The 57,468-nt window shown below is 72.4% G+C and carries 47 protein-coding genes (2 of these 47 only partly in view); 22 read left to right on the top strand and 25 right to left on the bottom strand.

Annotated features, from left to right (window positions below; genetic code table 11):
- Together WMF17_RS14760 and WMF17_RS14765 are read left to right on the top strand one after the other, a co-directional pair.
- A protein-coding gene (locus tag WMF17_RS14760; RefSeq protein ID WP_437650059.1) for a DUF2169 domain-containing protein crosses the window boundary here: on the top strand, positions 1 to 365 show its end. It extends 1,666 nt beyond the left edge of the window; the window shows 365 of its 2,031 coding nt (coding positions 1,667-2,031); the start codon falls outside the window, past its left edge; the stop codon is at positions 363 to 365.
- A 151-nt stretch (positions 366 to 516) separates the two neighbouring features.
- Positions 517 to 1,977, top strand: a complete 1,461-nt coding sequence (locus WMF17_RS14765) for a serine/threonine-protein kinase (protein WP_437650060.1) — start codon at positions 517 to 519, stop codon at positions 1,975 to 1,977.
- Between the two features lie 448 nt (positions 1,978 to 2,425).
- Here the strand turns inward: WMF17_RS14765 and WMF17_RS14770 are convergent, their stop codons facing one another.
- Positions 2,426 to 3,235, bottom strand: coding sequence for a fumarylacetoacetate hydrolase family protein (locus tag WMF17_RS14770; RefSeq protein ID WP_437650062.1), 810 nt, complete (start codon positions 3,233 to 3,235; stop codon positions 2,426 to 2,428).
- A gap of 107 nt (positions 3,236 to 3,342) precedes the next feature.
- A complete protein-coding gene (locus WMF17_RS14775) occupies positions 3,343 to 3,927 on the bottom strand; it encodes a class I SAM-dependent methyltransferase (RefSeq protein WP_437602697.1) in 585 nt (194 codons plus the stop codon).
- Positions 3,928 to 4,083: 156 nt separating this feature from the next.
- Here WMF17_RS14775 and WMF17_RS14780 point away from each other — a divergent pair, with 156 nt between their 5' ends.
- Positions 4,084 to 4,776: a DUF2293 domain-containing protein gene (locus WMF17_RS14780; RefSeq protein WP_437650064.1), complete on the top strand. Its 693-nt coding sequence runs from the start codon at positions 4,084 to 4,086 to the stop codon at positions 4,774 to 4,776.
- Here WMF17_RS14780 and WMF17_RS14785 read toward each other — a convergent pair.
- Positions 4,773 to 5,378, bottom strand: a complete 606-nt coding sequence (locus WMF17_RS14785; protein WP_437650066.1) for an HAD-IA family hydrolase — start codon at positions 5,376 to 5,378, stop codon at positions 4,773 to 4,775. The two genes, WMF17_RS14780 and WMF17_RS14785, sit on opposite strands and share 4 nt — an antisense overlap.
- 316 nt (positions 5,379 to 5,694) lie before the next feature.
- On the opposite strand from WMF17_RS14785, the gene WMF17_RS14790 reads away from it, so the two are divergent.
- Positions 5,695 to 6,903, top strand: coding sequence for a vWA domain-containing protein (locus WMF17_RS14790; protein WP_437650067.1), 1,209 nt, complete (start codon positions 5,695 to 5,697; stop codon positions 6,901 to 6,903).
- A gap of 90 nt (positions 6,904 to 6,993) precedes the next feature.
- Here WMF17_RS14790 and WMF17_RS14795 read toward each other — a convergent pair whose 3' ends face one another.
- The 6 genes from WMF17_RS14795 to WMF17_RS14820 form a co-directional block, all read right to left on the bottom strand.
- On the bottom strand, positions 6,994 to 8,049 hold the full coding sequence (locus tag WMF17_RS14795) for an LNS2 domain-containing protein (RefSeq protein WP_437602701.1): 1,056 nt from the start codon (positions 8,047 to 8,049) through the stop codon (positions 6,994 to 6,996).
- 118 nt (positions 8,050 to 8,167) lie between these two features.
- Positions 8,168 to 9,340, bottom strand: coding sequence for an acyl-CoA dehydrogenase family protein (locus tag WMF17_RS14800; protein ID WP_437602702.1), 1,173 nt, complete (start codon positions 9,338 to 9,340; stop codon positions 8,168 to 8,170).
- 224 nt (positions 9,341 to 9,564) lie between these two features.
- The gene (locus WMF17_RS14805; RefSeq protein ID WP_437650069.1) at positions 9,565 to 11,070 is read right to left on the bottom strand and encodes a serpin family protein; all 1,506 of its coding nucleotides are present in this window, start codon (positions 11,068 to 11,070) and stop codon (positions 9,565 to 9,567) included.
- A gap of 102 nt (positions 11,071 to 11,172) precedes the next feature.
- Positions 11,173 to 12,084 (bottom strand): hypothetical protein, encoded by a 912-nt coding sequence (locus WMF17_RS14810; protein WP_437650071.1) that lies wholly within the window; start codon positions 12,082 to 12,084, stop codon positions 11,173 to 11,175.
- Between the two features lie 279 nt (positions 12,085 to 12,363).
- Positions 12,364 to 13,071 carry a hypothetical protein gene (locus tag WMF17_RS14815; protein WP_437650073.1) on the bottom strand — a complete coding sequence of 236 codons (708 nt, stop codon included), beginning with the start codon at positions 13,069 to 13,071 and terminating at the stop codon, positions 12,364 to 12,366.
- Between the two features lie 141 nt (positions 13,072 to 13,212).
- A complete protein-coding gene (locus WMF17_RS14820) occupies positions 13,213 to 14,871 on the bottom strand; it encodes an aminotransferase class I/II-fold pyridoxal phosphate-dependent enzyme (RefSeq protein ID WP_437650074.1) in 1,659 nt (552 codons plus the stop codon).
- 378 nt (positions 14,872 to 15,249) lie between these two features.
- On the opposite strand from WMF17_RS14820, the gene WMF17_RS14825 reads away from it, so the two are divergent.
- The 4 genes from WMF17_RS14825 to WMF17_RS14840 all read left to right on the top strand — a co-directional run bounded on the left by WMF17_RS14825 (position 15,250) and on the right by WMF17_RS14840 (position 19,937).
- The gene (locus tag WMF17_RS14825) at positions 15,250 to 16,611 is read left to right on the top strand and encodes a sigma-54-dependent transcriptional regulator (protein WP_437650075.1); all 1,362 of its coding nucleotides are present in this window, start codon (positions 15,250 to 15,252) and stop codon (positions 16,609 to 16,611) included.
- A 189-nt stretch (positions 16,612 to 16,800) separates the two neighbouring features.
- Entirely contained in the window at positions 16,801 to 18,120 is a 1,320-nt protein-coding gene (locus tag WMF17_RS14830; protein ID WP_437491012.1) for a PhoH family protein, read from the top strand.
- A gap of 120 nt (positions 18,121 to 18,240) precedes the next feature.
- On the top strand, positions 18,241 to 19,341 hold the full coding sequence (locus WMF17_RS14835) for a tyrosine/phenylalanine carboxypeptidase domain-containing protein (RefSeq protein ID WP_437650077.1): 1,101 nt from the start codon (positions 18,241 to 18,243) through the stop codon (positions 19,339 to 19,341).
- Positions 19,342 to 19,724: 383 nt separating this feature from the next.
- A complete protein-coding gene (locus WMF17_RS14840; protein ID WP_437650079.1) occupies positions 19,725 to 19,937 on the top strand; it encodes a hypothetical protein in 213 nt (70 codons plus the stop codon).
- A 136-nt stretch (positions 19,938 to 20,073) separates the two neighbouring features.
- Here WMF17_RS14840 and WMF17_RS14845 read toward each other — a convergent pair whose 3' ends face one another.
- The 4 genes from WMF17_RS14845 to WMF17_RS14860 all read right to left on the bottom strand — a co-directional run bounded on the left by WMF17_RS14845 (position 20,074) and on the right by WMF17_RS14860 (position 24,930).
- Positions 20,074 to 22,134, bottom strand: coding sequence for a RecQ family ATP-dependent DNA helicase (locus tag WMF17_RS14845; protein ID WP_437650081.1), 2,061 nt, complete (start codon positions 22,132 to 22,134; stop codon positions 20,074 to 20,076).
- Positions 22,135 to 22,252: 118 nt separating this feature from the next.
- Positions 22,253 to 22,945, bottom strand: a complete 693-nt coding sequence (locus tag WMF17_RS14850; protein WP_437602714.1) for an oxidoreductase — start codon at positions 22,943 to 22,945, stop codon at positions 22,253 to 22,255.
- A gap of 347 nt (positions 22,946 to 23,292) precedes the next feature.
- A complete protein-coding gene (locus WMF17_RS14855) occupies positions 23,293 to 23,811 on the bottom strand; it encodes an NUDIX hydrolase (RefSeq protein WP_437602715.1) in 519 nt (172 codons plus the stop codon).
- A gap of 504 nt (positions 23,812 to 24,315) precedes the next feature.
- Positions 24,316 to 24,930 carry an FxsA family protein gene (locus WMF17_RS14860; RefSeq protein WP_437602717.1) on the bottom strand — a complete coding sequence of 205 codons (615 nt, stop codon included), beginning with the start codon at positions 24,928 to 24,930 and terminating at the stop codon, positions 24,316 to 24,318.
- Between WMF17_RS14860 and WMF17_RS14865 the strand changes: the two genes are divergently transcribed.
- The 4 genes from WMF17_RS14865 (at position 24,929) to WMF17_RS14880 (ending at position 28,840) form a co-directional block, all read left to right on the top strand.
- A complete protein-coding gene (locus WMF17_RS14865; RefSeq protein ID WP_437602718.1) occupies positions 24,929 to 25,075 on the top strand; it encodes a hypothetical protein in 147 nt (48 codons plus the stop codon). The genes WMF17_RS14860 and WMF17_RS14865 overlap by 2 nt on opposite strands.
- Positions 25,076 to 25,109: 34 nt before the next feature.
- Positions 25,110 to 26,660 (top strand): lysine 5,6-aminomutase subunit alpha, encoded by a 1,551-nt coding sequence (locus tag WMF17_RS14870; RefSeq protein ID WP_437650082.1) that lies wholly within the window; start codon positions 25,110 to 25,112, stop codon positions 26,658 to 26,660.
- Positions 26,661 to 27,636: 976 nt separating this feature from the next.
- Entirely contained in the window at positions 27,637 to 27,933 is a 297-nt protein-coding gene (locus tag WMF17_RS14875; RefSeq protein ID WP_437650084.1) for a hypothetical protein, read from the top strand.
- Positions 27,934 to 28,105: 172 nt separating this feature from the next.
- The gene (locus tag WMF17_RS14880; protein ID WP_437602721.1) at positions 28,106 to 28,840 is read left to right on the top strand and encodes an OAM dimerization domain-containing protein; all 735 of its coding nucleotides are present in this window, start codon (positions 28,106 to 28,108) and stop codon (positions 28,838 to 28,840) included.
- Between the two features lie 3 nt (positions 28,841 to 28,843).
- Here WMF17_RS14880 and WMF17_RS14885 read toward each other — a convergent pair whose 3' ends face one another.
- Positions 28,844 to 29,635, bottom strand: a complete 792-nt coding sequence (locus WMF17_RS14885; protein ID WP_437650086.1) for a J domain-containing protein — start codon at positions 29,633 to 29,635, stop codon at positions 28,844 to 28,846.
- 247 nt (positions 29,636 to 29,882) lie between these two features.
- On the opposite strand from WMF17_RS14885, the gene WMF17_RS14890 reads away from it, so the two are divergent.
- The 7 genes from WMF17_RS14890 to WMF17_RS14920 all read left to right on the top strand — a co-directional run bounded on the left by WMF17_RS14890 (position 29,883) and on the right by WMF17_RS14920 (position 37,830).
- Complete coding sequence (locus tag WMF17_RS14890) at positions 29,883 to 30,728, top strand: SDR family NAD(P)-dependent oxidoreductase (protein ID WP_437491041.1); 846 nt, start codon at positions 29,883 to 29,885, stop codon at positions 30,726 to 30,728.
- Positions 30,729 to 31,067: 339 nt separating this feature from the next.
- Complete coding sequence (locus tag WMF17_RS14895) at positions 31,068 to 32,819, top strand: hypothetical protein (protein ID WP_437650088.1); 1,752 nt, start codon at positions 31,068 to 31,070, stop codon at positions 32,817 to 32,819.
- Between the two features lie 44 nt (positions 32,820 to 32,863).
- The gene (locus WMF17_RS14900; protein ID WP_129575366.1) at positions 32,864 to 33,367 is read left to right on the top strand and encodes a T3SS (YopN, CesT) and YbjN peptide-binding chaperone 1; all 504 of its coding nucleotides are present in this window, start codon (positions 32,864 to 32,866) and stop codon (positions 33,365 to 33,367) included.
- Between the two features lie 19 nt (positions 33,368 to 33,386).
- On the top strand, positions 33,387 to 34,625 hold the full coding sequence (locus tag WMF17_RS14905; protein ID WP_437650090.1) for a hypothetical protein: 1,239 nt from the start codon (positions 33,387 to 33,389) through the stop codon (positions 34,623 to 34,625).
- A gap of 164 nt (positions 34,626 to 34,789) precedes the next feature.
- On the top strand, positions 34,790 to 35,671 hold the full coding sequence (locus WMF17_RS14910; RefSeq protein WP_437650092.1) for a carboxypeptidase regulatory-like domain-containing protein: 882 nt from the start codon (positions 34,790 to 34,792) through the stop codon (positions 35,669 to 35,671).
- Positions 35,672 to 36,056: 385 nt separating this feature from the next.
- Positions 36,057 to 37,052, top strand: coding sequence for a heme o synthase (gene cyoE, locus WMF17_RS14915; RefSeq protein WP_437651345.1), 996 nt, complete (start codon positions 36,057 to 36,059; stop codon positions 37,050 to 37,052).
- A gap of 61 nt (positions 37,053 to 37,113) precedes the next feature.
- Positions 37,114 to 37,830, top strand: coding sequence for an SCO family protein (locus WMF17_RS14920; RefSeq protein ID WP_437650093.1), 717 nt, complete (start codon positions 37,114 to 37,116; stop codon positions 37,828 to 37,830).
- A 16-nt stretch (positions 37,831 to 37,846) separates the two neighbouring features.
- Here the strand turns inward: WMF17_RS14920 and WMF17_RS14925 are convergent, their stop codons facing one another.
- A complete protein-coding gene (locus tag WMF17_RS14925; RefSeq protein WP_437650095.1) occupies positions 37,847 to 42,301 on the bottom strand; it encodes a sigma 54-interacting transcriptional regulator in 4,455 nt (1,484 codons plus the stop codon).
- 41 nt (positions 42,302 to 42,342) lie between these two features.
- Positions 42,343 to 43,107, bottom strand: a complete 765-nt coding sequence (locus WMF17_RS14930; RefSeq protein WP_437650097.1) for a DUF3105 domain-containing protein — start codon at positions 43,105 to 43,107, stop codon at positions 42,343 to 42,345.
- 77 nt (positions 43,108 to 43,184) lie between these two features.
- On the opposite strand from WMF17_RS14930, the gene WMF17_RS14935 reads away from it, so the two are divergent.
- Entirely contained in the window at positions 43,185 to 44,081 is an 897-nt protein-coding gene (locus tag WMF17_RS14935; RefSeq protein ID WP_437602732.1) for a diguanylate cyclase, read from the top strand.
- Positions 44,082 to 44,097: 16 nt separating this feature from the next.
- Here the strand turns inward: WMF17_RS14935 and WMF17_RS14940 are convergent, their stop codons facing one another.
- The 9 genes from WMF17_RS14940 to WMF17_RS14980 all read right to left on the bottom strand — a co-directional run bounded on the left by WMF17_RS14940 (position 44,098) and on the right by WMF17_RS14980 (position 55,610).
- A complete protein-coding gene (locus tag WMF17_RS14940) occupies positions 44,098 to 45,309 on the bottom strand; it encodes an Ig-like domain-containing protein (RefSeq protein WP_437602734.1) in 1,212 nt (403 codons plus the stop codon).
- Between the two features lie 50 nt (positions 45,310 to 45,359).
- Entirely contained in the window at positions 45,360 to 45,614 is a 255-nt protein-coding gene (locus tag WMF17_RS14945; protein WP_020735484.1) for a hypothetical protein, read from the bottom strand.
- 108 nt (positions 45,615 to 45,722) lie between these two features.
- Positions 45,723 to 47,165, bottom strand: a complete 1,443-nt coding sequence (locus WMF17_RS14950) for a cytochrome c3 family protein (protein WP_437602736.1) — start codon at positions 47,163 to 47,165, stop codon at positions 45,723 to 45,725.
- Positions 47,166 to 47,176: 11 nt separating this feature from the next.
- Positions 47,177 to 48,919, bottom strand: coding sequence for a hypothetical protein (locus WMF17_RS14955; protein WP_437602737.1), 1,743 nt, complete (start codon positions 48,917 to 48,919; stop codon positions 47,177 to 47,179).
- Between the two features lie 162 nt (positions 48,920 to 49,081).
- A complete protein-coding gene (locus tag WMF17_RS14960) occupies positions 49,082 to 49,846 on the bottom strand; it encodes a HEAT repeat domain-containing protein (RefSeq protein WP_437602739.1) in 765 nt (254 codons plus the stop codon).
- A 162-nt stretch (positions 49,847 to 50,008) separates the two neighbouring features.
- Positions 50,009 to 50,809 carry a hypothetical protein gene (locus tag WMF17_RS14965; RefSeq protein WP_437650099.1) on the bottom strand — a complete coding sequence of 267 codons (801 nt, stop codon included), beginning with the start codon at positions 50,807 to 50,809 and terminating at the stop codon, positions 50,009 to 50,011.
- 139 nt (positions 50,810 to 50,948) lie between these two features.
- Positions 50,949 to 51,644, bottom strand: a complete 696-nt coding sequence (locus WMF17_RS14970) for an outer membrane beta-barrel domain-containing protein (RefSeq protein WP_437602742.1) — start codon at positions 51,642 to 51,644, stop codon at positions 50,949 to 50,951.
- Between the two features lie 703 nt (positions 51,645 to 52,347).
- Entirely contained in the window at positions 52,348 to 53,691 is a 1,344-nt protein-coding gene (gene ftsY, locus WMF17_RS14975; protein ID WP_437602743.1) for a signal recognition particle-docking protein FtsY, read from the bottom strand.
- Positions 53,692 to 53,834: 143 nt separating this feature from the next.
- Entirely contained in the window at positions 53,835 to 55,610 is a 1,776-nt protein-coding gene (locus WMF17_RS14980) for a carboxypeptidase-like regulatory domain-containing protein (RefSeq protein WP_437602745.1), read from the bottom strand.
- A 508-nt stretch (positions 55,611 to 56,118) separates the two neighbouring features.
- Here WMF17_RS14980 and WMF17_RS14985 point away from each other — a divergent pair.
- Positions 56,119 to 56,886, top strand: a complete 768-nt coding sequence (locus tag WMF17_RS14985; RefSeq protein ID WP_437602747.1) for a HEAT repeat domain-containing protein — start codon at positions 56,119 to 56,121, stop codon at positions 56,884 to 56,886.
- Positions 56,887 to 56,962: 76 nt separating this feature from the next.
- Positions 56,963 to 57,468, top strand: partial view of a HAMP domain-containing protein gene (locus WMF17_RS14990; RefSeq protein WP_437602749.1) — the 5' portion only. The gene runs 361 nt beyond the window's last position; 506 of the gene's 867 nt are visible here — the first part of the coding sequence; the start codon lies at positions 56,963 to 56,965; the stop codon falls past the right edge of the window.

The following is a 57,468-nucleotide window of genomic DNA, read 5'->3' on the forward strand; positions in this document are numbered from 1 at the left end:
CGCGCTGGGACGAGGCCGAGCGACGATGGCGCGAGTCGATGGCGGAAGAGGTCAAGCGCCGCGGGCGAGCGCTCCGCGACCGGTTCGACAGGGCCTATGTCGCCGCGTGGGAGGCCATCCGCGGCGCCCTGAGCGCGGCCGACTACGCCCGGCTGCTCGTCGCGGCCGAGCGCAACGGGGCCACCGCCGCGCTCGATGAGCGCGCGATCCGGCGCACCGTGTGGGCGCGGATGAGGCGGCTCTGGGCCAGGCGGCTCGCCGACGATCCGCGCCTCCGATCCCGCGTCGAGGCCGAGCTCGCGAGGCTGCGCGAGGCGCCGCGGCAGCGCGCGCAGGGCGGCGCCCCGTCGGCCCACGCCGTCTGAACGCACGCCGTCTTCACCACATCGTCCCGCCCGGCGGCGATCGCTTCCCGGGCCTTCACGCCGCGCTCGGGAGGTGCGCGGCGCACCGTGCCCCTTGACCGCGGCGCGCGGGGTTCCGAACATCCTCGGTGGTGCAAGCGATGGTTCGGCCATGATCGACGCGTCGACGCTGGGTAAGGAGCTCGCGGGTCGGTACAGCGTGGAGGGGCTGCTCGGCGTGGGCTCGATGGGCGCCGTGTTCCGCGCGCGCCACCTCGCGCTCGCGCGGGTCGTGGCGATCAAGGTGCTCACGGGGCACGCGGACCCGAACGCAGGGGAGCGGATGCTGCGCGAGGCGCGCATCTCGGCGCTCATCAAGTCGCCGCACGTTGTGAGCTGTCACGACTTCGGCTTCCTCTCGAACCGCTCGCCGTTCATGGTGATGGAGTACGTGGGCGGCCCATCGCTGGCCGCGCGGCTGCAGAGCGGGCCGCTGCCGCTCGACGATCTGCGGCGCTACATGCTCCACGCGGCGCGGGGGATGGCCGCCGCGACGGAGCTCGGGGTGATGCACCGCGACCTGAAGCCGTCGAACATGCTGATCGCGCCGTCCGGAGAGCTGAAGGTCGCCGACTTCGGCCTCGCGCGCCTGACCGCCACGACGGGGCCCACGGCCCTGCGCGAGCAGCCCCTCACGGCGATGGGGACCGTGCTCGGGACGCCGTTCTACATGGCGCCCGAGCAGGCGTGGAGCCCGCAGGAGAGCGACACGCGGGCGGATATCTACAGCTACGGCGCGTCATTTTACCACGCGGCCACGGGGCAGCGGCCGTTCGAGGAGCAGGAGCTCTTGGCGCTGCTGCTCGCGCACCGGCAGGACATCCCGACCCGGCCGCGGGCGCTCCGGCCCGAGCTCGACGAGGACGTGCAGGCCATCCTGGAGCGCTGCCTGGCCAAGGACCCGAAGGACCGCTTCCAGTCCTTCGAGGAGATCGAGGCCGCGCTCATGGGCCCGCAGAGCACGCGCTGGGGCGACCCGCACGATCTGACGCTCCGCATGTACCTGGAGCAGTACCAGCGCGTCCGCCCCGTGCTCCTGGCGGGCGGCCCGGTCGGGCCCGTGACCGCCTTCCAGTTCCACGGGGACAGGACGCTGGCGATCGTGCGCGCGAACATCGCGGGCGTGTCGGCCGACGCGCTCGTGAGCGCGGACGACGGGCAGCTCACGATGTCCGCCGGCGTGGCGATGGCGCTGAACCACGCGAGCGGCGGCGTGTGCCACCTGGAGACGCGCAAGTACCTGCCCGTGCGTCACGGCGGGGTGGTCGTCAGCTCCGCCGGCAGGCTGAGCGCGCGGTTCGTCTTCCACGCGATCACGCTCGACTGGGATCACGTGGCGACCTACCGGCCGACCCGCGATCTCATCGTGCGGCTCCTCGAAGGGTGCTTCTACCACGCCAACACGATGAAGCTCCGGAGCATGGCGCTGCCCCTGCTCGGGGCCGGGCGGGCGGGCTTCTCACCCGCCGAGTGCCTGGACACGATGGTCGAGTTCCTCGTGAAGGCGATGCTCCTCGGCGGCACCGGGCTCTCGCACGTGACCATCGTGCTCCGGGACGGGCAACCGTTCTGAGGCCTCTTTCGGCGCGGCGGGGCCTCGGGCGGCCGCGCCGGGGGCCGCGCCGACGCCGAAGGCCAGGAGCGCGATGGGGTGCCATGGCCAGGAGTTCGCAGTCGCAGGGGATGTCATCGGGTGACCTCGGGGATCTGCTGCGGCGCGCGCGGCCCCCTGGCAGGGGGCGCTCCGGCGACCGCAACGACGGTGGGTTATGAAGGCGTTCGCCTGCGGGCTCTGCACAGGGCCTGCCACGCCGGGCAGCGGGAGCGCTGGCCCGTCCAGCCGCTGATCACCGCCGTGAACGCGGGGAAGCGGGCGCTCGCTCGATGGCGGAACGCCGCAGGGGCGGCGGGCGGCTGAGTCGATCAGGCATCACGCACCGTCGCCGAGCTCCGGGCAGCGGCCGGCCGAGCGTCGGGGCCTCGCGGGCCTGGAGAGCGACGCCGAGGGGCTGCTCGGTCGCTCAGCGGTCGCCGGCGCCGTTGCCCTGCGCCGACACGGACAGGCGCAGCGCCCCGAGCCCGCGCGCCCCGGCCGTGGCGCCGACGATGTCGATGACGAGCTCGTCGCCGGCCACGAGCGGCCCCACGCCCTGGGGCGTCCCGGTCGCGATGACGTCGCCGGGCTCCAGCGTCATCACCTGGCTGATGTACGCGACAAGCGTGGGCACGCTCCAGACCATCTGCGCCGTCATCTCGTCCTGCCGCACCTGGGTGTTCACGAGGGCCCGCACGCGGAGCGCCGCCGGGTCGAGCTCCGTCTCGATCCACGGCCCGACCGGGCAGAACGTGTCGAACCCCTTGCCCCGCGTGAACTGCACGTCCTTCCGCTGCAGATCCCTCGCGGTGATGTCGCCCAGGCACGTGTAACCGAACACGTGATCCCCCGCCTGCTCCGGCCGGACCGCCTTGCAGCGGCGGCCGATGATCACGCCGAGCTCCGCCTCGTGCTCGACCCGCTGGCTCTCCGGCGGGAGCACGATGGACTGGCCCGGACCGATGAGCGCCGAGGGCGGCTTGAGGAAGAGGAGCGGCTCGACCGGGACGTCGTTGCCGAGCTCCTGCGCGTGCGCGGCGTAATTGCGCCCCACACACACGATCTTCGTGGGGGCCACGGGGCAGGCGAGGTCCACCTCGGTCCACGCCACGGCCTCGCCGGTGGCCTTGCCGCCGAGCCAGGGTGGTGCGTCGAGGACGAGCGCGGCTGCGCCATCGAGGCGGGCGAAGAAGGCCGGGCGATCCTGATCCGGAGGCGCGAGTCGGGCGAAGCGCATGGCGGGAGCAAAGCGCGTTCATCGCGTCGCAGCAAGCCCGCGCGCCGCGCCATCGCGCCCCGCCGTCACGGACAGGCGCCGCGCCATCGCGCCCGGGCGCCGCGCCGTCACGGACGAGGCGCCGCGGCGCCCCGCCGCCGTGCGACGAGGCGGGCCTCGTGACGCCCTTCCTCCAGCCACCCTTCGTCGTAGCGGACCACCTCGAGCGCCTCGCCGAGGAGCCCGGGGAGCTCGCCGTCCTCGAGCAGCCAGCGCGCGCTCGGGCGCGCGTGCCGCAGCAGGTTCGACCGCGTCGGATGCACCACGACGAGGTGGCCGCCCGGGGCGAGCTCCGCCGCGCAGGCCGCGAGCCTGCGCTCGAGGAAATAGAAGATCAGGATCAGGTCCCAGGGACCGCCGGGGAGCGGATCGCGCTCCACGTCGAGCGCGACCGTGCGCAGCGCGAGCCCCTCCCTCGCCGCGGCGCCTCGCGCGACGCCGAGCCCGACCTCGGAGATGTCGGCCAGGGTCACGTCGAGCCCGCGCCGCGCGAGCCACAGGGCGTGCCGCCCGGCGCCGCCCGCCAGATCGAGCGCGCGCCCGCGCCTGGGCAGCAGCGGCTCGAGCGCGGTGAGCACCGCCGAGGGCTCGCCTGGATCGTCGCCGCCCTCGCGGTAGCGGGCGTCCCACCTGGTGCGATCGTCGTCCGACACGCTGGCCTCCTGTCCCGTTGACCGCGCCGGGGCGGAAGGGCGGGCCCCTCGCAGGCGACGAGCCTACCATCGCCCTGTTCGGCGGTTCCAGCGCGGCGCGGGCGACGGCGGCTGGACACGCGGGATGACCTGGCCTACCACGCCGGCCGCGCCGCCATGCCCGAGTGCCTGACCCTGGCCCCGACCGAGGATCCCCGCCGCTTCCGCGCGCCCGACGGCGCGCTGCTCTCGCCCCCCGAGGGGTGGGCGTGCCTGCCCCCGGGCGACGCCGGGCTCACCCGCCGGGTGAAGCTCACGGGCCCGTCCTGGATGGTGGTCGAGAAGCGCGGGCGCAAGACGTTCTCCCGGGGCCTCTGGGCGCCGGCCGCCGCCATCGAGGCCGCCCGCGCCGCGCTCGAGGCGGAGCGCAGCACGCCCGCCTACGCGAAGAAGCGGGAGGCGGACGCCCGGCGACGGGAGCGCGACCAGGAAGAGTACGTGCGCGAGTTCGAGGCCGAGGTCGCGGCGTTCCTCCGGTTCTCGCCGCGCTACGCGGCGCTCGCGCGGACGCTCGCGACCCGCGTGACGGCGCACGCGACCCCCGTGGGCAGCGGCACCGTCGCGCGCACGGAGCGGATCCCGGTCGCGCGGCGCGCCGAGTCGGCGGTGATCGCCTGGATGCGGCACCAGACCACGGCCTACGACTCGATGTCCATCGCGCGCGTGAAGGGGATGCGCCGCGAGGTGCGGCGCGACCTCGCGCAGATCTCGCGCGCGATCCTCGACCTGCATCGCGGCGACGCGCCGCACGTCAGCGCGTCGTGCCCGCTCTGCGGCGCCCTGGCCGGCGCGGCGGAAGAGCGGGCCTAGCGCCCTTCCTCGTCGAGCAAGCCCTCGCCGACGAGCCGGGCGCGCAGCCCCGCGGCCCCGTCGAAGAGGTGCGCGCGCATCCCGACCGCGGCCGCCGCGTCGCAGTTCTCCGCGCGATCGTCGACGAACAGGCACTCGCCCGCGTCGACCCCGATGCGGCTTACCAGGAGATCGAAGAACTCGCGCGCCGGCTTGCGCACGCGCAGGTGATGGCTCGAATAGACACCCTCGAACAGGGCGTCGAGCGCGAACGTCTCGCGCAGCTCCTCCACCCACACGGGGTAGTTGCTCGCCACGAACCGGAGCGCGCGGCCCCGGAGCGCCTCGACGACCTCCCGGACGCCGGGCAAGAAGCGATATCCCGCGCGGCGCACGCGGTTGAACGCGTCGATATCGAACGAGACGCCCTCGGCGCCCTCGCGGAAGAACCGGCGGGCGAACTCGGCCTCATCGATCTCGCCCGTCTCGAACGCGGGCCAGCACGCGCGGTCGCGGTGCCTGGCGACCTCGGCGGGCGCGGCGGGCGCGGCGGTCCAGATCGCCGCGGCGAGCGCCTCGCGGTACGGGTCGTAGAGGACGGTATCCATCAGATCGAAACACACCGCGCGGACCATACGGTGTGGAGCGTAGCACCGGCGAGCGCGCGTGTGAGCGGGCAGATCACACCGGCGCACAGGCTTTGCGGTCACACGGGTGAGTTGTGCTCGCAGCGCGTTGAGAGCGACGCGAGCGACGCGACTGACACGGTATTTGAGAAACCATGTCTCGCAATGAGCATAGTTCTGGCTTATACTATTCATGGGTGGCGAGGTCTCTGGAGCGCGGTTCGGCGGTGCGTCGGCTCCTGAGGTCTCAGTTGCTAGTTTGCTTCTCTCTACCGGCGCACGGCGCCGGCACTTGCTTATAAGGAGTCAGGCCATGAGATTGCCTGCGATGGCCATTGCCTTGTCCATGGTGACTGCGTTCGGTGCGGCGTGCGGCGGCGGCTCGAGCGCCGACGGCGAGGGCACCTCCCAGAGCGGCTCGGGGGCCGCGAACAGCTCGGGGGATGGGAGCGGAGGCGCCGGCAACGGGTTCGGCGCGGGGAGCGGTCTGAACGCGGGCGGCAGCATCGACTCGGGCGGCCCCAGCGGCGCCGGCGGCTCGACCGGCGCCGGCGACGCCTGCGCCACGCACACGGCCAAGGCCGAGCTCCAGCCCGTGTACCTGGCGGTCGCGTTCGATGTGTCTGGCAGCATGGGCGCGAACGATCGGCCCTCGCACAGCAAGGAGCTCAAGTGGGATCCCGTCGTCAGCGCGACAAAGCAGTTCTTCGCGGATCCTGCGTCGGCAGGGCTCACCGCCTCGCTCACGTTCTTCCCCGGCCGCGAGCGGCGGCGCATGTGCTCGGCCCGCACCTATCAGACGCCGGACGTCGAGATGACGTCGCTGCCCTCCGAGGCGTTCGCCGAAGCGATCGACGAGGTCACTCCGGCGAACGACGACGACTGGCGCATGGGCACGCCGACGGCGTTCGTGGTCGAAGGGACGATCTCGTTCATCCAGGCGCAGCGCCGGGGGGACCCCGGGAAGTACGCGCTCGTGCTCGTGACCGACGGCTACCCGCAGCTGTGCGATGAGGCCGACTCGATCGAGGCCGTCGTCGAGCGCGTCGAGGGGGCGCGCGGGGACAACATCCCGACCTACGTGATCGGGGTGGCGAACCCGCCGGACGACGGGCCGGGGAACGTCGACAACCTGCGCGACATCGCCGTGGCCGGCGGCACGGGGGAGGCGTTCATCATCGAGACCGGCAGCCCCGACGCGACGGCGACCGCGTTCAGGGCGGCCATCGATCAGATCCGCGGCGCCGCTGTGTCGTGCACGGTCGCGATCCCGCCGGCCCCCGAGGGCAGGGCGTTCGACAAGCAGCGGGTGCGCGTGACGTACACGAGCGGAGCGGGCCAGCCGAAGGCCCTCGCGTACGATCAGGCGTGCGCGAGCGACGAGGCCTGGCGCTACGACGACCCCGCGAACCCTGCGCAGATCGAGCTCTGCGAGAGCGTGTGCAACGCGATGCAGTCCGATCCCCAGGCGGCCCTGGCGGTCGACTTCACCTGTGACGACGTGATCGATGTCCCGCTGTGATCGGCGGCGGGGGCGCCGCCTGGAGAGGGCGCGCCCCCGCGGTCGAGGCGCCGCCGCGCAGGGCGCGCCCCCGCGGCGCGAGCGCCTCCCTCAGGGCGCGCAGGCGGCAGGTGGGCTGAAGAGCGCCGGGACGAGCGCCCGGTAGTCGTCGTGGGGCACGCCGCCGCCGAGGTCGCCGCCGAGCTTGTGATAATAGCTTCGTGAAGGGGCGATCCCCGCGGCCGTGTAGGTCGTGACGTCGCTCGGCATGTTGCCGAAGCCGAAGGACGGCACGATGCCCGTCCGCGCCTTGAGCCATCCGAGCTCGATCGTCTTGTAATCGGCCGCCGCCCGGCCCATGGCGCCGGTGACGCCGATGGTTGTGTGGAGGATGCCCGGCGGGAAGCCCTGCTGTCTCAGCCAGGCTCGCGTGCTGCCCACGAGCCACTCGGGGCGCGCGGTCACGTAGAAGAGGTAAATCCCGCTGTCGGCGAGGGCGCGCATCGCCTCGGCCGCGCCGGGGTGGGCGGCCGGCGGGGCGCCGCCGAAGAGCTCGCCGACCACCGCCGCCTCGCTCGACGTGAGCGTCCCGTCGACGTCGGTGACGGCCACCCGCGCGCCGGGCGGGAGGACCTCGATGAACAGATCCGCGCTCGTGCCGTCGCCGACCACGGCGAGGTGGACACGATGCCGGCCGACCTCGAGGCGCCGCCCCGCGGTGAGATCGAGATAGACGCGCCCGCCGGTGTCCGGGATGCCCTCGGCGGTCGGGTGCGGGTGGTCATCGTCGCTCGTCCGGAAGGTGCCGAGCCTCTCCCATGGGCCGCTGCAGCCGCGGAGGAGATAGGCCTCGACGTCCTCGTCCTCGAGATCGTCGTCCTGAGGGCCGTAAGCGAGCTTCGCGATGGCCCACTGGGGCCCTTCGGGGCGCGCGAAGAGGTCGCGCCCGCGGTGGCGCGGCCACCCGCTCGCGACGAGGCGCGAGCGCGTGTGCCTGAACCCGCGCGGCAGGGCGGCCGGCGGCGGCGCGTCGCAGGCCGGGCGAGGCGGGCAGGCGCCCTCCCTGAGCTGCGGCGGCGCGGGCGCCGAGGCCGGCCGCGGGGCGCCGGCGCAGGCGAGGAACGACAGGGCGGCGAGGACCAGCGGGGCGAGCGGAGCGGAGCGCAAGGCGCGACCACCTATACCGCGGCGGCGGCGCGGCGTGACCCGGTCGCGACGCGGCGGCGGGCGCGGCGTGACCCGGTCGCGACGCGGCGGCGGGCGCGGCGCCCCGGGTCGGGGCGTCTCAGGTCCAGAAGCCGGTCGGCTGGCCGAGGAGCGCGGCGCCGGCCTGGCCGAGCCACCCCTCCGCGGCCGCGGCGTGCTGAGAGAGGGTGTGGATGTCCCGGAACCGCCGTTGCACGGACGAGGCGTTCCGGGCGACGCCGCCCCCGCCGGCTTGATAGCAGGCGTCCACGGCCCGGGCCGCCACCTCCGTCACCCAGGCCAGGGCGCCGGAGATCCGCGGCGTCATCGCCAGGACGGCGCCGGGGTTGTTCACGCACGCGGCCCAGAGCTCGTCCCCCGTGTCGCGCAGCAGGGCGCGGGCGGCGCGCACGCTCGTCTCGGCGCGGCCGAGGTGCACCTGGAACACCGGGGAGTCCGCGAGCTGCGCGCGCGCATACAGCCGCTTCTTGCCCGAGCTCGCGAGCGTCACGACATCGTCGAGCGCCCCCTGGGCGATGCCCACCGCCACGGCCCCCATGTGGAGCACGAAGTGCAGGACCGGCGCGACGAACCCAGGGGCGGCCACCGACGACTGGCCCTGGAAGATATCGAAGCTGTGCTCCGCGGGACAGAACAGCCCTTCCGTCATGATGTCGTGGCTGCCCGTGCCGCGCAGGCCGAGCACGGACCAGGTGTCGAGGATGCGCACCTCGCTCGCGGGGAACAGCATCCCGCGCATCTCTGGCACCTCGCGCGTCTCGCTCGCCGGGCCCATCCGCGGGCGGCCGCCGTCCAGGATCACGCAGTTCCCGAACAGCCAGCTGGCGTGCTCGCAGCCGCTCGCGAAGCTCCAGCGCCCGGTGACGCGGTAGCCGCCCTCGGTCGCGTGGGCCTCGCCCTGCGCGTTGAAGCCGCCGCCGATGATCACGTCCGGCCCGGCGGAGTAGACCGCGTCGAAGCGCTCGCGCGGCAGGAGCGCGAAGAGGTGCGGGCTCTCCGAGCCGATCATCACCGTCCAGCCGGTGGCCCCGTCCGCCCGGGCGAGCGTCTCCAGGACGTCCATCCCCGTGCGCAGATCGACCTCGTGGCCGCCATGGCTCCTCGGCAGGAACATCCGGAAGCATCCCGCCGCCTTGAGCTGCCCGAGCAGGTCCGCCGGGAGGCGCCGCGCCTCCTCGATCTCCGCGCTCCGCGCGGCGATCGAGGGGGCCAGGTCACGGACGGCATGCAGCACCGCGTCTTCGTTCTTCATCGCTCGCTCCTTGACATCGAGGGTTGGCGGAGCCGGTGAAGGCCCCGGCAAAACGGCTCATCGTACCGCGGTTCTCCAGCGCAGCGCGGACATTCGCGCCCCGTCCGCGGGCCTGCGCGCGAGCTTGCATCGCGCGGTGGAGCGAGGGGATCGGGGGGATGGATGCCCACATCGATGCCTGTGGAATCGAGCTCACCCCCCGGCGCTCGGGGAGGACGGCCGGGTCATCGCGGATCGGTCACGCGGCCCATGAACAGCACCGCGCCCGTCGCCACGTCGCGGATCAGGAACGCGAACGGGTGATCCGCGCGGAACACCGGAGACGGCGCCGGGGCCGACCGCGTGGCCATGGCGACGCCTGTCGCCGCGGCGGCCTCGGTCCCTTCCTCGTTGACCTCCACGAACGCCTTGTGGCGGACCTGGGAGATGAAGAGCGGCTCCGCCCTCGTGATCCCCGAGAAATCGGCCTTCGCATCGTCGAACGCGAGCGGCATTCCCAGCTCCGCCAGGGTCTTCGAGAGCTCGAACTCCGCGGTCATCTTGAAGCGCGGGAGCGCCACGTCGACCCGCGTCGGCCGGAGCGCCTCCACGTACCCCTTGAGCTGCCCGGCCGACAGGCGCTGCTCCACCCTGGGCAGCCCGTCCGCCTGCGCGGGCAGGATGACGACCATGGCCAGCGGTCGATCGGGGTCCTGCGCCTCGTAGGCGAGCTCCAGCACCGACGCATCGGCGGCCTGCCCGAAGCGCGCCTGGAGGGTCTTGCGCATCATCGGCACCGCCGGCGCGGTGCCGGGCTTCACCGTGAACGGCTCGTTCTTCGTCGCCTGCTTGTCGAAGGGCGTCGCCCATCTCCCCTTGAAGTAGATGGCGTTCGTGAGGACGAGCCGCGTGAGCGGCGTGATGCTGCCCGCCGGCATCAGGTCCTTGATCTTCGCGTTCGTCTGCTGCTCGACCCATCGATTGATGCGCCCGCGCGCCGGCTCGCTCCCGCCCTTGAAGTCGACGAGCTCGATCCCCGCGCCGTAGTGCTGCTGGGTGGTGCTCTGGAACGCCGGATCGAGCGGCAGCCCGGCCTGGCCCCACAGCCGGTTGGCGATCCGGAGCTCGGGCCCCTTGGGGCCGGCCGTCTGCGTGAGCTCCTTGACGAGCCCGCCGAACGCGGGGTGCAGCGCCCCGGGCGGGAGGGTGAACTCGAGCGCCTTCGCCATCTGGGCCGCCGTCTCGCCCCGGGCGCCGGCGTAGGTCATGGCCAGCGCGGTCGAGATGCTCGCCGGCGAGAAGAAGAGCTTGCCTGTCGTGGCGGCGAGCTTGCCGTAGAGCCGCTGCGCGAACGCGGCGTTGGCGTCGGCGAAGCCCGCGCCCGACGGCTGCGCGCCCGGCTGCTGCGCGGCCGGCTGGTCCGGGCGCGGGGGCGCCGCGGGCGGCTCTTGCCCGGGCGGCTGGGTCGGCTGGGGGATAGGCCGGGTCGGCGCCGGGCCGGCGGGCGACCTCTCGCCGGGACAGACGTGCTCCCAGCGGCACGCTCCGCCCCCGGCGCGCATGCACTGCGTTGCGCCCGTGGAGCCGTCGTCGCAGACGCGGGCGATCATCGCGAGCGGGCCGCAGTCGGCGGGCTGGCATGCGGAGGCGCCCGGGTCCGGCGAAGCCGGCGGGACGCGGTCCTGGGCCTGGCACCCGAGTCCGAGCAGCGTGCACAGCGCGGTCGTGATGAACGAGATCCGTTGGGCCATGGCGCTCCGGTACCAGCGCGCCAGGCCGATGGGAAGACCGACCGAGAGGGCGACAGGGCGTGTGCGCGCCTCGCTCCGGCCGGCGGCTCCGCGCGGCGCGCCTCAGAAGCTGTGGATGAACGTGAACCGGCCAGCGATCTTGTCGTTGAGCTGGCTCTCCGCCTGCGTCTCGTAGCCGAGGTAGAGGAGCAGCTTGTTCCCCGTGCCGTAGTTCAGCCCGATCACGCCGCCGAGCTGCAGGCTGGCGAGGCCGGTGTTGTCGACGGCCCCCTCGTCCACACCGACCGTCGTCGGATCGTCCACGGCGGTCACGACCTCGTTGAGGTCGATCGAGAGCTCGAGGTGCGGGCCGATGCCGAAGTCGTCGGTCGGATAGAAGAGGAGGAAGTCCCGCGAGTAGAGGTAGTTCTGGACGCTCTCGTTGAACATGCTGGAGAACGACCCCAGGATCCACGACTCGAAGTAAATGGGCTTCGCGTCGATGTAGGTAAACAGCTGCGGAGCGACAAGCGCCGCCGGCTGTTGCGTCACGAAGTTGAACGCGAAGCCCACCATCGGGTTGATGGTGACCGGACCCATCGTGAAGGCGGGACCGATGTCGAACTCCGCGGTTCCCAGCGTGGTGACATAGATGTCGCTCGAGAGGCTGATGGGGCCGAGCTGGTGCGAGGCGCCGGCCCAGACCTGGAGACCGACGTTGTCTGCATCGAACCGGAACCAGCTCGGGATCTGGCTCGGCTCCGCCGCCGGCTCTCCGACCGGCTCGGCGGCGCCCGGCGCCGGCGTGACGGGCGCCGGCGTGATGGGCGCTGCTTGGCCTGCTGTCGCCGCGTCGCCTGCCGTCGCAGTCGGCTCTACCGGGGGCGCCGGCGCGGTGGTCTCCGGCGGGGCCGCCGCTGCGCCCGGATCAGCCGGGGGGGGCGCGGGATCCTGAGCCCAGGCGGCCGGCGACGCGAGCAACCCCACGACGCAAGCGAGCGCCGAGCAACATTTTCCCATACCGTTCTCCATCATCGAACTGCCTCCTCTGCGCAACATGACCTCTGCGCAACATGACGTGAAATCCACATGAAACGTGAGAGCAACACGGAAAGTAACGGCAGCGGGATGACAGTAACGTAGTGGTGAGCGCTTAGGCAAAGCCGATGTGCATGGCCGTGAGAGATCGACGCCGCGCCTGCGATCCGCGGCGGCGCGCTCGCCGCGACCCGCGGCCGAGGCAGTGCGCGTGCCGACAACACCGCAGCGCCGGCGGCGCTGTGCGCTCGCCCCCCGGAGGGGGGATGTCCCGGCTCAGAGGGGGATGTACTGGATGCCAGCGGCCGCCCCGAGCGACGCGATCGCGGCGGCGCCGACGAGGAGCAGCGTCGTGACGAGCAGCGTCCCTTCGATCTCATCCGTGACGAGGTCGTCCACCCCCTGAGCGAGCTCGTCGCGCGTCTTGAGCAGGTCGATACCCCCCTTCTGGTTGGCCTCGTTCCGGAAGCGCGCCAGCGTCAGCGTCTCGATGGTTCCGAGCAGCCGCGCCTCGATCTGGCGCCGCAGGAACCCCCGCGCGCCGCCCCCTTGCGGCGCGGCCTGCACCCGGTGAATCACCGCGAGCCGCAGCCGCTTCGCCGCTTCGTTGATCGGCACGCCCTCCACCGCCTGCGCCACGCGCCCGCCGCGCGCGCCCGCCTCGGCCTGCTCGGAGAGGCCGAGCAGCCGGTCGAACACCGCGGTCACGAGCATCCCTCCGAGCCGCTTCGACCGCACGACCTGCAGGATGCCGGCGCCGAGCGCCCGCTTCCACGACAGCGTGAAGCCGAGCACGGCGCACAGCGCGAGCGCCGCGACGGCCGCGAGCGCCCCGCGCAGCGCCGAGCCGTCGGCCGCGATGGCGTACGAGGACGCGGCGAGGACGACGGCCAGGAGCGACATCGCCAAGGCGGTCAGGAAGAAAGAGCGGACCGCAGGCCCCAGCGCCGCCGCGACCCCTTGCATGAACGGTCGAGGATCCATGATCGCTCATGTCACCACGGCCGTGGTCCGGCGAAAATGCCGAAGCGGGCGGCGCCGCTCACCGGAGGTGGTCGCGGCAGAGCCGGTCCCGGAAGCCGCCGCCGGCCGGCGGCCGGCGAGCCCGAGGGCGCGGCCTCCGGCTCAGATCACGCCGAACTTCTTCCCGACCTTCTCGAACGCCTCGAGCGCGCGATCGAGGTGCTTGCGCTCGTGGGTCGCCATGTAGCTCGTGCGGAGCACCTGCTGCTTGGGCGGGACGCCCGGCGTGATGAACGGGTTCACGTAGAGCGCGTAGTCGTCGAGGAGCGACTTCCACATCATGACGGTCTTGAGGTCGTCGCGGATGTAGATGGGGATGACGGCTGTCTCGGTCTTGCCGAGCTCGAAGCCGAGCTTCTGCAGCTCCGTGCGCATGTAGGTGAAGTTCTCGCGGAGCTTCTCCTGGCGCCACGGCTCCTCCTGCATGACGTCGAGCGCGGCCATGGCGGCGGCGACGCAGGGCGGCGCCGCGCTCGCCGCGAAGAGGAAGCTGTAGGCGAAATGCTGAATATAATCGAGTACTTTGCGCTCGCCGACGAGCCAGCCGCCGATCGAGGCGAGCGACTTCGAGAACGTGCCGCCGATGAGGTCGACCTCCTTGCCGAGGCCGAAGTGCGCGGCGGTGCCGCGGCCGCCCGGGCCGATGACGCCGAGGGCGTGCGCGTCGTCGACGAGGAGCCGCGCCTTGTGCTTCTTCACCACCTCGACGATCCCGGGCAGGCTCGCGATCTCGCCCTGCGCGCTGAAGACGCCGTCGGTGATCACGAGCGCGCCCTCGGTGTCGGCGATCTCGGAGAGCGCGCTGTCGAGCGACGCGGGGTCGCTGTGCTTGTAGCGCACCATCCGGGCGCCGGACGCCTGCGCGAGCCGCACGCCGTCGTAGATCGACGCGTGATCGTCCTTGTCGATCATCGCGACGCTCCGCTTGTTGCTGAGGAGCGCCGAGATCGTCGCGATGTTCACCTGATAGCCCGTCGTGAACACGAGCCCGGCCTCCTTGCCGTGGTAGGCGGCGAGCTTCTCCTCGAGCTCGTTGTGGAGGCGCATCGACCCGTTCACGAGCCGCGAGCCGGTCATGCTCGTGCCGTACTTGTCGATGGCGTTCCGCGCGGCCTCTCGCACCTTCGGGTGGGTCGTCAGCCCGAGGTAGTTGTTCGAGCCGAGCATCGTCACGGTCCGCCCCTCGAGCTGCGCCTCGGGGCCGTTGTTGAAGTCGAGCGGGCGGAAGAAGGGGTAGACGCCCATGGCGCGGGCGTTGTCCGCGGTCATGAACTTGTACGCCTTCTCGAACACGTCGCGCCCGCCGATCCGCGACAGCGACGTCCGCGCCGCCATCTGGGTCGCGAGCTGCTGCTCGGCCGCCGCCGCCACGTAGGTGCCCGCGCCGTTCGCGGAGGCGCCGTTCACGTGCGGGCGGGCGGCGGCCCGCTCGGGCGCGGCGCTCGCCGTCGTCTCCACGGCCGACAGCCCCGCGCCGCCCGAGGCGGGCGCGGCGGGCCGCGGCGACGCCGCGCGGGCCGGCGTCGCCGCGTGGACGCCGGCCTCGTCGTCGAGCGCCGGATCGAGGTTCGGGAGCGCGTGCCCGTTCAGCAGGATGTCCCACGCCTCCGCGGCCAGCTCCCGGGCGGCGCGCAGGCGGTTCTTCGCATCCATGACCCCGGTGGCGAGCCGCATCACGCGATCGTTGCTGACGACACGGACGACCCTGCCCGACGAGGCGAGCTTCTTTGCTTGGTCGACCAGACGATCCTTCATGCTCATGCCCTGGCTCCTCACGCGATCGTATTAAGGGACGCGGTCCTGCCCGCGAAGGCCGCTCCGGCGTGTCGTGTCGGGCCGCGCGCGGCCCTGCTCGCTCCCGGTGCGCGTCGCGCCGCTAAAGCAGCCTGCGCGACCTGCGTCAACGGATACCACCGCGGGCGCGCGCCGCGCAGCACGGCCGCCGCGCAGGCGCGATCCGCGTCGCGCACCGGCCTTCGCGCGGTGCGCGGCAGCCTTCGCAGAGCCCGCCCGCCGCGCGGCGCGACGCGCCCTGCAACCGAGGCCGCCTTCCCGGCGGATGGCCGCGCCGCGGCATGCGGCGAGACGCAACTCGTTGCGGAGTGGTGCGCGCCGGTGTAGGAAAAGTTTTCAGGGTCTATGCGCCGTGTCCTAGTCGTCGACGACGAAGAAAACCTGCGACTCGTGGTGCGCACGTTCCTCAAGCGGGACGGCTATGAGGTCGAGGCGGTCTCGAGCGGCGAGGAAGCGCTCGCGATGGTCGAGACGTTCGGGCCCGACGTGATCCTCACCGACGTCCGGATGCCCAGGATGGGCGGCCTCGATCTCCTGGCGACGCTCAAGGCGAAGGGGAACGATGCCACGGTCATCGTGATGAGCGCCTACGGCAACATCGACATGGCCATCGAGGCGATTAAGGCGGGCGCCTACGACTACATCCAGAAGCCGTTCAAGGCGGAGGAGGTGCTGCTCACGCTCCGCAAGGCCGAGGAGCGGGAGTCGCTCCGCCGCGAGAACCGCGCCCTGCGCCAGGAGATCCGGCGGGAGAACCTCTTCGAGGAGATCCTCGCGAAGAGCCCGCCGATGCAGGTGATCTTCAAGACGATCGCGAAGGTCGCCGACTACAAGACCACGGCGCTCATCACGGGCGAGAGCGGCGTCGGCAAGGAGCTCGTGGCCCGGGCGATCCACAGGAGGTCCGGCCGCCGGGGCGGGCCGTTCGTCGCGGTCAACTGCGGCGCCATCCCGGAGAACCTCCTGGAGAGCGAGCTCTTCGGGTACAAGCGGGGCGCGTTCACCGACGCGGTGAACGACAGGGCGGGGCTGTTCGAGCAGGCGAACCACGGCACGCTGCTGCTCGACGAGATCGGCGAGCTGCCGCTGCCGCTGCAGGTGAAGCTGCTCCGGGTGCTCCAGGAGGAGACGATCCGCCGCCTGGGCGACAGCAAGGACCTCAAGGTCGACGTCCGCATCCTCGCCGCGACGCACCGCGATCTGCTGGCCGAGACGCAGGCCGGCCGGTTCCGCGAGGACCTCTTCTACCGGATCAACGTGCTCCCGATCGCGATCCCGCCGCTCCGGGAGCGGCGGGAGGACATCCCGATCCTCATGGATCACTTCCTCGCGAGGAACAACGCGCGGTTCGGCATCAACATCCGCGGCTTCGAGCCCGAGGCGCGCCGGCTGCTCCTGGAGTACCGGTGGCCGGGCAACGTCCGGGAGCTGGAGAACACCGTCGAGCGCGCCATGGTGCTCTGCGAGGGCGAGCGCATCGGCGAGGCCGACCTGCCCGAGCGGATCCGCGAGGCGCGCGACCCGATCCAGATGCAGCTGACGAGCGGCGAGCTGTCGATCAAGAAGACGTCGCGCGTCATCGAGGAGATCCTCATCCGGCGCGCGCTCCAGAAGACGAAGGGCAACCGGACCAAGGCGGCCGAGGTGCTGGAGATCAGCCACCGGGCGCTGCTTTACAAGATCAAGGACTACCGGATCGATCTGTGATCGCGGCGGACCGCCTGGAACAAGGCGTGGACGGCGTGGGCGATGTTCCAGATCCGGCCGAGTCGAAGCGCGGTGTCTCTCCCGATGTCCGGGCTCCTGCCGATCAGCGGGTGACGGCATCCTCGGGCGGGCGACTCAACACTCCCTTGCGCCCGTCGCCGCAGGCGGCTACGCCGTCGCGCTCCCCCCATGAAGAAGAACTACGTTCTCGACGCGAACATCGTGCTCCACGATCCCCACGCGATCTTCAAGTTCGAAGACAACGACGTCATCATCCCGATCTACGCGATCGAGGAGATCGACCAGTTCAAGCGGGAGGGCTCCGAGCGCGGGCGCAACGCGAGGACCATCGCCCGGCTGCTCGATGAGGTCCGCGGCGCCGGCACGCTCGCGACCGGCGTGCTCCTGGAGAACGGCGGCACGCTGCGCATCGCGATCCCGGAGCGGCGGCCGGAGCTGCTCGTGGGGCTGGAGTCGGGCTCGCAGGACAGCGCCATCCTGCAGACGGCGATCGACATCCGCGACCGGCACAAGGATCGGCCGACCATCTTCGTGACGATGGACACGAACCTCCGGATCCGCGCCGACGCGCTCGGGATCCCGGCGGAGACGTACGAGAACGAGCGGGTGCACGACCCCGCCGTCGGGCAGGCGGTCGTCGAGCTCGAGGTGCCCGGCGCCGAGGTCGACGCCTTCTTCCAGAGCGGCGTCCTCACCGGTGCCAACTTGGCGGATCTATTGCCAAATTCGGCGGTGCTCCTCCGCGACGCCGGCGCGCCGAGCCACACGGCGCTCGGCCGCTTCGACGCGGCGCGCGGGCAGATCGTCGCGCTCCGCGTCGGGCGGGAGGGGGTGATGGGGGTCCGGCCGCGCAACAAGGAGCAGGCCTTCGCGCTCGACCTCCTGCTCGACGATTCGGTGCGGCTGATCACGCTCATCGGCAAGGCGGGGACGGGCAAGACGCTCCTGGCGCTCGCGGCGGCGCTCAAGCGGACGACGGAGGACAACGCCTACACCCGGCTTCTCGTGAGCCGGCCGATCATGCCGCTCGGGCGCGATCTGGGCTTCCTTCCGGGCGACGTGGACGAGAAGCTGAACCCGTGGATGCAGCCGATCTTCGACAACCTCGAGTTCCTGTTCTCGAACGGCGGCGCGAAGCCTGGGCGCGACGCGCGCGGCTTCGTGGAGCTCCTGGAGAGCGGGCGGATCCAGGTCGAGCCGCTGACCTACATCCGCGGGCGCAGCCTGCCGCACCAGTACCTCATCGTGGACGAGGCCCAGAACCTCACCCCGCACGAGGTGAAGACGATCATCACGCGGTGCGGCGAGGGGACAAAGATCGTGCTGACGGGCGATCCCCAGCAGATCGACAACCCCTACGTGGACCACGCGTCGAACGGCCTCCTCGTTGTGGCGGAGCGGTTCCGGCGCGAGCGCATCGCGGGGCACGTGGTGCTCGCCAAGGGCGAGCGCAGCGAGCTCGCGGAGCTCGCGGCGAACCTGCTCTGAGGCGCGCGGCGCGGGGCGCGCGGCGCGTTCGCGAGGCGAGCGGGACGGGGGTGAGCCGGGTGGGGGCGAGCGTGACGGGGGCGAGCGAGGTGGCGACGAGCGCGAGAGGAGCGGAGCGTCGTGGCGCGGCGTCCTCGGGCTAGATCGGCGGGGCCGCCGGCCTGGGTGCCGGACGCGGATCGGCTCCTCGGCGCCGCGGCGCGGCGGATCCGCGTCGTCGGATCGAGCACGCCGGTGAACCTCGTCGAGGAGCTCGCGCGGCTCGCCGCCGCGTGGGGGAGGGGCGACGGGGAGCTCCCGCGGTTCACCTACGCGCCCGCGCAGGACCACGGCGATCTCCGGAAGGCGATGGACACGGCGGCCGAGCGGCTCGCGGGGCAGGGGGAGCTCGGCGTGGTCTACGCCGGCCGCGCCGTCGAGCTCGCCGCCGAGGCCGCGATCTGCGAGGCCGCGGGCGGGGCGGGGTGCTGGGCCGCCGCGCGCCGCCGTTACGCGGCGCGCGACGCGTACGACGAGCAGGCGGACGCGCTCGCCGCGACCTGGGTCGAGCAGGCGGCGGGCGCGGCGGCGGGCGACGAGGATCGGGTGCGGAGCGACGATGCGCGCTCGCCCCGGTCGCTCGTGTCGCGGATGCGGCGCGAGATCGGGGCGCGGCGCCTGCCTCTCCGGGTCGTGATCGCCGACATCGCGCCGCTCGCCGCGACGGGCGACGGCGTGATCCAGATCGCGCGGGGGCGCATGCTCACGCGCGACGACGTGGAGCGCACCGTGCTCCACGAGATCGAGGGGCACGCGGCGCCCGGCGTGCGCGCCGCGGCGCTCCCGCTCGGGATCTTCGCGATCGGGACGGCCAACGGCGGCGACGATCAGGAGGGCTGGGCGCTCGCGCGCGAGCGCGCCGAGGGATACCTGGTCGGCGCCCGCCGGATCGAGCTCGGGCTGCGCCACCTCGCCGCCCGGAGCGTCGAGCGCGGCGCCGGCTTCGTCGAGACGGCGCGGCTGCTCGAGGCGCGCGGCGCGTGCTCCACCGCCGACGCCCTGCGCATCGCGGCGCGCGTCCACCGGGGGGGCGGCCTGGCGCGGGAGGTCGTCTACCTGCCGGCGCTGCTGCGGGTCGAGGCGATGCTCCTCGAGCAGCCGGCGCTCGGCCCGGTGCTCGCCTCGGGCAGGGTCTCCGTGGGGGCGGCGGTGTCGCTTGCGTCCTGGGCGCGGGTAAGCTGATCCACCGGGCGCGGGTGCGCTGATCCACCGTGGTTGCCCGGTTCGACCGTGGCTGCCCGGTTCGAGCGCGAGGACGGGAAGCCGGGAAGAAAAGTCGGATCGTCCCCTGAACTTCTTAGCTTCCCGCCAGACCGATCCGATGAAATGGAGACACCGCCGGTCGGGCGAGGAGCGGAGAGGGAGCGGAGAGGGAGCGGAGAGAAAGGGGGCTGCGTGAAGGGAAGGATCACTTCGGCCGTGCGAGCACGGCATGGAACGCGCTTGTCGTGTCCGCCGGCGAGCACGGCGTCTCGCGCGTGGGGTCGCGCCCGGGTCGACCGCGCGGCGCGCCGAGGCGGCTCCGGGGGCGCGCGGCGCGGACGGGCCAGCGGGCGGAGGGGGGCATGAACTCGAAGAAGATCATGGAGAGGGATTCCAGGCGCCCGCCGAGGGGAGCCGAGGCCCCGGCGGTGATCCTCAAGGACGACCTCCACGTCGTGGATCTCGGCGCCGGTGTGATGCTCGACGTGTTCATCAACGTCGAGGGCCGGCTCACGACCTTCGTCAGCCTGGATGGCCAGCTCATCGCGGAGCTCCGCGTCGCAGGTCACGCGTGAAGAGCGCGCACGATCGCGCCGGGAGGCGTGGAGACGGGGTGAGTCGACTCGAGCGCTCTCCCCGCCTCCACGTCTCCCGGGCGCCCGTCTGCCGGCCGCTCCAGCGATCTGCCGCGCCCGAGCTCGCCTCGGGCGATCAGGGGCCCGAGAACTCCCGCACCACGCGGAGGATGCCCTCTCCGTAGCTCGAGATCTTCGCCTGCCCCATGCCGCGCGCGAGCGCGAGGTCGTCGAGCGACAGGGGCCGGATCCGGGCGATCTCCCGGAGCGTCCGGTCGTGCGCGATGACGTAGGCGGGCAGCGACTTCTCCTTCGCGAGCGCGGCCCGGTGGGAGCGGAGCGCCTCGAACAGCGGAACATCCCGCTCCTCCAGCTCGGCCCCGGGCGCCTCCTGCGCGGGCGAGAAGGCTCCGGGAGCGGTCGGATCGAGGGGCGCCGCGCGGCGCAGCGGTCTGCGGCGCGCGGCGGGGAGCGGGAGCCGCACCCGGGTGGGCACCTCTCCGCGCATCACGCGCCAGCCCGCCGGCGTGATCAGGGGGACGGGGAACTCGCCGGTCGTGAGGTCGATCCAGGCGCTGGCGAGCAGGACGCGCAGGATCGACATGGCCTCGTCGTGGCTCTTCCCCTCGAGGACGCCGAAGGTGGAGAGCCGATCGAGCCCCATGCGGCGGACGCGCTCGTTCGACTCGCCGATGAGCATCGACGCGATCGCCTGCATCCCGGCGCCGCCCTTCACCCGCGCGACGCCGGCGAGCGCGCGGCGCACGAGATCGTTGTCGCGGGCGAGCGCCGCCGGGTCGCTCGCCTCGAGGGCGTCGACCTCGAGGCAGACGTCGCAGTGGCCGCAGCCGCCGAGCGACTCGGCCTCGTCGCCGAAGTAGCGGAGGATGAAGTCGTGCCGGCACGTCGCGGCGTCGAGGTAGCGGAGCAGCTCGCGGAAGAGCCCCCACGCGCGCGCGGCGTCGTCGGCGTTCGCCTCGGCGCCGCCGTCGCCGAGCTGGCAGAGCCGGCGGCGCAGCGCGATGTCCGCGGGCGCGAACAAGAGGAGGCCGCGGGCCGGGTCGCCGTCGCGGCCGGCGCGGCCGACCTCCTGGTAATAGGCCTCGATCGACGACGGCGGCTGGGCGTGCACGACGAGGCGCACGTCGGGGCGGTCGATGCCCATGCCGAAGGCGTTCGTGGCCACGACCACCGAGAGGCTGCGATCGGCGAACCCGGCCGACAGGCGCGCGCGCGACTCGGGGGCGAGGCCGGCGTGGTAGGCCTCGGCGTTCCAGCCGGCGTCGCGGAGCGCCTCGGCGAGGCGCTCCGCCCCCTTGCGGGTGGCGGCGTAGACGATGCCCGCGCCGCGGGGCCGCCCGGGGTCGCCGAGGGCGTCCAGGAGCGCGCGCGCCGTGCGGCGACCGGCCTCGCGCGGGCCGTCCACCGCGGCGACCTGCAGGTGGAGGTTGGGCCGGGCGAAGCCGCGCAGGATGACCTTGGGCGGCGGCCCTTCGGGCCCGTGCCCGCCCGCGGCGCCGCCGTCGTCGCCGTCGGACGGGCGCAGCGGCCAGCCGAGCCGCCGGATGATCTCGTCGCGCGCGTCGGGGGTCGCGGTCGCGGTGCAGGCGAGGACCCGGGGCGGGTGGAGCCGCGCGATCGCGGCGCCGATGCGCAGGTAGTCGGGCCGGAAGTCGTGCCCCCACTGGACGATGCAGTGCGCCTCGTCGACGGCGACCAGCGAGAGCCGGCTCGCGGCGAGCGCCTCGAGGAAGCCGTCGAGGGCGAGGCGCTCGGGCGCGGCGTAGACGAGCTTGTACTCGCCGCGGCGGAGGGCGCCGAGGCGCCGGCCGTTCTCCTCGCGCGAGAGGCTGGAGGCGATGAACGTCGCGGGGATGCCCCGCGCCTCGAGCGCGCGCACCTGATCTTCCATCAGGGAGATGAGCGGGCTCAGGACGAGCGTCGTGCCGGGCAGGGCGACGGCCGGGAGCTGGTAGCAGAGCGACTTGCCGCCGCCGGTCGGCGCGACGACGAGGACGCGGCCCGCGCCCCCGAGCAGGGCGTCGATCGCCTCGCGCTGCCACGGCCGGAACGCGGCGATGCCGAACCGGTCCGCGAGCACGGCGTCGATCGACGGGGGCGGGTTTTCCGGGGGGCGCAGCAGGGAGGAGGCGAGGCGCTCGGTCACGGTCGGCAAGGGGGGCTCGGCGAGGACCATGGCGGCGGCGTCGAGCGAGCGCCGTGCCCGCCGCGAGCCGTAGCACTTCCGCGCGCTTGCGTCGCGCCGGGGGTGGCGGCGCCATGGCGGCGCGGGGGTCGCCCAGCGGGCCGGCCGATCAGGCCTGGACGACGCCGATGCCCTTGGCGAGCGTTTCCATGTCGTCGAAGTGATAGACGTGGCGGCCGGGGCTCCCCTTGAGCGCGGCCGCGACCATCGCGCCGGCGACGGTCCTCGCGTCGATCGGGCGGTACCTGCGGAGGCCGCCCTTCATCGTGAAGCGGAGCGTCTGCGCCGCCGCGACGCCGATGGCCTCGCCCTTCCTGACCTCGCCCCGCTCTCCGAGGAGCAGGCTCGGGCGCAGGACGTGGACCGACGCGAAGCTCGCGCCCGAGAGCTCCTGCTCGAGCTCGCCCTTCACGCGCAGGTAGAAGCTTGTCGAGCGCGGATCGGCGCCCACGGAGGAGACAAGGATGAGCTGCTTCACCCCCGCCTTCTCGGCGAGCCTGGCGACGGTGATCGGGTAACGATAGTCGATCTGGTGGAAGGCCTCTTCGGAGCCGGCCTTGGCGATGGTCGTCCCGAGCGCACAGAACACGTCGGTCACGCCGGCGAAGTCCGCGCCGTCCAGCTGCTCGAAGTCGACGATGCGCTGAGAGAGCCGCGGATCCTCGATCGGGGCCGGGCGGCGTAGCAGGGCGACGACCCGCGCGTACGCGGGCTGCTGCACGAGGAGGCGCAGGCAGTGGCCGCCGACCAGGCCCGTTCCTCCCACGATGAGAGCTGTCTTGTCGACCGTCATGGATTCCATGTTCCTGCGGAATCACCCGCGGAGAGCGCCGCCGCCGGGATCCGCAGCCGTACCCCGCAGAATAGCCCAAGCGGCGCGCGAACCCTAGTGGCCGGCTGCGCGCGCCCGGAGCGGGCGGCCGGTGCGGACCGCCCACGGTTCCTTCACCGGTGTGTGCGGGCTCTACATCGCCGTGGCCGGTCGCCCTCTGCCGGGGTGGACTGCCCACCAGGACGGAACACGCCGAGGAGATGCGCTGGCGTACGCTGGGTGGCGTCGGCGCGGCGACGCGCAGAGGGCCCGAGGGGCGCGGTGACGCGCAGAGGGCCCGAGGGGCGCGGGGCCGGCGAGGCCCCGCGGCGCGCTGCTCACGTCAGCGGGGCGGGGGCGGCCTTCTGCGCGAGCCTCGCGCGCTGGGCGTGGAAGGCCTCGATCGCCATCGGGATGACCTGCTCCCGATGCTTGGGCACCATGTCGTTCGGCAGCTGCTCGACGGGCCACCAGGCGCCGGTGGCCGGGACCTCGGCGAGCTTCGCCTGGTGGACCCGGGAGAGCATCCAGCCGCGCGCGGCGGCCGAGAAGTAGTCGCCGACGAACGTGAAGTCGGAGATCGTCATCCCGACCCGATGGAGGACGTGCTCGGGCTGCTCGCCCGGCGACAGGACGCTCCCGGGGCAGCACCACTGTCCGGGGCCCGACTCCGACGCTCCTCGCCGGGTCAAGAGCACCTCGAGCGCGCCAGAGTCCGCGTTCCTTCGGAGGCACACGGCGTCCGCGGCGAGGTGGATGGGGAGCCGGGAGATGGCGTTGATGAGCGAGCTGCCGAGCGGCTCCCTTGGATCGATGTGCCCGAGCAGCCAGCCGGCCATGGTCCGGATGAGCCTCATCGCGGCACCCTCCGCGAGGGCGCGCCGTGCGACCGCTGGCTCATCGCCGCGCGAGGCGCGCGCAGGCGAGCGCGGCGGTGCTGTTCAGGGCTGGACGTCGTACCAGAGCCGTTCTTCGTGCCGCTATCCGAGCGGCGCGGTTCGTTCGATGGGATCGCGTGTCGAGTTGGATCTAGCATAGGGGGTTGCTGCGTTGGTTGCTTGTGCGTTGTCGCGTCACGTTGTACGGGTTCAGATCTTCATCTCGTCTCTCCTGAGATGTCGGACCACGCCGACGACGTTCAGAAGTCTATAATATCCTTTGTTTCTTTATCGTTTCATTCACGCAGCCCGCGCGTGAATCGTCCTCTCGCGTTGTTGTTTGCGTTGTTGTTTGCGTTGTTGCTTGCGTGTTTCGCCGGCCCCTCACGCGGGTGTTCTGGCGTCGAGCGCGAGAGTCGTCGGTGCCCGGAGGGCGCGGGCGAGCGCGCATGGGCTCGCCGAAACACAGATGTCACCGGGATGTCAGGGGGGCAGTCGCCGCGTCTGCTGCGCTGGCCCGCCGCGCTCGTCGTCCTCGGTCACCTCCGCCTCGACGTCGATGACCGGGCCTGACGCCGGCCACGCCGGTCGCTCGCGGGGCGCGCCGGGGCGCTGCGCGGTGCGCCCGCCGAACGGCCCGCCGCCGAAGTCGATGACCCTCATGGTGAAGAACGCCCCGTTGCCCGGGCCGCCCCCGCCGAGGCCGGCGGCGCTCGCCGCGGCCGCGGCGCTCGCCGCGGCCACCCGCCGCTCGAACCGCTCGCGCACGGCCGCGGCGAGCCGGCGGCGCACGGGCGGGACCAGGAGCAGGAGCCCGGCCACATCGGTCAGCACCCCCGGCGTGACGAGCAGCGCCGCGCCGAGGAGCACGAGCAGGCCTCCGGCGAGCCCCTCGTCCGGGACGCGGCCCTCGGCCATCGCGCCCCGCCAGGAAGCGAGCACCTTGAGCCCCTCGTGCTTCGCGAGCGCGACCCCGAGGATCGCCGTTCCGAGCGCGAGCGCCACGGTCGGCCAGAAGCCGATGACGTCGCCGATCGACAGGAGCAGCCAGAACTCCAGGATCGGGACCGCCGTGAAGAGCAGGATGAGCTTGCCCATGACCCCTCGTCTAGCGCCGCCCGTCGCGCCGCGCACGTGCAGGACCGCGCGCCGCGCGCTGCCGCGTGCCGCCGTGCGCCGCCGCCGGCCGGCCGCGGCCGGCTGCTCCGCCGCGGATCCCGCGCCGGAGTACCGGCCGCGGTGAGAGTGCGCTAAGACCGCCTGCCCCGGAGAAATCCATGACGACTGTCCCCGTGGAGCAGGAAAAAGTGGAGGCGTGCCGCGCGTTTGCCGCCGACATCGCCGACGAGGTGCAGCGCTTCATCGACCGCCACACAACGGTCGGCGTCGAGCGCACCGTGGCCCGCGCCTACGGCGTGGTCGGCGCCGACGCGGAGGGGACGCCGCTCGCCAACGCGCTCGTCGATCGCATCCACAAGGCGGGGCAGGTCGGCCGCGGGGTCGCGTACCACCTCGGCCGGGCGCTCTGCGAGGGCGCCGCCTCGGTGCAGGAGGCCGCCGAGATGCTGGCGTTCAGCGAGGCGGCCGACTTCGGCCCGGGCCCGTCCGCGGCCGAGGCGCGCGGCGCGATCGAGGCGGCGACGCGGGAGGCGATCGCCCGGATCGACAGCGCCCGCGACGAGCGCGAGGCCAACAAGGCGGCGCACCGGGTCGGCACGGCGCCGCTCAAGTACGTCATCGTCGCGACCGGCAACATCTACGACGACGCCGTCCAGGCCAAGGCCGCCGGCTTCGCCGGCGCCGACATCGTCGCCGTGATCCGCGCGACCGCCCAGTCGCTCCTCGACTACGTCCCGGAGGGGCCGACCACCGAGGGGTACGGCGGCACGTACGCGACCCAGGAGAACTTCAGGATCATCCGCCGCGCCGCCGACGAGGCGACCCGCGACACCGGCACCTACCTCGCGCAGACGAACTACTCGTCCGGCCTGTGCATGAGCGAGATCGCCTGGATGGCGGCGGTCGAGCGGCTCGACATGCTGCTCAACGACGCGATGTACGGGATCCTGTTCCGCGACATCAACATGCAGCGGACGTTCATCGATCAGTACTTCTCCCGCAGGATCATCGCGCGGAGCGGCATCGTCATCAACACGGGAGAGGACAACTACCTCACGACCGCCGACGCCGTCGAGAAGGCCCATACGGTGCTCGCGTCGCAGTTCATCAACGAGGCGTTCGCCCGGCGCGCGGGCCTCCGTGAGGAGCTGATGGGCCTCGGCCACGCCTTCGAGATCAACCCCTGGCTCGAGGACAGCCTCCTCTTCGAGCTCGCCCAGGCCCAGCTCGTCCGGCAGATCTTCGATCGGCACCCGATCAAGTGGATGCCGCCCACGAAGTTCAAGACAGGCGACATCTTCCACAGCCACGTCCATGACGCCATGTTCAACCTGGTCGGGATCACGACCGGCCAGTCGATCGCGCTGCTCGGGATGTTCAGCGAGGCCGTCCACACGCCGCTCCTCATGGACCGGTATCTCTCGCTGAAGAGCGCCCGTTACATCTTCACGGCGGCGCGGCACCTCGGCGACGAGATCCAGTGGAAGCCGGGCGGCATCGTCGAGTCGCGCGCCCGCGAGGTCCTCGACAAGGCGCACGCGCTCCTGCGCGAGGTCGAGCGGGAGACCCTCTGGGACGCGATCGGGCGCGGCGCGTTCGGCGACGTCAAGCGCACGCGCACCGGAGGGAAGGGGTACTCGGGGGTCGTGGCCCGGCACCCGGACTACCTGAATCCGATCCTCGAGGTGCTGGAGCGATCGTCGCCGTAGTCCATGGCCCGGAGGGACGGCGGGCGACCCCGCGCGATCGGGCACGATGCCCGGCCGGACGGGGGCCGACCCCCGGAAAATCGGGCAGGAGGCCAGGCAGGAGGGGGCAACCCCCGGAGGATCAGGCAGCCCGACTTGCCGCAGCCGTGCTCGCCCGGCGGCCGCGGCGGCAGCCTGCCAGCGCGGCGGTGAGCCCTCGTTCGCCTTGAAATCGCCCTCTCTGGCGCCCTGGCGCCCGCTTCAAGGCTTGAAATGGCCAACTCGGCCGCCCAGTCGGCGCTTTCAAGGCTTGAAATGGCCAACTCGGCCGCCCAGCCGGCGCTTTCAAGGCTTGATCTGCCCCGCTGGCCCACCGAGTCGGCCGTCTCAAGCCTTGAAATAGCCGACTCGGCCCCCGAGTCGCCCGCTGCAACGCCTGCATCAAGCGTTGCAGCGGGCCGCAGGCGATGTGCCCGACCGCGGCGGTGAGCTTCGTGATCCGCCGGCGCGCGAGGGCGCTCGGCACCATGCCGTGATGCCGTGCAAGAGGAGGCGGAGCATTCCGGACGAACCACCAGAATTGCCTGACAGTTGAGCTGTTTTCCTCGTTGACGGGCGTCGCGCTCGGCACGGGCTTCTCGCTCGCGGCGGCGCAGGGCGGGGGCGTCGTCGTTGCTGGCACCTGGTAGAAGGCCGGACGATCGGAAGGAGCGATGCGCATGCGGAGCGCGTGGAGACGGTCCGCGGGGGGCTCGCTCGTCAGCGACGTGCTCGTCGGCATCAGCGTCCCCGAGGGAGGAAGCTTGATTCGTGCATGGTGAACCAGCAGGAGGCCCATGTGCCCCCGGAGTGGCGCTACTGCACTATCGCGCTGGTCCCAGGTGTCCGGGACTGCGAGGCGCCTGCCTCACCGGGCGATCCACCGCAGTTCTCGGAGAGGTTCCTCTTCTATGAACGCGATTTGTCCGACCCTCGAAACTGCGAGCCGTGCAGCTGCGTGACCACGACACCGGGCCGGTGCGAGGTGCGGGTGAGCGCCTATGCGGACCGCGCGTGCAGCGACAGCGCGCTCATCGGGACCGCGGAGGTGGCCGGCGGCGAGGGGGACGCCTGCTTGCACGTCGAGCCCGGGCCGGCGCTCGGCAGCCTCAGCGCGGAATGGGAAGTGAGCGAGTTGCCAGACTGCACGCCGTTCGGCGGGGCACCGCACCCGATCACCGTCTGCTGCCTGCCGGAGCCCGAAGAATACGGAAGCTCGAGTGATCACGCGCATCAGCTGGGCGGAAATGCCTGATTTCGTCAGGAGAGCCCTGGAATACGGTGGCGCTTCGGATCGCCGATGACCTATCGGCCGCGGCGCCGCGGACGAGCTCCCGCGCGGTTGCCAGGGCAAACACGCGAGTCCCGCCTGCCGGCGGCGAGGCGCAGTACCGGACCGCCGCGGAGTGATGTACACCATGGGCTCCATGACACAGCGAAACATCCTGCGTGCGTATGGCGATCGCGAGGGCGACGGGATGGTCCAGATGTCGTTCACCCTGCGCATCCTGCCGGGCGACCGGGCGCGCGAGGCGGCGAAGCGCTTCGCCGAGGCGCACGGCCTGCGCGATCCGCTGGTCACGGCCATGGAGCAGGTCAGCCGGGAGCACACCTATTTCGTCGTCTACGGCCACTCCCAGCACGGTGTCGACACCTCGGACATCGAGGTGGAGGAGCTCGCGGCCCAGCCGCTCACGCGCGACCAGATCGAGGAGCAGGCGAAGAAGCTCGGCCGCAAGATCGTCGTCGTGGGCGCCTGCACCGGCAGCGACGCGCACACCGTGGGGATCGACGCGATCCTGAACTACAAGGGCTTTGCCGGAGAGAAGGGCCTCGAGAGCTTCAAGTGCTTCGACGCCCACAACCTCGGCGCGCAGGTCGAGAACGCCGAGCTCTGCGAGAAGGCCAAGGCGCTCGGCGCCGACGCCATCCTCGTGTCGCAGGTGATCACGCAGCGGAACTGCCACAAGGAGAACGCGGCGGCGCTCGTCGAGCTGGCGGCGCGCCAGGGCTTCCGGGACAAGGTGATCCTGCTCCTCGGCGGTCCGCGCATCGACAACAACCTCGCCGTCGAGCTCGGCTTCGACGCCGGCTTCGGCCCCGGCACGAAGCCGATCACCGTGGCGTCGTTCCTTGTCGAGCGCCTGGTGGGCAGGGTCTAGCGATCAGGCGACGAGCAGGTGGTAGGCGGCCGAGAGCTCGGCGAACTGCGCGGTGCGCTGGGCGCGCTCGCCGGGCTGCGCGGCGCCGCGGTCGGGGTGCAGGACCGCGGCCAGGCGGCGGAAGGTGCGGCGGATCTCGGCCTCGGTCGCGCCCTCGCGCAGACCGAGCACCTCGAGCGCCCGGCGGCGCGGCTCGTCCAGCCGGACGGCGCGCGGGGACGCGCTCGACGGTGCGCCGCGCGGGGGCGCGCTCGACGGCCCGCCGCGCGCGGCGCCCGCGACGCGCCGGTGACGGTCCCGCGCGCGCGGGCGGCCGTGGAGGAAATCGCTCGGCGCGAGCGGGCCGGTCTGTCGGAGCGCCCCGGCGAGCGGCCTCGCCGTGTGAAAGCAGATGGTCGCCTCCTCGATGGCGAAGAGCGCCTCGAGGCGGGCGCGGAGCTGGATCTGGAGCGCGCGCTCGACCGCGCTCTCCGGGATGAGCCCCGCGGCCACGAGCACCTCGCCGGTCCGGCGCCCCCGGTGCGCGGCGACGAGCGCGGCGAGCCGCTGGATCGACGGCTCGGGCGCCGAGCCCTCCCGCGCGAGGATCTCGCCGAGGCGGGGCACCCGGAGCGGCGTCTCGACGGCCGTCACCAGGCCGGAGAAGAGCTGGATCCGGTGCTGGCGACCGGGCACCGTGGAGCCGCTCGGCGTCCTGAGCTCGCAGAGCTCCAGGAGCCCGGTGGTCCTCTCGCGGTGCAGCGCGCCGAGCAGGTCTCCCAGGGTCGACGTGGAAAGGCGGCTGGGCAGTTGCATCGAATGCGGCGTTATCATCGCCGCGCGCGATCGGGCAAAGAAGCCGCGCGCGCGGGCAGGCGGCGAGCGCGCGCGGACGCGGCCGGAAGAGCCCGCGCGGGCAGACTGGCGGGCAGGCAGGCAGGCAGACGAGCGCGCGCCCCCTGGCACGCACGAATGTGCGCCCGGATCGCGGCCCGCTGTGCGAAGCTCCGCCCGAAAACGGCCCGGCGCGGCGCGCCGGCGCGCGGATCAGGAGGAATCTGCGATGGGCTTGCTCGACGGAAAGGTCGCGATCATCACGGGAGCCGGCGGCGGGATCGGCCGCGAGGAAGCGCTGCTCTTCGCCCGGGAGGGCGCGAAGGTCGTCGTCAACGACCTCGGCGGCGCGCGCGACGGATCGGGCTCGAGCGACGCCTTGGCGGCGCAGGTCACCGAGGAGATCCGGGCCGCGGGCGGGCAGGCCGCGCCGAGCTTCGACAACGTGGCGACCCCCGAGGGCGCGGCGAGGATCGTGAAGACCGCCGTCGACGCGTTCGGCAGGGTCGACATCCTTGTGAACAACGCGGGGATCCTGCGCGACAAGACGCTCCTCAAGATGGATGAGGGGATGTGGGACGCCGTCATCACCGTTCACCTGAAGGGGACGTTCCTGTGCACGCAGGCCGCCGCGAAGCAGATGGTCGCGCAGGGCGAGGGGGGGCGGATCGTCAACACCACGAGCGTCTCGGGGATGCTCGGCAACTTCGGACAGGCCAACTACGCGGCTGCCAAGGCCGGCATCTACGGGCTCACCCGCACCGCCGCGATCGAGCTGCAGAAGCAGCGGATCACCGTCAATGCGGTCGCGCCGATCGCCAAGACCCGCATGACCGAGGATCTGCCCATGTTCCAGTCGGCCGGCGACACCCTCACGCCGGCGCACGTCGCGCCCGCGGCGCTGTTCCTCGCCTCCAACCTGTGCGCCGACCGGACGGGCAACGTCCTCGCCGTCGCCGGTGCGCAGATGTACATTTACAAGGTCGTTCAGAGCCCCGGAAAGTTCAAGGACGAGGGCGCTGTCTGGACGGCGCAGGAGATCGCCGATCACTGGGACGCGATCAACAAGCTCTGATCGCAGCGCCGGCGAGGGCGCAGCGTCGACGGCCGGCGGCGGTTCGAACGCGCCGCCTCGAGCGCGCCGCCCAGGGCTGCTCCCAGCGGGCCGCGCGCTTCACGTGGCGCGCGGCGGACGCGGCAGAAGCGAGGGCTCGGCGCGCGGCGACCGTTGCTGCGCTGATCCCCGGATGCTAGGTTCGAGGCGCTTTCGGGGTGCGATTGGCGCATCGACGTACTGTTCGAGCAGATCGTTCACGCGGAGTCTGGAGGTGCCACCGGTGACCGTCGTTCGCTGCTGTTCCGGCTGCGCCTCCTCGCGCGGTACGGCCTCTGCAGCGCGGAGGCGCTGAGCACCATGTCGCGCGACGCCCACATCCCGCTCGCCCTGTGGATCTGCGCGGCGATCGTGGCGCACATGGCGGGCGGCGGGGGCGCGGTCGAGGTGGCGCAGGTCATCGAGGACCGGGCGCAGCTCCGCCGGATGGTCCACGCGGTGCGGGAGGGCCTCCGTCCGGGCGATACGACGTTCGAGGTGCTGACCGACGGCATGGCGACGACGCCGCCTCCCGCCCCGCTCGCGCCGCCGGAGCGATCGCCGGACGGCGACCCGGACAAGGACGCGCCGACCGATCCGCAGCAGGAGCCCGAGCCGGCCAAGGCGGAGAAGAAGAAGCCGCCGAAGCCGGAGCCGCCGCGCCAGGCGAAGGCGCCTCCGCCCACGCCGCCGAAGCCGGAGCCGCCCAAGGAAGAGGTGACCAAGGTCGTGCCGGTCCAGCCGGTGCCGCCGCCGCCGCTGCCGCCGGCGGATCGGCGGATCGCCGTCCGCCAGCACGTCGAGAAGGACCAGGAGGACAACCCCGAGGCGGACCGGATCGCGGACGACGCCAACAAGGTCGCCGAGGAGACCATGGCGCAGATCCGCTCGAAGGATCAGGACGATCCCACGCCGACGCCCGGGAGCCCGACCGGCCCGAGGGGGCCGAAGGACACGGTCGGCGACAGCGACCACGATCACAGCGGCCACAGCGAGGAGCGCGCCGGCAACGAGAAGAACGCGCCCGGCGAGAAGAGCCCCGACAGCGAGAGCGCGGAGCACCACAGCCCGGCGTCCCCGGCGCAGGCAGCGCAGGCCGCTCGATCGGCGCCGCCCGCGAGCGTCCCGGGCGCGAGCGGCGGCGGTCGCGTGGCGCAGGCGGCCCCCGGCGTGCCGGCGCCGGAGAAGGGCGCCGCGGGCGGCTCCGGGCCGGCGTCGCCCGAGGTCGTCGACAACCCGCGCGCGGGCTACACCCTCAACCCGGCGAACCCGGGCGGCGACGGCAAGAGCCGCGTCGCCGGAAAGAAGGCGACGCCGCAGCCCTACCAGAGCCCGGTCCGCGTCGGCTCGATCGGCCTCGGCGCTCCAGGGCTCCCCGGCGGGCCCAACCTCAACCTGAACATGGCCGGCGTGCAGGCGGCCGTGGGCAACGAGAAGCTCAGGGCGGAACGGGCTTCGGACGGCGCGTCCCGCAAGAGCGCGCACCGGGGCTCGTGGGAGACGACGGACAAGTGGAAGAAGTGGCGCGCCGCGATCGAGAACTACGACCCCTCGGTCAAGCCTGGCAACCAGACGTCCCTCAACGCCGCGCGGGTGCCGTTCGCGACGTACATCAACATGATCCACAACCGGCTCCACCCGATCTTCGCGGAGGAGTTCCTGGCGTCGCTCGAGAGCCTGCACTCGGGGCACGCGTTCAACCAGAACCGGGTGACGCACCTGGAGATCGTGCTGAACAAGGACAGCGGCAGCATCGTGCGCCTCGGGGTCACGAGGCCGAGCGGGATGACGGCGTTCGACATGGTCGCGCTCAACTCGGTGCACCGCGCGTCACCGTTCGGAAAGGCGCCGGACGCGATCGTCTCGCCCGACGGCAACGTGTACCTGCACTGGGAGTTCCACCGGGATCCGTACGACGCCTGCTCCACCCGCAACGCGCGGCCCTTCCTGCTGAAGGCGCCGTCCGATGCCGCCCCGGTCGAGCCGGCGCCGGTGCGCAGGGCGCCGCGGCCCGTCCCGGGCGACGAGCAGATGCGGGCGCCGCCTGGACCGCTGCTCCCGCTCCGGCGTTAGGTCCCGGCTCTGCACAGGGACCGCGGCGATGTATTCTCGGCGGCATGTCGAAGGATTCCGACGCGGCCGTTCAAGTGACCATCGCGCGCATCGAGGCGGCGCTCGCGGATTCCCCGGCGTTCACCCGGATCGAGCCGCAGTTCTACGTCGTCCGCCAGGGGACCGCGTACGTGTACCTTCATGTCCTGCCCTGGGCGCCGGATCGCGCGCTCGTGCGCCTCGTCGCGCAGCTCGCCCGCGGCGTCGAGATGACGCCGGATCTCGCGATGAAGCTGCTCCGCCTGAACGCGCGCATCCGCTTCGGCGCCTTCGGCTACGTCGCGCAGGGTTCGTGTGTGGTCATCGTTCACACGCTCCTCGGCGGCGAGACGCTCGACGCCGACGAGATCCTTGTCGCCCTCCGGGACCTGTCGGTGCTCGCGGATGAGTACGACGACCGCATCGTCGAGGAGGCCGGCGGTCAGCGGATGCAGGACCTGATCGACGCCTCGGCGACCGCTGCGGTCTTCACCGATCTGGACGCTCCCCGCGCCTGGGACAAGGGCTGAGCGACGGGCGCTCTTCTTCATGCTCCTCAACATCGATCTTCCCCCCGAAGCCCCTCCTCCCTCCGCCGCACCGGACGCCGCCGGCTCGCCCCGTCGCGAGGACGGCGGCGACGCTCCGCCCGCCGAACGGCGGTCGTCCGCCGCCGAGCGCCCGCCGCTCGCCGGCCTGCCCGTGCTCCGGCTGATCCGGCCGCTCGCCGTGCTCGCCCTGCTCGCGATGCTCCTCGGCCGCATGCTCGCGCCCGCGATGGTCGGCCTGGCGGTGGGCATCGAGCGCGCCGCGCACGCGGTCGAGCTCGCCGGCGCCGGCGCATCGCAGCTCTTCGCGATCGGCGCGATCGTGATCGCGATGGCGCTGATCGGCGCGGTCGTGCGGAGCCGCGTCCCGTACGCGCTGAGGATCGCGGCGATCGTCGCGGGCAGCTTCGTCATCCTCGTCGTCCTGCACGCGACCGCGCGGCGCGTGCCCGACCTCTCCGCCGCGCTGATCGGCGTGAGCGCGGCGATCCTCGCGCTCGGCAGCGCCTGGGAGGCGCTCCGCGTCCCGTTCATGCGGCCGGTCGCGGCGGCGCTCGGGCTCGTCGGCGCCTCCGCGCTCGTGCGGCTCACCGGCGTCCTCCTCGCCGTCGTGGCGAACGACCGCGGCTCGAAGGCGCTCGCCAGCGCGACGAGCTCCGTGGCGACGGCCGCGTTCGCGCTCGACGCGCTGGCCGTCCTCGTGGCGACGGTCGCGCTCGGCGCGCGCCGCGAGGCGCGACCGCGCGACGCCGAGCAGCCGCGGCCGCGCCTCGTCAGCCCGCTCTCGCTCGCGGCGCTCGCCTCGTCGCTGCTCGTCACCCGCGCGGCGCTCGCGGGCGCCGCCGACGACGCGTCGATGCTCGAGGCGCTCATCCGCCGCGCGCTCGACCGGCTGCTCACGCGCCCCGCTCCGGTCGTGCCGCTCTCGATGCAGCTGTTCGCCGCCGCGCTCTCGGTGGTGGTCGTCGCGCTCGCGCTCATCGCGCCGCCGCGGCTGCCGGTCCTGGGCGGCGCGCTCGCGCTGCTGCTCGTCGCGCGCAGCGCCCCGGAGGTGCCGCTCAACGCGCTGTCGCTGGTGATCGCCGCCCTCTGCGTCGCGCTCGCCGCGCGCGACGAGCGCGGCTTCTGGGCGGCCGTGCTCGCGACCGAGCGCGAGGGCACAGCGAGCGCCTCCCGGGCGCCGGAAAACCGGACATCACCGGGGGCGCGTCAGGTTGACGCGAGCGACGACACTCGTTAAGCACGCCCTCGCCGCGCGGACGATCCGCGCGCAGCGTTCCACCTGCTGCTCGCCGCCGGGGCGCGGTGCGGGAGCCCTCCGGTCCCGCCGGTCTCTCCTTCACCGGGCCCGGCGGGGCGCGACCCGGGCTCGCGAGGCGCGCCGCGGGGCACGGGAGAGTCCTCATGCATCGTCGCGATCTCGTCTCGCTGTCCGCTCTCGCGCTCGCCGCGCTGACGCTCGGCGCCGGGTGCCCCGAGGAGCCCGCGAGGCCCGCCGGCGGCGCGGCGGCGACGTCCACGGCCGTCGCGCCGGCGGCCTCGGCCGAGAAGCCCAGCGCGGCGCCGCAGGCGGCTGATGCGCCGAAGACGACGGGACAGGCGGCCGCGCCCGAGGGCAAGGGGACGATCAAGGGGGTCGTCAAGCTCACCGGCAAGCCGGTCGAGATGAAGGTCCCGGCCGCGCGCAAGGACGCCCCGATCTGCCAGGACAAGGACGTCGTGTACGACGCCGTCGTCGTCAACGACGGCAAGCTCAAGGACACCTTCGTCCGCATCACGGTCGGGGGCGTGCAGGGCAGCTGGAAGGCGCCCGATGCCCACGCCGTGATCGACCAGAAGGACTGCATGTATGAGCCGCGCGTCCAGGGCGTGGTCTCCGGGCAGCAGGTCGACATCAAGAACAGCGACCGGACGCTGCACAACGTGCACTCCTACAAGGGCTCTGAGACGCTGTTCAACCAGGCGCAGCCGAGGGGCGCCGATCCGCTCACGAAGACGTGGAACGACGGCATCATCAAGCTCACCTGCGACATCCACCCGTGGATGCGCGGCTTTGTCGTGGTGACGGATCACCCGTTCTTTGCCGTGAGCGGCGATGACGGCTCCTTCACGATCGAGAAGGTCCCTGCCGGCAAGTACAAGCTCGAGGCGTGGCACTCCCGCTATGGGCTGAAGACGGCCGATGTCACGGTCGCGGACGACGAGCCCGCCCAGGTCACGTTCACGTACGCCGGCACCGAGCCTGAGCCGGCGGAAAACAAGGACGAGCTCAAGGGCCTTTGGTGAGGTCCCTGGCGGCGCCCGCCGCAGGCGGCGGCGCGCCCGGGGCCGCTCGGCCGGCGGCGAGCAGCGCGGAGGAACGACCCTCCCTGCCGCGCTCGACGCGAAGAAGCTCGCTCGACGTGAAGAAGAAGGCGGACGGGCGCGCCGCGACGGTTGCCGCACGGCGACTCGTGCCCTAAAGGGAAGCGGCGGCAACGGACGAACTCGACTCCCCGAGCCGCGTTGCGCGCGCTAGTGTCCCGGCCCAGATGCTGTTCTCCCCCGCCACCCGCGCTCAGGCGATGACGTCGTTTTCCGGCCTGGCTATCCCGCCTACAGGGGTCTCTGGAGACGTCGCGCGGGCGCGCGGCGCGAGCGCCGGTCACGGCGGCGAGGTGCGCGCGTGACCATGAGCGCCGAGCAGGCCACGGAGCGGGCCCCGGTCCCTTACATCCGCCAGGCCGAGCCTTCTGGAGGCGACGACTGCGCGCTTCCCACGAGCGCACGCCCGCTGCTCCAGGTAGCGGCCGATCTCGTGAGCCTCACCAAGCCGCGCATCACGAGGATGGTGGCCGCCACGATGCTCGGCGGCATGTGGGTCGCGAGCCGCTACCTCCGCGTCGGGCTGGGCGGACAGGGGGTCGACCGCGCGGCCGTGCCTGTGACCCAGCTCGCGCTGGCGCTGCTCGGGACGGTCCTCGTCGTGTCGGGCGCCAATGTGCTCAACATGTACATCGAGCGCGACACCGATCGGCTGATGGATCGGACGCGGAGCCGCCCCTTGCCGGCGCGGCGGCTCGCGCCGGAGGTGGCGCTCTGGTTCGGGATCGCGCTCTCGGCCACGTCGCTTCTGCTGCTGTTCCTCGGGGTGAACGCCGTCACGGGCGCGCTCGCCGCGCTGGCGCTGCTCAGCTACGTGCTCGTCTACACCCCGCTCAAGCGCAGGACGACGCTCTCGCTGCCGATCGGGGCGATCCCCGGCGCCATCCCGCCGCTGCTCGGGTGGACGAGCGTCACCGGGCAGATCGATGCGCCCGGCTTCATGCTCTTCGCGGTCATGTTTCTCTGGCAGATCCCGCATTTCCTGGCCATCGCGCTCTTCCGTCAGGACGAGTACCGGCGCGCGGGGCTCAAGGTGCTGCCCCTGGAGAAGGGAGATCGCACAACGCGGCTCCACATCGTCGGCTATCTCGCGCTGCTCGTGCTGGCCTCGGTGCTCCTCTTCCCGCTCGGCGTGGCGGGCCCCGTCTACCTCGGCGCCGCGGTCCTGCTCGGCGGTGCCTTCTTCGGGCTCGGCGTCAGCGGCCTCCGGCCGGGCACCGGCGCCCCCTGGGCACGACGGGTCTTCTTCGCCTCGATGGTGTATCTGGTGCTCCTCTTCGCCGCGCTGATGATCGGCGCCTGAGCGGCGCCCCGCCGCCTTGACGCGCCAGGGAGCGGCCCTTAAGCGTCCTCGGATGGTTTCAATGGAGCCGACGCGCCCGGCGAACGGCGCTCCTCCGACCGCGGAACCGACCGACGAGCTGCTTCCGGCAGGCCGCGGCCCCGCGCCGGGGCCTCGGCGCGGGGCGCTCATCGGCAGGCCGCTCTTCTGGATCGCGCTCGTCGCGCTGGTCGGGCTCGTCGTGCCCTTCCTCGTCGACCGCGCGGTCCGCGGCCACGCCGCGGAGCCGCCCGCGATCCGCATCCCCCTGCCGGCCTTCGAGCTGACGGATCAGCGGGGTCAGCGGTTCGGCCTGGAGCAGCTCCGGGGCCGGGTGTGGATCGCCGACTTCATCTTCACGACCTGCCCGACCGTCTGTCCCAAGCTCACGCAGCGCATGAAGGAGATCGACCAGCGAGGGCGCGATCTCGGTGACGCGCTGCACCTCGTGACGTTCACCGTCGACCCGGAGAACGACACGCCGGAGGTGCTCGCGGCCTACGCGGCGTCGCAGGAGCTCCCGCTCGAGCGCTGGACGTTCCTGACAGGCCCTCTCGATCAGATAGAGTCGACGATCCTCAAGGGCTTCAAGATCGCGATGGGAAAGACGGAGTCGAGCCCTGGCATCTTCAGCATCTTCCATGGCGAGCGCCTGGTGCTGGTCGACCAGGAGGGCGTGATCCGCGGCTATTACGAGGCGAACGACGAGGGGATCCCCGCGATCCTGCGCGACGCCGGCGCCCTCGTGAAGCAGCGGTGACGCGCTCGGGCTCGCCTCACGCCTCGATCGCGAGCCGCTTGATCATCTTCTGCAGGCCGAACCTCGACAGCCCGAGCAGCTTGGCCGCCTGCGTCTGGTTGCCGCGCGTGCGCTCCAGCGCGTCGCGCACGAGCTCCGTCTCCAGCGCGTCGATCCTCCCGCGGACGTTGAGGCCGAGCTCGCGCGGCGCCGCGCCGCCGCCCTGCGCGATCTCGGGCGACAGGTGCTCCCGATCGATGGTCCCATCGCAGAGCACGATCGCCCGCCGGATCTCGTTCTCCAGCTGGCGCACGTTGCCGGGCCACCCGTGGGTCGAGAGCCGATCCATCGCCCCGCGCGTGACCCGGACCGGTCCGCGGCCGTGCTTGGAGACGAGGTGCTGGACGATGAGCGGCACGTCGGTGGCGCGCTCGCGCAGCGGCGGCACCCGGATCGTGATGATGTTCAGCCGGTAGAAGAGATCCTCGCGGAAGGCGCGGGCGCGGACGAGCGCCTCCAGATCGCGGTGGGTCGCGGCGATGACGCGCACGTCGACCTTGCGCGTCCGCTCCGAGCCGAGCGGCCGCACGAGGCCGTCCTCGAGGACGCGCAGCAGCTTCGTCTGCATGGCGAGGCTCATCTCGCCGATCTCGTCGAGGAACAGCGTCCCCCGGTCCGCCACCTCGAAGAGCCCGGCGCGCGGCCGATCCGCGCCCGTGAACGCGCCGCGCACGTGCCCGAAGAGCGCCGACTCGAGCAGCCCCTCGGGGATCGCGCCGCAGTTCTCGCTCACGAACGGGTGCGCCGCGCGCGGGCCGTTGTGGTGGATGGCCCGCGCCACGAGCTCCTTGCCGCTGCCGGACTCGCCGCAGACGAGCACCGGCACCTCGGACGCGGTCACGCGGTCGACGAGGCGCAGCATCGCGTGCACGGGCTCGCTCTCGCCGATGATGGCGTCGTACCGGTAGCGCGTGTCCCGGCCCCCACGCGCCCTGGCGAGCTCGATCGCCGCCGCGTCGAGCTCCGCCTCGCGGCGCGCGAGCTCCTCGGCGAGCCGCGACGACGCGCGCTCCGCGCGGCGAGCGGCGCGGCGCAGCTGCACCTGCGCGCGCGCGTCGGCGATCGCCAGCGCCGCGACCGACGCGATGGTGCGCGCCCACCGGAGCTCCTGCGCCCCGAACGCGCCGCGGCGCACGCGATCGTCGAGGTAGACGACGCCGAGCGCCTCGCCGCGCGCGATGAGCGGCACGGCCAGCACGCTCCGGAGCTTCAGCGCGTGCACGCTGCGGTGCACGCTCGGCAGCTCCCCCGCGGCGTCGACGGCGACCACCGGCTCGCGCGCCTCCAGGGCGCGGCGCGCGAGCGTCTCCGACAGCGCGAGCTGCTCCGCGCCGAGGCGGGAGCGCGCCAGATTGCGCGCGGCCCGCGGGACGAGGCGCCCGTTCGGGGCGCGCAGGAGCAGGAGCCCCCGCTCGACCCCCGTCCACAGCACGAGCGCGTCGACGACCCGATCGAGCAGCGGCGTGAGCCGCTCGCGTTCGCCGAGCGCGCCGACGAGCGCCTCCAGATCGCGCGCCTGCTCGGGGCCGAGGCCGCTCTCCGGCAGCGCCCGCGCGCGGGCGACCCACGGCAGCGACCGGACCGCGCCGGAGAGCCCCGGCGAGGCGGAGGAGGCCCCTGCCGAGCCCGCGTCCGCGTTGCGCCTGCAGAGCTCGCGCGCGGCCTCGGAGAGCGCCGCGAGCACCCGGTGCGCGACGTCCGTCTGCCCGGTCTGGACCGCGAGCGCGTGCGCCGCGGCGAGCGCCGGGCCGCGCGACGCGATCGGCGCGCGGGTGCCCGCGAGCGAGGCGAGCGCGGCGAGGACGCGGTCGCTGCGGCCGCCGTGGGGCGCCGAGCGCGCCGCGCCGCCCTGTCCGTCGTCCTCGGCGGGCGCGTCGCCGACGTCGTCCATGGCGCGCGCCGCGCGCGCCCCCCACCAGTCGAGCCGCGAAGCCGCGGCGAGATCCGGGCCGCTCGCGAGCTCGTCGAGCTCCTCGACGCGGGCGCCATCGAGCTCGCCCGCGCCGTGGCGCAGGCGCCGCGCGGCCGCCCGGAGCGCGTCGTCCGCCGAGCCGCCGGCGAGGAGCGCCGCGGCGCGCTCCGCCGCCGCGCGCGCGTCGAGCCGCGAGCCCGCCTCGGCGCTCGCGACGCCGTCCCCGCGCGTGGCGGCCACGTCCGCGATCGCCCAGAGCGCGTAGGCCTCCGCCTTCGTGTCGCCCGCGTCGCGGGCCCGGGCGATGGCGTCTTCGGCCATCTGGCGGGTCTCGTGCGCGAGGCCCGCGGTGGCGTAGGCGGCCGCGCACGCGAGCAGCGCGCGCGCCCCCTGGGCTGGCCGGCCGAGGTGCTCCCAGAGCAGCGCCGCGCGGGTCGATGTCGCGATCGCGCCGTCGAGATCGCCGAGATCCACCGCCGCCGCCGCCTCGCCGGTCCGGTAGGTCGCCTCCTCGACCACGGCCCCGGCGCGGACGGCGTAGTCGACCGCGGCGCTGAACGACGCGTGCGCGCGCTCCGGATCGCTCGCGTGCCACGCATAGCCGCGCACCGCGGCCATCCGCGCGAGCTCCTCGACGGAGCCCGCGAGCGCCTCGCCGCGCGCCACCTCGGACAGCGCCCGCGCGGCGTCGCCGCGCAGCACCGCGATCAGCGCGCGCACCTCGCAGAGGGGCGCGGTGACCGCCTCCCCGGCGAGCGCCTCGGCCGCGCCCAGCGTCCCCGCGTCGATCGCGATGCGCGCGAGCACCGCGGCCGCGCGCCCGTCCGGGTCTGCGCCGGCGTCGATGGCGGCGCGGGCGCGCTCCTCGGCGAGGACGCGATCCCCGGCGCGCCGCAGGACCTCCGCGGCGAGCGCTGCGGCCTCCGTCGCGTCCCGCACGGACGCGCGCAGCATCAGGCTCCGCGCGCGGCCGAGATCGCCGTGCAGCCGGAGCGCGTTTGCCGCGGCGACGACAAGGCTGGCGGGCGCGTCGTCGCGCTGCTCGATCGCCTCGATCGCGAGCGGATCCGGCGGCACGCGCGCGATCGCGAGCGCCAGCTCCGCCGCCTCCGCCGCGCCCATGGCCTGCGCCGCGGCGGCGCCCTCGCCGGCGGCGCCGCGGTCGCGCGTCGCCGCGGTCGCCCGCCGTCGCGCGCCGCCCCCCAGCGCGGCCGCCTCGACGTCCGCGAACGTCCAGGCCCGCGGCGGGATCTGCCGCGCCAGGGCGACGAGCGCGTCCGCCAGCGCGCGCTCCGGCGCCGCCGCGAGGGTCGTCATCGGCCACGCCGCGGCGCTCGTCCCCACGAGCGCGGTGAGCCACCGCGCGACGCGGTCCGGGCCGAGCCGCCCCAGCCACGCCGCCTCGCCCTGCGGCGAGCCCGCGCGCGCCGCGCCGTCGCCCGCGCCGGAGAGCGCGCGCGCCCGCTGGACCACCGCGAACGCGTCCGCGAGCCAGGGGGCCACGTCGTCGCGCACCCCGGTCGCCGTCTCGAGCTCGTGTCGCCGCAGGCGCAGGTAGGCGGCGCGCACGCGGCGCGCGTCGCGGTCCTGCCGATCGCGCGCCGCGCCCGGCGCCCCGGGATCGTCGTCCGCGCGCCGCGCCGCTCTCCCGGCGATCGGATCGCGCGCCGGCTGCGCGCCGGCGAGCGCGGCGCGGGCCGAATCGGTGACCCACGCCGAGGACGGCCGCGCGGCGGGGCAGGGCGACAGGAGGGCCCTGCAGATCGCGTCGAGCGTGGGCCCGGCCGCGCTCCCCGCGGCCACCGCGGCGCGCGCCGCCCCGATGGGATCGTCCGCGGCCCCCACGCCGGGGAGCGCGATCTCGGCGAGCAGCGTCCCCAGCGCGAGCAGGTCCCTCGCCCGCGCGTCCCCGAGCTCCGCGTCGCGGCGCGCGAGGTACCTGAGCGTCGCCCCTTCCACGGCGGTCTCGTGGATCGAGCAGGCGAGCCCCAGGTCGATCATCCCGATCCGCCCCTCCGGCGTCAGGATCAGGTTCTCCGGCTTGAGATCCCCGTGGGCCAGGCCGATGCCGTGCAGGTCGCCGAGCGCCTCGCCCGCGTCGCGCGCGACGGCGAGCGCCAGCGCCGCGCGCTCGCCCGGAGGCAGCTCGCGTACGGCCTCGGCGACGGCGCGCCCCTCGATCCAGCGCATCGCCACGAACGCGCGCCGCTCCTCGCCGGGGGCGCCCTCGACGCGCGCGACGCCGTCGCGCGCCGACAGCCACCCGACATCGACGAGCTCCGGCAGGCGCGGCGAGAGCGCGAGCGCTGCGTGCAACGCCTCGCGGGCGAGCGCCCGCAGCGCGGCCGCGCGCTCCTCCCCGGGCGCGCCGCGGTCGCGTCGCTCGATCTTGAGCCCCACAACGCCGCCGCGCTCCTGATCGACGGCCCTCCAGACCTCGGCCGACCCGCCCGACCCCGCGACATCCAGCAGCCGGAAGCGCTCTGCCAACCGAGGTGTCACGGTCGACGGCTCGCTCATTCCAGGAATGCTCCCGGGCTGCGAGCCACCTGTCAACCGGGTTACGGTCCTGGCGGACCGCCGCCGGCTGCGTCGGGCGTGTCGCCCGCGCCCTCGTCGGGCGGCATGTCGTCACCGCAGCTCGGCGCGCCGCCGTCCGGCAGATCGACGTCGACGGCCGACGCGTTGCTGCACGTGTCTTCCCGACCCTTGCCGTAGTGGTCTGCCACGAAGCGCGCGAGCGACGGCTTGTCGAGGCACGTCGCGGTGTACGTGGCGCCCCAGGCCGCGGCGGCGATGGGGGTGTCCAGCGCGCTGTCGGGCGTCATCACGAGGCGCGCCTCGGGCCCTCCGGGCAGCGTGAGGCATCTCGGATCCGAGGCGGCCTCGGTCCGCACCTCGTCGAGCATCGCCTCCACCTCCGCGCAGCCCGACGGCGGGCACCGGTAGGCGAGGACGATCGCGCCGTGCTCGAGGTTGTGCACGTAGAGCTCCCGCGGGACCTCGGCCTCGTAGCGCTTGTACTCGGCCCAGAGGGCCCAGTGATCTCCGCCGCTCGGCGGGTTTGTCTCGTACTGGATGGGCGCGCACAAGGGCAGGTGCTGCGCGGAGGTCACGCGGATCCCCGTCTGGACGACGACCTTGCACTCGGCCTCGCCCGGGAGGGGCGGGGCGTCCGGGAAGCGCGAGACGATCTCGGGCTGCGGCGGCGAGGCGTCGCTCTCGTCGATCGGGGGTGCGCTCTGACCACACCCGCTCAGGGGAGCGGAGAGCGCGGCGGCCGCCGTGGCGGCCACACACATCTGCGCGAAACCGCAGCGTTTCATGGTTGAAGCCTACCATGTCCGACGCGCGACGTGCGTTGCCCCGGAACGCCGGCTCTGGTGTACTTGGGTCCTCCCGCGTGGCGAAGCAAGAGAACGATCACCGGCAGACGCTCGTCACCTGCACGTCCATCGCCCCGCCGGCGCTTCCGGTGGAGCCTGGCACCGCGTGCCTGGTCGTGATCTACGGCACGGAGCTCGGGCGCCGCATCGCGCTCGGCACCGGGGCGATCGAGTGCGGGCGTGCGATACAGACCGAGATCCCGCTCGACGACGAGGCGGTCAGCCGCCGCCACGCGCGCATCTCCTGGAACGGGATGGGCTACGTCGTCCGCGATCTCGGCTCGACCAACGGCACCTACGTGAACGACGTCTCGGTCGACGAGCGCGTCCTCAAGGACGGCGATCAGGTCAAGATCGGCCGGACGATCTTCAAGTTCATCCAGGGGGGGAACGTCGAGCTCTCGTACCACGAAGAGATCTACCGCCTGATGACCTTCGACGGGCTCACGCAGGTCCACAACAAGCGCTCCTTCGAGGTCGCGCTCGAGCGGGAGGTGTCGCGCGCGTGCCGTTACCATCGCCACCTCGCGCTCATCATGTTCGACATCGATCACTTCAAGAGCATCAACGACACCCGGGGGCACCTCACGGGCGACGCCGTGCTCCGCCAGATGGCCGCGCTCGCCGCCGCGAACGTCCGCCGCGACGACGTCCTCGCGCGCGTCGGCGGCGAGGAGTTCGCGCTGCTCGTCCCGGAGCTTGCCGTGGACGGCGCGCGCGTCGTCGCCGAGAAGCTGCGCGCGCTCGTGGAGCGCACGCCGTTCCGCTTCGAGGACGGCGAGATCGCCGTCACCGCGAGCTTCGGGGTCGCCGGCATCACGCCGGACGCGCCCGTCTCGCCCATGGAGCTCTACCGCCGCGCCGACGAGCGGCTCTACCATGCGAAGAAGGGCGGGCGGAATCGGGTGATGTGACGGCGCGCGGGCGCGGTCAGGGCGGGGGAGGGACGGAGCAATCGCGCGGCTCGGCGCCGTCGAGGATCCACGCGGACAGGATATCCATCCCGTCCACGTACATCGTGACGTTCGGGTCGTTCGCCGTCTGGGGGTGGAACCAGAACAAGGGGCCTGGCTGCGGGGGCGGCATGGGCATCCCCATCACGAAAGCGGCGCGCAGCCGCTCCGTCTCCTCCCGGAGTTTCTCGGCCTGGTCGGCGGGCAAGGCGGGGTCGAGCGCGCTCTGCCCGACGATCATCTTGTAGAGGAGGTAGCTGTTCCCCGGGTTTCCCGGGTCGATGAGCGGCATGGCCCTGCCGAAGCGCTGCGGGGCCGTCTCCGCCACGTGCGCGCGCTCGCCCATCTGGGTCTGGTGCGCGGCGTGCCCGATCGCGGTCTCGTAGAGCGGGTCGGGCTTCGTGTACTTCAAAATCGCCTTCCCTGGGATCAGTTCCAGCGGTTCCAGCTTCGCCACGCTCAGGTTCAGCCCAGCGGCGGCGTTCCCGTCGCTGTGGCATTGCACGCAGGAGTAGAGGAGGCTCGCTGCGCCCTTCACGCAGGCGTGGCACGCCGGATCGAGCGGGTCGTTCTCCGGAGTGGCCGGATCGTCCTGGCAATCTGGCGTGCGCCCGATGCACTCGAGGTCTCGCTGGCAGTAGAAGTCGCCGCTCGGCTGGCGCTCCGGCATCGCCTGGGGCGGGTTGGTCGCCGCGACGGTGAACTCGACGCGCACGTTAGCGGCCAGGGGCGCGCCGTCGAACGCGCGGATGCCCGCCGGAGCCGCCTCATCCACGGGCCCGAGGACCGTGAGAGCATACCGGGTCCCCGGGAGGAGGCCCGACATGCCTTCGACCTGACGGAAGATGACCTCGCGCTGGACCGGGTTGTACGTCGGCGCCAGCGCGATCGGGTTCACGCAGTCCGCGAACGTCCGGACCTGCGTGGCCAGATCGCCCGAGACGCACAGCGACCCGGGCCCCACAACGCCGCTCACCGAGCCGGGCAGCAGGAAGCGATCGAACTTCAGCACGAAGCTCGCGGTCGACAGCACTTGGGTGGCGCCGCTCGGATCGAGCGGGGTGCGGACGGGCTGGTAGTTCTGGTCGAGGCCGGTCGTGGCCCGCGCCTCGATCAGGTGGACAGGGGGGGCGTCGATCGGCTGGTAGGAGGCTTCCCCCACGTCGCAGCCGGCCGTCGCGAGGGCCACGTGGAGGAAGAAGGGGAGGGAAGCGATGCGCGCCGCGCGGGCCGGCCTGCTCAGCTTTCGGCGTAGAGCGAGAGCTGCTCGCGGACGACCTTCTCGTTCACCCCGCTCTGGATGTGTTCCTTGAGACAGTCGGCCAGCGTGATCAGCATGTCGTCGACCCCTTTCTCCTCGATGAGCTTCGACAAAAGTTGGCGTGCCTCCCGTCCGTCGTCTTCGCGGAGGAAGCCCCGCACTGTCTCCAGCGTGATTTCCCCCTGGAAATCGAGATAGAGGTTGTCGATCAGGTACTTGATCAGCTCCTTCACGCCCGTTCTCCTTGGCGTTCGCGGCGATCGTTAGGGAAGCCGCGCGCACCTCGCTATACCCGTCGCCGGAAGGCCAGGGCAAGGAATATACTGACCGATTTTGACTTTTCATTGGCAACGCTGGAGGAACCTGTCGCTCGACTGATGGCACACCAGGCACGGGCGCGGGTTCCGAGAGAACGCGGTCTTGCACTTGCTCTCGAACCCGAGCGGATGCGGGTTCAGCCCTTGCCCGCCCGAGATCCCGCGGGTCGCGTGGCAGGTCGCGCAGTCCCGCTCCGTGTGGCAGGAAACGCACGCATTCAGGTTTCGCTCTGCTTCCCAGGCGTGGTGCTTCGCGCTGCGCGGCGCGGTTGTCCACTCCGCCGGCGGGGGATGGAAGCGGCGCCCTGAGGGCCGCGTGGCGCTCGGCGCGTCGCGCGCCACGCCCGTCCGGCGGTGGCAGTCCGCACAGAACGTTTGCTCCTGATGGCAGCTCACGCAGCGCGGATTGTCCTGCCGGGCCGCCTGCGGGTGCATCGAGAGGAAGTCGTTCGGGTGGACGTTGCGCGGACGGATCTTCCCGTCATGGCAGTCGGTGCAGTAGTTCGTGCTGTGGCATGTCCCGCAGAAGGCGCTGTCGTTCGCGGCGACCTGCTTGTGCCGCTCGAGCCAGTCGGGGGTGTGTCCCGCGTTGTGCAGCCACTGGGGCGGCAGCAGATCGCCCGTGGCGAACTCGGTCATGAGCCGCCCGTCGGGGCGCGTCAGGTGGCAGACGTCGCAGTCGCTCTTCGCGTCGCCCTGGGCTGCGCCGCTCATGTTGTGGCACGAGAAGCAGCCTGCCATGCGCGGCAGCTGCTCGCGGGTGGCGAGCTCGAGTCGATCGACCCGGCCGTGGCACTGGCTGCACTTGATGTTCCGGCTCACGTGCTTCTCGTGCGGGAACCGGAGGTTCGCGTGCGGCAGCACGAGCGGCGCCACCTTTCCGCCGCTGCCCGCGTCGTCGCCGATGTGGCAGTAGACGCACTGTCCGTTCTCGTTCGTCCCCGCCTTCACCTGGGTGAGGTCGGAGTGATCGACGTCGTGGCAGTTGTCGCAGGTCTGCGCCGGACTCGGCAGCAGCCGGTCGGTCACTGCGCCGCTCGTGTAGGCCCCTGCGTGGCACGACTTGCACGTCTGCTTGAGCCCCTTGACGTGCTTCTTGTGGTTGAAGCGGATCGTCAGCGTCTGCGGGGGATAGATCTCGTCGCTCGGGGTCGGGGTCGCGCTCGTTCCGGGCGGCATCCAGGCCAGCGGCACCTCCGCGTCGTCGGGCATCGGGTAGAGGCCCGACCTGTACCCGCTCGGCGGCGGATGCGCGCCCTTCTCTCCTTCGGCGTCCTCCTCGGCGTCCTCGGCCGCATCCGCGCTGTCGTCGTCGGCCGTCGCCGGCGGCTTCGGCTGGGCGGCGGCCTCGGGACCCACGATCGCGAGCGCCAGCGCGCCCAGGCACGCGATGATGGCGACCCACCCCGGGACGAGCCTCGGGTCATCCCGCCGGGCGCCGCGCCGGCCATCCTGTCTTGCGTCCATGCGATCCTCGCTCACGGCGCCACCCGCAGGTTCACGAGGCCGACGACGCGGAAGCGCTGGCCCACCAGCCGGTTCATGTCGTGCTCCCACTCGAGCTTGAAGTCTGCGAACTCACCCGGCCGGTACCCGGCCCCAAGGACGTACCCGAACGACGTCGCGTCCCGGTCCGGCCTGAGCGGATCCGCCCAGTTGTACAGCGACACCCGCGCTCCGAGCGCGTAGCGCTGCCCGCTCAGCCGCCTCTCCCCCGACAGATCGGCCCCTGTCCGGCGCCCGCGCTCTCCCGTCTGCAGCATCCCGCGGAGCTCGACCGACGTCGTGCGCGTGCGGTAGCGGCCCGCGAGGTTGGCGAGCACGTCGGTCGTGATCGTCGTGGCGCGGTTCTTCTCATCACGCGCGTAGTCCTCGAGGTCGCTGTCGGTCGACGGATCGAGCGTCGTCGTCCCGACGCAATCCGGCCCGAGCTGCGCTTCCCGGCACTGGCCGGCGCCGAACTCCTCCGGGTTCCCCTCGGCGATCCACATCCGCGTGCCGCCCCAGGCGGCGACATCGACCTCGCGGGTGATGTCGACCGCCGCCCGTCCGGTGATCGTGGTGATGGGATCGTGGGTGAACCAGTTCCAGATCGAGTCGGCGTCGAACGTGGGAACGAAGTAGTCGACGTCCGCGCCCAGCGTGACGCGGCTCCCCGCGTAGACCTCCAGGCCGCCGAAGAACGAGCCGACGAGCTGGTTGTAGAGGTCGTAGGTCACCCCGCCCTTGAGCCCGCCGACCGCCGGCACGTTGACGTCGGCCGCGTACCCGAGCCGGTCCTGCGAGATGCGCGCCCCGTCGGTCGTCTGGACGTTCCCGTCGCGATCCGGGAACTGCTGGGTGATCGAGGGCCCCGTGTTGTAGACGCGCCGGTAGGTCAGCCGGCCGTGGACGAAGCTCGGACCGGCGCTCTCCAGCGCGACGCCGAACGCCGGGGCGATCTGGGCCTCCTGGTACGACGGGTAGTCGGCCGCGCTCCCGGGCAGCGTCCGGTCGTCGCCGAAGCCCCGATGGTTGCCGCGCCAGATCCCCTGCTGCTCGAAGCGCGATGTGGAGAGCGGCAGGCCGCCGCGCTGCTCGAGCCCGCCGTACGCCTCGATCTGGACGTAGTAGGGCGTCGTCACGCGGAGGAGCGCGCCATCGAACGACCACCATCCGAGCACGTCGCTCACGTACTGGCGGCCGACGCGGAAGCCGAGCCATCCGCTGGCGACGTTCCGACCTTCGACGTACGCGTACATCAGATCGAGCGGCGCCTCGCGCAGCCCCGGGATGTAGCGTGAGCCGCCGGCGATGCTGTAGTCGGTCTCGCCGCGCTGCTGCGCGCCTTCGAGGTGGCCGTTCACCCCGAAGTCCGCGTCCAGCCGGAGCCGCACGGTCGCCGAGTAGTCCGCCTCGCCTGGGACAAAGTCGCCCTGGAGGTTGTAGACGGCGAGCCCCAGCGTCTGCAGGAGACGCCGTCGCTCGATGTTCGTGGCTCCCCAGGGGCTCGCGACCTCGTAGGCCTGAACGCCGGTGCTCGACTCGACCTGGAAGTCGGCTGCAGCTGCCCCGCGCGGGGCGAGCGCGAAGGGCAGCAGGCCGGCAGCGGCCAGCGCGCGCGACAGCGAGGCGCGTCGCGCTCTCCGTCTGCGCGTTCCAAGACACGCCCCGGCAAAGCAGGGGCATGGCTCACGACGTCGTGACGGGAGCTCCGCCATCGACGAGCGGTGCTCAGTCACGGAATCTACGCTCGCTTTCCGCTGGTGCGGGCCGGTCTACGCGGCCCGTGCTCTCAGCTGCCGCCGAGGCCTGAACAAGCATGGCGCGGAGTTTCGTCCACGCGCGGCAACGCTGTCAACCCGATCGCAGGGCGAACAGCCTTGTCGCAAAAGCACGCCCGGTCAGCTGTATCCAGCGCCCTTCCGGAGCTTGCCGTCCGAGCCCACGCTGAAGCCGTTCGAGTCCTGGAGCGCCTGGTTCGCGCTGCTCCGCAGCTCTGCCGGCACCGTCCAGCCGCGGGTCAGCAGCCCCTCGGCCACCTTGTTCTTCACCCGGACCGACTCCTCGGCCGCGAGCATCTTCACCAGCGCAGGCACGCTCGCCTCGTCGCCCTGGGAAAAGATGGTCTGCACGGCGTGGAACCGGACCGTCTCGTTGACGTCGTCGAGGAACCGCTCCACCGCGACCCGCACGTCGTCGTCCTTGAGCTCGCCCAGCGCGACGATGATCTGCTGCTTCGGCTCGACGTTGCGCGCATACTCCGTGTCGCACCGATCGAGCAGCCGGACGAGCTCGACGCGATAGTCCGCGTCATCGAGCAGCGCCCGCAGGATCTTGAGCGGCCAGGTGAGGGTCTCGGCCTTGAGGCAGAACTCGGCAACGGCCGGCACCGCGTCCTTGCCGGCCTCGACGATGCCCCGGAACGCCAGATCCTTCTCTTCCTGATCCGTGATCGAGGGGTCGATCGAGAACGTGAAGCGCCTGAGGAGCGCCGCCGCTGCGTCGGCGCTCTTCATCGCTGCGAGCGTCTGGATGGCGTCGAGGCGGTCGTAGGCCTGAGCGCGCTTGTCCGCGACGACCTTGGCCGGACCGGCCACCTTCTTGTTGTCGGAGGGGGTGCCGCCGGCCGGCGGAGTGCTTTTGCGGAGAAAATCGAAAATACCCAACGCTGACCTCTGGTGGCTGTCCCGCCGCCGCGGTCCGAGCTGCCCGGCGATCTCCGCCGGGCTCCACTGCCGAGGGCAGAGCCTGCTGCTCCCGGCACTGGAGGCTCCCCGTCCGAGCTACCCCGGACGAGCCGGCTCGGTCATCCGAGCCGGCGAAGCCGTCTACTCCGTCGTCTTGATGGCGGTGGGGAATTGAATGCTCAGGCTCACGGTGACCATGCTGGTGAAGTGGAATTCGCGGTCCTTGTCGTCCACCTTGTTGTCAGGGAACGCCTCATCCGTGCCGGCCCCGTGGTTGTCGAAGCCCGAAGTATTCCACTCGAACGGCAGGGCGCGCCACTCCGCGCCGAAGCCGATGAAGTCCGACGGATAGAAATTCAAGCCGAGGCCGAACGTCGGCGCGAGGGCCATGCGGCTCTCGAGCCCGAAGGTCTCCGCGCAGTTCGCTGTGCACTGCTTGCGCTCCTTCACCCCGATCGCCGCGAGCCCGGCGAAGAAGTTCACGTCGGTGTCCACGAAGAGCTCGGCGAACAGCGCCAGCTTGCCGCGGAAGGGCACGACCGTGACCTGCGGCGCCGCGACCCACTGGATCTGGGCTAGCTGGTCCTCCGTGAGCTGGCCTCGTGTCAGGTTGACCCTGGTCAGCTGGCACGCCTTCGTGAACGGCCGGTCGGCGCAGCTGCGGCTGTCGATCGCGACGCGCTGGAGCTCGTCCGTCAGCCCGGCGTTGTACTGGAACCCGTACCCGCCCCAGGCTCCGATGCCGAGCCAGTCGGTGAGGTGGTAGGTGAGGCGCAGCCCCGGCATGATCGTTCGCCGGTACTCGTCCAGCAGCGTGAACGACGCGCCTGGAGCCACCTCAAACCGTCCCTCGCGATGGAGCCGGAGCTTCCGCACGGCGGGTGCACCGGCCAGAGGGCCGGTCAGCTGAATCTCCTGCGCCTCGGCGGGCGCAGCCGTCATCAGAAGTGCACAGCCGGTAAGCCCTGCCACCACGGTGCAAAGGCTTTGGACGAATCGACGCATCATGCCTGTCCCCGTCTTTGGCTGAATCATCCCATGTCTCGCGCTCGGCGTCTGCGCGTCCCCACGTCCAAAGGCCTTACTTCGGCAGCCGGTATTCCCAGGAGAACGGCAGGAACACCGAGAACCCGACCTGGGCCTGCACGTTGTTGGTGAAGCTCTTCTCATCGGCCAGCCACGTGCTCTTGTCCTGGAGTCTGTCCTTGTCGACGCTGGGGTTCTCGAGCTCGTCGAAGAAGATGTAGTCGCTGACCTCGGCCATGGCCGCGAACCAGCGGTTGAAGAAGATGCGGATGCCCCCGCCGACGTGGAAGGCGAGCTTCGGCTTCCAGTCGAAGGTGCGGTTGTCCGGATCGACGACGGCCATGGGCCGCGTCGAGATCGCGCCGACACCGCCCAGTACGAAGAAGTCGTAGTGGAAGATGAAGTCGCTGAACCCGGCGAACTTGCCGTACGCGGGGACGTACGTGAAGTTCGCGTTCGCGTTCCACTGATACTCGGTGATCGGCTCACCGACACGCGCCGCCCTGCTCGTCTGGAAGTTGAAGTCCGACGGTGTGTTGAGGCCGGCGTACCAGTTGCCGTTGACCCCGATCGCGAGGACGTTGGTGAGGTACCAGTTGACCGCGAGCCCCGGACCGTTGTGACCGACGAACTGGTCGTTCATCGTCAGCCCGAAGTACGGGTTCACCTCGAAGCGGTGATAGCGCAGCGCGTAGATCTGCTGCACTGCGTAGGTCTCTGGCCTGAGCACCTTCGCCGCTTCCTTGTCCAAGTCGATCGTGGGACACGCCGTCGGATCGATCTTGCAGATGTCCCCAAGCCCCGCCTCCTCATCGCCTTCGGCCGGAACCGCAGGTCCCTCCGCCGGCTCCGTGCCCTCGGCAGGAGTCTCTGGCTCGTCGAGGTTAATTTCCTTGGGTTGCTCCTTTGGCTGAGCCGACGCCGTAAGCGGCACCGCGACCAACGCAGCCGCAACGAGAAGCCCCACGCGAGCCTGGTTCATCGCCATCCCTTCCGAAGTCCGTGCGATGTGAGCGATCGATCGCCCAGGTAGAACAGCTTCCTAACTACGCGAATTCATTAATTAATTCGGTCAACCGCCAAGCCCGACGGACTATATCACGGCGAAAATAAAAGGATCAACAACCAAATCCTTTTGCCCTGGGCGACCGCCGAGCCCCCCACGGCGCGCGCCCGGGTGGACTCGCGCCGATCGGCAATTTCGCTGCACAATCACCGCGGACCCGGATCCGCCGGTGTGCTTGCTCTGGGGGTTCACGATGGCGGTTCCTGACGGCTCAGCGGGTGCGGGCGAGGCGGCCCGAGAGATCGGACCATCGCCCATTTCTTTGACCGATGTCGAGGGGAGTGATTGGGAGGTGAGGGCAGATCGCTCGCCGCGGCGCCTGGTCTGCTCGGGCCTCGTCTGGCCTGGCCGCGCGCGAGGCTCCGCGCGCTGAGAGGCGCCGCGCTCGTCAGGCGGCCGCGTCTTCGGCGCCGCTCGCGCGGCCGAGCATCGCCTCCACGAACTCGTCGGGCTCGAACTCGCGGAGGTCCTCCGCGCGCTCGCCGATGCCGACGTAGCGGACGGGCAGCCCGTGCTCGGCGCAGATGCCGAGGATGACGCCGCCCTTCGCGGTGCCGTCGAGCTTCGTCAACACGATGCCGGTGATGGGCAGCGCCTCCTTGAAGAGCGCGGCCTGCTGCATGGCGTTCTGTCCGTTCGTGGCGTCGAGCACCAGCAGCGTCTCGTGAGGCGCCCCCTCGAGCGCCTTGTTCATCGTGCGCGCGACCCGGGCCAGCTCCTCCATGAGGTTCGTCTTCGTGTGCAGCCTGCCCGCGGTGTCGGCGAGCACGACGTCGGCGCCCGTGTCCTTCGCCTTCTGGATCGCGTCGAAGATCACCGCGCCCGGGTTCGCCCCGTCCTTGCCGCGCACGACCTCGCAGCCGACGCGCTTGCCCCAGACGTTGAGCTGCTGCACTGCCGCCGCGCGGAACGTGTCGCCCGCGGCGAGCACCACCGTCCGGCCCTCGGCCTTGAGCTGCGTCGCGAGCTTGCCGATCGTTGTCGTCTTGCCCACGCCGTTCACGCCGACCACCATCACCACGGTGGGCTGCGTCTTCAGCGAGAGCCCGCCGCCGGCGCCGACGCGCAGGATCCGCTTCGCGTGCTCGCGGAGCGCGTCCCAGACCTTGTCGGTGTCGGCGAGCTCGTTCCGGCTGAGCGCCGAGCGGATCTCGTCGAGGAGGAGCTCTGACGTCTTCACGCCGACGTCCGAGGTGAGCAGCACCTCTTCGATCTGCTCGACGACGTTGGGATCGATCTCCTTCTTGCCGGCGAACAGCGCCTTGAGCCGGCCGAAGAACCCCTCGCTCTCCCGAACCTTCGCGAGGCCCTTGCGGAGCCCCTCGATGTCGCGCTTGCGCGCGCCCGGGGGCGTCGTCTCCCGCGCCGGCCTGGCGAGGGCCGGCTTGGCCGGCGCCTCGACCACGGGCGCCTCCGCGACCGCGGACGCGGGCAGCGCCGCCTCGTCCGCGGGCGGTGGTACGGCGGGCACCTCGACAGGGAAGGGCGTCGCCGCGGGCGGCTCGTCCTGCGGCGCGGGCTCCTTCGCCTTCGCCGGAGGCGCTTCTTCCGCCGGAGGCTTCTTCTGGACACGCGGCTTGTCGGAGGGCTTGGCGGTGGGCTGCTTCGCCTTCTCCGGGAGCTTCTTCGGTTGGGGGGGCGCTTCGATCTCGGGCGGCGCCGCCTTCTTCGTGACGAAGTAGACGATCGCCGCCACCACGACGAGGCCGACGATAATTAGGGCGATTTCCACGTTGGCGTTCTCCGGCGAGGGAGCCGACTATATGGGACGTACCCCATACGTCAACGTGCGCTCGCGCGGTCGGCCGATCCGGCCAGCGAAACGGCAGGTCGGCGCGGCGGCAGGGTCGCCGCCGCGCGCCCCGAGCGCTCGGCTCACGGAGCGAGCTGGGAGATGCCGGGCTTCGGCTCCGACGCGCCGAGGTCCTGCTCGAGCCGCTCGTCGACGGCATCGGGCCCGAAGGCGGCGTGCTCGATCCGGGTCGCCCACGCCTCGACCTCGTGCTGCTGGACCCTGCTCGCCACGCGGCGCACGTGTCCGGGCGTCGGCTCCGGCGGCCCCTCGAACGGCGCGCCCTGCCGCCGCGCCCAGCGGACGAGGCGATCGAGGACGGCGCGGCGGCGCGTGACCAGCGCGATGCCCAGCTTGCTCGGCGGCGGGAGCGCCTGCTCGTAGCTGCTGTGCGTCGGCGCGCGCGCGACGAGCTTGGCGTCGCTCCGGTACGGCGCCTCGATCGAGAACTCGCCGGCGTCGTCGGTCACGGCGCGCGCGATGACGCCGCTGTCGTCGAAGGCGGGCACGACGATCGTGAGCTCGGCCCGCGCGATGGGCGTGCCGTCGTGCGCGTCGGCGACGGCGCCGCGCCAGCCGGTGGCGTCGTCGATCGGCCCCACGATCCGCACGCCCGCGCGGCCGGGCGGCGCGGCGGGCTTCTCGTCGCCAGCGCGCGCCTCCGCGCGCTTCGGAGCCCGCCGCCAGCCGCCGAGCACCCAGCCCGCGATCGCGAGGACGGCGGCGCCGAGCGCGAGCTGCCGCCACACCCCGGGGCCCGCGACGGGCACGTCGATCGCGAGCTCTGCGCCGGGGATCCACCATGGAGCGGCGGGCACGTAGCGGAGCGACAGCGGCACGGTCCCCTCGCGCTCGGCGATGAACGCGGCGATCACCCGCGCCTTGCCGGAGATCACCCCCGCGGTGCCCACGGGCTCGCCCGCGCGCAGCGCCTCGACGACGCCGCCCTCGACGGGGCCGCCGGACGAGCGCACCTCGACGTCGATCGGCACGCCGTCCTGCGCGCGCGCCGGCTCGACCGGGTGGGAGAGCGCGAGCGTGACCTGGGCGTACCGGACGACGCCCTGGCCGACGCTCGCCTTCGCGAGCGCGGCGGTCCCGCCGAAGCGCGCGCGCAGCACGCCCTGCCCGGCGCCACCGAGGCCCTCGGTCGCGAGCTCGAAGCGCGCGCGCCCGTCGCCGCCGGTCGGCGCCTCCGCGAGCCTCGTGCCGCGCTCGTCCTCGAGCACGACGGGGAGCCGCTCGCGCTCGAACGTCGCGCCGCTCGCGGCGCCTCGCGCGCCGCTGCGATCGATCCGGAGCGCCACGGTGACGTTGACGGTCGGGCGATCCAGATCGATCGCGTCCACCGGCGGATCGAACCGGAGGATCACCGGCGCGAGCGGGGCCGCGTGCGTCTCGATCGGGATCTTCGCCTCCGCCGGCTCGTAGAGCTTCCCTCCGGGGAAGCGGACGCGCAGCGTCGCGTTCGCGAGCGGCGCCCGCCCGCGGAGGCAGAACCCGCCCCGCTCGTCGGTCGAGATCGCGTACCCCCCGTGCGAGGCGCGGTGCTCGCGGCCGCGCGCCGCGCCGTCGGCCGCGCACCTCTCCGCCGTCGGCAGGTCCACGGGCGCTCCGCCGCCCGTGACGGCGTCGATGGAGAGCGGCGCCTCCGCGACCGGGCTCCGCGCGTCGTCGATGACGCTGCCGCGCACGACGAACCCGTCGGGCTCGGTCCACGCGACGGCGTCGATCTGCGCGCTTCCCCGGACATGGATGCGGAGCGGCGCACCTTGCGTCTGCGCGCGCGCCGGGAGCGCCGCGACGAGCGCGGTGGCCGCGAGGAGCGCCCCCTGTAGGCATCGTCTCAAGCCACGCATCTCCCGAACGCCTCCGGCGAGCTCCTCGTCATGGTCGCGCATTATTCGCCACGCGGGCAGCGCCCGGGCAAGGGGAAGCCGAGCCGCGGCAGCGCTGCGCTCGAGCCCGCCCGGGCGCGCGCGGACGAGACGAGGCGGCGTGGGCGAGCGCGGACGTGAGCGGACGTGAGCGGACATGCACGTGACACGTCGCCCGAGCGCCGGGGAAGCGTCGGGTAGACAGGTAGACGGGTAGATAAGTGGATGATGATGTCGTGTTCGCCCTGGAGCCCAACATGTCTCACGTCTTGAAGCCCCGCGAGGAGGCCGCGTCAAACCGTCCAGTTCGGTGGCAACGAGGAGCGAGCGAATGCAAGGCAAAAGTGCGAGCGTGTGCGCACCAAATTTCGAGTGCAGGCCCGCCGATCCGATCGCCACGGCCGCGATGCGCTCGTGTATCGTCGGACGTGGAATGCGTCGGCCCTTTCCTGCGCTCGTGTTGCTGGTTTTGACGCTTGTACTCTCTCTGATGCCCACGAGGAGCTACGCGGATCAGCGCACGAGCCACCTCGCCGAGCAGCTCAAGAGCAACGACGACTACCGTGTCCGGACGCAGGCGGCGCTCGCGCTCGGCGCGTCGGCGGACGACGCCGCCACGAAGCCGCTCTGCGACGCCCTGACGGACGCCAACACGTCCGTCAGGGTCGCGGCGGCCGCGGCGCTCGGCAGGCTCGGCAAGCCCGCGGGGCTCGCGTGCCTGCAGCGGGCCGAGGGCAGGGAGCAGAGCGCGGCCGTCAAGTCGCAGATGCAGAAGTCGATCGCGACGCTGTCCTCGGGTGGCGGGGGCGGTCCGGGGGCGCCGCCTCCGCCGGGCGCCGACACGAAGTACTACGTGGCCATCGAGATCACGAACAAGAGCGGCCGCCCCGAGTCCGAGATCGAGCCGCTCGTGCGCGCCGCGATCCAGTCGAAGATCCTCGCGAAGGCCGGCTACGCGGTCGCCCCCAAGGGCGAGACGCTCGCCCAGGGCAAGAAGATTCTGAACGGCAAGAAGAAGATGAAGGGCTTCTACCTCCTCGCCACGGTCGAGCCCGCCATGTACCAGGGCGGCAACCTCACGCAGGTGGTCCGCATCAGCATGTGGACTTATCCGTCCAAGGCGCTCCAGGGCGAGTTCGCGCCCAAGCTCACGCAGAGCGGCACCCCGAACAAAGACGTCCAGAGCGAGAACATCCTGATGAAGATGTGCGTCGAGAACGCGGTCGAGACCTTCCACAAGATCGTCGCCTCGCTGTGACGCACCATCGCGGCTCGATATTGGCTTTCCCCGTGCGTCACGACCCTTGTCATCTCCAGCCAGCTTCGAGGATCCCATGAGCGACGCTTCCAGCACGGCCCCGCAGACCTCCGCGCCGGAGGTCAGAGCGCGCTACCAGCGGAGCGCGCGGAACTACCTGCTCGATCAGAAATTCCAGCTGAAATACACGGGGTTCCTCGTGGGGATCAGCCTCGTCCTCTCCGTGGCGCTCGGGATGCTCCTCTGGAACGCCAGCTCGAAGATCATCGAGCAGAGCCGCGGCGCCGTGCAGCAGGGGCAGGAGACGGTCCGTCAGGGGCAGGAGACCGTCAAGCGCGGCCAGGAGGTGCTCGTCCAGAGCCGTCGCGTCAGCGAGGTCGTCGCGATGAACATCGCGAAGGAGTACAAGGACGACCCCGAGCTCGCGAAGACGTTCGGTGAGGCGGCGCAGCGCGACGAGATCAAGCTCAAGGACGAGCAGGCGCGGCTCGAGCGCGACGCGGCGACGCTGCAGCAGCACGCCAAGGCGCTCGAGCGGCAGGCCGCCGACGTCGCGGACAACCAGCAGATGCTGCTCCGCCT

Origin of the sequence: Sorangium sp. So ce362, assembly GCF_051519845.1 — a bacterium.
In the GTDB taxonomy this organism is placed as follows: Bacteria; Myxococcota_A; Polyangia; order Polyangiales; family Polyangiaceae; genus Sorangium.

Excerpts from the sequence above, each read along its gene's own strand:
- WMF17_RS14765 (WP_437650060.1), top strand. The coding sequence starts at position 517 with ATGATCGACGCGTCGACGCTGGGTAAGGAGCTCGCGGGTCGGTACAGC.
- WMF17_RS14770 (WP_437650062.1), bottom strand. The coding sequence starts at position 3,235 with ATGCGCTTCGCCCGACTCGCGCCTCCGGATCAGGATCGCCCGGCCTTC.
- WMF17_RS14780 (WP_437650064.1), top strand. The coding sequence starts at position 4,084 with ATGCCCGAGTGCCTGACCCTGGCCCCGACCGAGGATCCCCGCCGCTTC.
- WMF17_RS14790 (WP_437650067.1), top strand. The coding sequence starts at position 5,695 with ATGAGATTGCCTGCGATGGCCATTGCCTTGTCCATGGTGACTGCGTTC.
- WMF17_RS14800 (WP_437602702.1), bottom strand. The coding sequence starts at position 9,340 with ATGAAGAACGAAGACGCGGTGCTGCATGCCGTCCGTGACCTGGCCCCC.
- WMF17_RS14805 (WP_437650069.1), bottom strand. The coding sequence starts at position 11,070 with ATGGCCCAACGGATCTCGTTCATCACGACCGCGCTGTGCACGCTGCTC.
- WMF17_RS14810 (WP_437650071.1), bottom strand. The coding sequence starts at position 12,084 with ATGATGGAGAACGGTATGGGAAAATGTTGCTCGGCGCTCGCTTGCGTC.
- WMF17_RS14815 (WP_437650073.1), bottom strand. The coding sequence starts at position 13,071 with ATGGATCCTCGACCGTTCATGCAAGGGGTCGCGGCGGCGCTGGGGCCT.
- WMF17_RS14820 (WP_437650074.1), bottom strand. The coding sequence starts at position 14,871 with ATGAGCATGAAGGATCGTCTGGTCGACCAAGCAAAGAAGCTCGCCTCG.
- WMF17_RS14825 (WP_437650075.1), top strand. The coding sequence starts at position 15,250 with ATGCGCCGTGTCCTAGTCGTCGACGACGAAGAAAACCTGCGACTCGTG.
- WMF17_RS14830 (WP_437491012.1), top strand. The coding sequence starts at position 16,801 with ATGAAGAAGAACTACGTTCTCGACGCGAACATCGTGCTCCACGATCCC.
- WMF17_RS14840 (WP_437650079.1), top strand. The coding sequence starts at position 19,725 with ATGAACTCGAAGAAGATCATGGAGAGGGATTCCAGGCGCCCGCCGAGG.
- WMF17_RS14845 (WP_437650081.1), bottom strand. The coding sequence starts at position 22,134 with ATGGTCCTCGCCGAGCCCCCCTTGCCGACCGTGACCGAGCGCCTCGCC.
- WMF17_RS14850 (WP_437602714.1), bottom strand. The coding sequence starts at position 22,945 with ATGGAATCCATGACGGTCGACAAGACAGCTCTCATCGTGGGAGGAACG.
- WMF17_RS14855 (WP_437602715.1), bottom strand. The coding sequence starts at position 23,811 with ATGAGGCTCATCCGGACCATGGCCGGCTGGCTGCTCGGGCACATCGAT.
- WMF17_RS14865 (WP_437602718.1), top strand. The coding sequence starts at position 24,929 with ATGACCCCTCGTCTAGCGCCGCCCGTCGCGCCGCGCACGTGCAGGACC.
- WMF17_RS14860 (WP_437602717.1), bottom strand. The coding sequence starts at position 24,930 with ATGGGCAAGCTCATCCTGCTCTTCACGGCGGTCCCGATCCTGGAGTTC.
- WMF17_RS14870 (WP_437650082.1), top strand. The coding sequence starts at position 25,110 with ATGACGACTGTCCCCGTGGAGCAGGAAAAAGTGGAGGCGTGCCGCGCG.
- WMF17_RS14880 (WP_437602721.1), top strand. The coding sequence starts at position 28,106 with ATGACACAGCGAAACATCCTGCGTGCGTATGGCGATCGCGAGGGCGAC.
- WMF17_RS14885 (WP_437650086.1), bottom strand. The coding sequence starts at position 29,635 with ATGCAACTGCCCAGCCGCCTTTCCACGTCGACCCTGGGAGACCTGCTC.
- WMF17_RS14890 (WP_437491041.1), top strand. The coding sequence starts at position 29,883 with ATGGGCTTGCTCGACGGAAAGGTCGCGATCATCACGGGAGCCGGCGGC.
- WMF17_RS14895 (WP_437650088.1), top strand. The coding sequence starts at position 31,068 with ATGTCGCGCGACGCCCACATCCCGCTCGCCCTGTGGATCTGCGCGGCG.
- WMF17_RS14900 (WP_129575366.1), top strand. The coding sequence starts at position 32,864 with ATGTCGAAGGATTCCGACGCGGCCGTTCAAGTGACCATCGCGCGCATC.
- WMF17_RS14905 (WP_437650090.1), top strand. The coding sequence starts at position 33,387 with ATGCTCCTCAACATCGATCTTCCCCCCGAAGCCCCTCCTCCCTCCGCC.
- WMF17_RS14910 (WP_437650092.1), top strand. The coding sequence starts at position 34,790 with ATGCATCGTCGCGATCTCGTCTCGCTGTCCGCTCTCGCGCTCGCCGCG.
- cyoE (WP_437651345.1), top strand. The coding sequence starts at position 36,057 with ATGAGCGCCGAGCAGGCCACGGAGCGGGCCCCGGTCCCTTACATCCGC.
- WMF17_RS14920 (WP_437650093.1), top strand. The coding sequence starts at position 37,114 with ATGGAGCCGACGCGCCCGGCGAACGGCGCTCCTCCGACCGCGGAACCG.
- WMF17_RS14925 (WP_437650095.1), bottom strand. The coding sequence starts at position 42,301 with ATGAGCGAGCCGTCGACCGTGACACCTCGGTTGGCAGAGCGCTTCCGG.
- WMF17_RS14930 (WP_437650097.1), bottom strand. The coding sequence starts at position 43,107 with ATGAAACGCTGCGGTTTCGCGCAGATGTGTGTGGCCGCCACGGCGGCC.
- WMF17_RS14950 (WP_437602736.1), bottom strand. The coding sequence starts at position 47,165 with ATGGACGCAAGACAGGATGGCCGGCGCGGCGCCCGGCGGGATGACCCG.
- WMF17_RS14965 (WP_437650099.1), bottom strand. The coding sequence starts at position 50,809 with ATGACGGCTGCGCCCGCCGAGGCGCAGGAGATTCAGCTGACCGGCCCT.
- WMF17_RS14980 (WP_437602745.1), bottom strand. The coding sequence starts at position 55,610 with ATGCGTGGCTTGAGACGATGCCTACAGGGGGCGCTCCTCGCGGCCACC.
- WMF17_RS14985 (WP_437602747.1), top strand. The coding sequence starts at position 56,119 with ATGCCCACGAGGAGCTACGCGGATCAGCGCACGAGCCACCTCGCCGAG.